The organism is Lactobacillus sp. UCMA15818 (genome assembly GCF_030400225.1).
Lineage (GTDB): Bacteria > Bacillota > Bacilli > Lactobacillales > Lactobacillaceae > Liquorilactobacillus.
Window position 1 is genome coordinate 243,550 of record NZ_VJYB01000002.1, and the last position, 57,671, is coordinate 301,220.

General features: G+C 35.5%; 61 protein-coding genes, 2 tRNA genes, 1 pseudogene and 1 other annotated feature (2 of these 65 only partly in view). Of the genes and pseudogenes, 48 read left to right on the forward strand and 16 right to left on the reverse strand.

Annotation, left to right across the window (positions count from 1 at the left end; all coding sequences use genetic code 11):
* A protein-coding gene (gene dltD / locus FFX44_RS04150) for a D-alanyl-lipoteichoic acid biosynthesis protein DltD (RefSeq protein ID WP_289978195.1) crosses the window boundary here: on the forward strand, positions 1–61 show its 3' end. Its footprint begins 1,187 nt before the window's first position; only the last 61 of its 1,248 coding nucleotides appear in the window; its start codon lies beyond the left edge, outside the window; its stop codon occupies positions 59–61.
* 105 nt (positions 62–166) lie between these two features.
* Here dltD and FFX44_RS04155 read toward each other — a convergent pair whose 3' ends face one another.
* Together FFX44_RS04155 and FFX44_RS04160 are read right to left on the reverse strand one after the other, a co-directional pair.
* Positions 167–598 (reverse strand): hypothetical protein, encoded by a 432-nt coding sequence (locus FFX44_RS04155; RefSeq protein WP_289978197.1) that lies wholly within the window; start codon positions 596–598, stop codon positions 167–169.
* A gap of 80 nt (positions 599–678) precedes the next feature.
* Positions 679–1,167, reverse strand: coding sequence for a YslB family protein (locus FFX44_RS04160; protein ID WP_289978199.1), 489 nt, complete (start codon positions 1,165–1,167; stop codon positions 679–681).
* A gap of 163 nt (positions 1,168–1,330) precedes the next feature.
* On the opposite strand from FFX44_RS04160, the gene FFX44_RS04165 reads away from it, so the two are divergent.
* The 4 genes from FFX44_RS04165 (at position 1,331) to FFX44_RS04180 (ending at position 2,987) form a co-directional block, all read left to right on the forward strand.
* Positions 1,331–1,930 carry an XTP/dITP diphosphatase gene (locus tag FFX44_RS04165; RefSeq protein WP_289978200.1) on the forward strand — a complete coding sequence of 200 codons (600 nt, stop codon included), beginning with the start codon at positions 1,331–1,333 and terminating at the stop codon, positions 1,928–1,930.
* Positions 1,930–2,460, forward strand: coding sequence for a metallophosphoesterase (locus FFX44_RS04170; RefSeq protein WP_289978201.1), 531 nt, complete (start codon positions 1,930–1,932; stop codon positions 2,458–2,460). Before FFX44_RS04165 ends, FFX44_RS04170 begins: the two co-directional genes overlap by 1 nt.
* 230 nt (positions 2,461–2,690) lie before the next feature.
* Positions 2,691–2,763, forward strand: a tRNA-Glu gene (locus FFX44_RS04175).
* A 151-nt stretch (positions 2,764–2,914) separates the two neighbouring features.
* A tRNA-Gln gene (locus FFX44_RS04180) sits at positions 2,915–2,987 on the forward strand.
* A 132-nt stretch (positions 2,988–3,119) separates the two neighbouring features.
* Here FFX44_RS04180 and FFX44_RS04185 read toward each other — a convergent pair.
* Positions 3,120–3,740 carry a site-specific integrase gene (locus FFX44_RS04185; protein ID WP_289978202.1) on the reverse strand — a complete coding sequence of 207 codons (621 nt, stop codon included), beginning with the start codon at positions 3,738–3,740 and terminating at the stop codon, positions 3,120–3,122.
* 277 nt (positions 3,741–4,017) lie between these two features.
* On the opposite strand from FFX44_RS04185, the gene FFX44_RS04190 reads away from it, so the two are divergent.
* From FFX44_RS04190 to FFX44_RS04200, 3 genes and pseudogenes are all read left to right on the forward strand, one after another.
* Positions 4,018–4,305, forward strand: a complete 288-nt coding sequence (locus FFX44_RS04190) for a hypothetical protein (protein ID WP_289978203.1) — start codon at positions 4,018–4,020, stop codon at positions 4,303–4,305.
* 25 nt (positions 4,306–4,330) lie between these two features.
* The gene (locus FFX44_RS04195; RefSeq protein ID WP_289978204.1) at positions 4,331–4,498 is read left to right on the forward strand and encodes a hypothetical protein; all 168 of its coding nucleotides are present in this window, start codon (positions 4,331–4,333) and stop codon (positions 4,496–4,498) included.
* A gap of 456 nt (positions 4,499–4,954) precedes the next feature.
* A pseudogene (locus FFX44_RS04200) lies at positions 4,955–5,092 on the forward strand (IS3 family transposase); the annotation flags it as partial.
* 440 nt (positions 5,093–5,532) lie between these two features.
* Here FFX44_RS04200 and FFX44_RS04205 read toward each other — a convergent pair.
* Complete coding sequence (locus tag FFX44_RS04205; RefSeq protein WP_289978205.1) at positions 5,533–5,817, reverse strand: hypothetical protein; 285 nt, start codon at positions 5,815–5,817, stop codon at positions 5,533–5,535.
* A gap of 361 nt (positions 5,818–6,178) precedes the next feature.
* Between FFX44_RS04205 and FFX44_RS04210 the strand changes: the two genes are divergently transcribed.
* The 5 genes from FFX44_RS04210 (at position 6,179) to FFX44_RS04230 (ending at position 9,825) form a co-directional block, all read left to right on the forward strand.
* Complete coding sequence (locus FFX44_RS04210; RefSeq protein ID WP_289978652.1) at positions 6,179–6,352, forward strand: type II toxin-antitoxin system HicA family toxin; 174 nt, start codon at positions 6,179–6,181, stop codon at positions 6,350–6,352.
* A 149-nt stretch (positions 6,353–6,501) separates the two neighbouring features.
* Positions 6,502–6,759 carry a hypothetical protein gene (locus FFX44_RS04215; protein ID WP_289978207.1) on the forward strand — a complete coding sequence of 86 codons (258 nt, stop codon included), beginning with the start codon at positions 6,502–6,504 and terminating at the stop codon, positions 6,757–6,759.
* Between the two features lie 627 nt (positions 6,760–7,386).
* A complete protein-coding gene (locus FFX44_RS04220) occupies positions 7,387–8,010 on the forward strand; it encodes a sugar O-acetyltransferase (protein WP_289978208.1) in 624 nt (207 codons plus the stop codon).
* A gap of 359 nt (positions 8,011–8,369) precedes the next feature.
* Positions 8,370–8,900 (forward strand): GNAT family N-acetyltransferase, encoded by a 531-nt coding sequence (locus FFX44_RS04225; protein ID WP_289978209.1) that lies wholly within the window; start codon positions 8,370–8,372, stop codon positions 8,898–8,900.
* A gap of 454 nt (positions 8,901–9,354) precedes the next feature.
* Positions 9,355–9,825 (forward strand): nucleoside 2-deoxyribosyltransferase, encoded by a 471-nt coding sequence (locus FFX44_RS04230; RefSeq protein ID WP_289978210.1) that lies wholly within the window; start codon positions 9,355–9,357, stop codon positions 9,823–9,825.
* A gap of 50 nt (positions 9,826–9,875) precedes the next feature.
* Here the strand turns inward: FFX44_RS04230 and FFX44_RS04235 are convergent, their stop codons facing one another.
* The 3 genes from FFX44_RS04235 to pnuC form a co-directional block, all read right to left on the reverse strand.
* Positions 9,876–10,283: a S24/S26 family peptidase gene (locus FFX44_RS04235; RefSeq protein WP_289978212.1), complete on the reverse strand. Its 408-nt coding sequence runs from the start codon at positions 10,281–10,283 to the stop codon at positions 9,876–9,878.
* Positions 10,284–10,369: 86 nt separating this feature from the next.
* Positions 10,370–10,591 carry a helix-turn-helix domain-containing protein gene (locus tag FFX44_RS04240; protein WP_289978214.1) on the reverse strand — a complete coding sequence of 74 codons (222 nt, stop codon included), beginning with the start codon at positions 10,589–10,591 and terminating at the stop codon, positions 10,370–10,372.
* 444 nt (positions 10,592–11,035) lie between these two features.
* Complete coding sequence (gene pnuC / locus FFX44_RS04245) at positions 11,036–11,845, reverse strand: nicotinamide riboside transporter PnuC (RefSeq protein WP_289978217.1); 810 nt, start codon at positions 11,843–11,845, stop codon at positions 11,036–11,038.
* Positions 11,846–12,043: 198 nt separating this feature from the next.
* Here pnuC and FFX44_RS04250 point away from each other — a divergent pair, with 198 nt between their 5' ends.
* Positions 12,044–12,310 carry a SemiSWEET family transporter gene (locus FFX44_RS04250; RefSeq protein ID WP_289978219.1) on the forward strand — a complete coding sequence of 89 codons (267 nt, stop codon included), beginning with the start codon at positions 12,044–12,046 and terminating at the stop codon, positions 12,308–12,310.
* Between the two features lie 278 nt (positions 12,311–12,588).
* Here FFX44_RS04250 and FFX44_RS04255 read toward each other — a convergent pair whose 3' ends face one another.
* From FFX44_RS04255 to FFX44_RS04265, 3 genes are all read right to left on the reverse strand, one after another.
* Positions 12,589–13,017 carry a hypothetical protein gene (locus tag FFX44_RS04255; protein WP_289978221.1) on the reverse strand — a complete coding sequence of 143 codons (429 nt, stop codon included), beginning with the start codon at positions 13,015–13,017 and terminating at the stop codon, positions 12,589–12,591.
* Positions 13,018–13,185: 168 nt separating this feature from the next.
* Positions 13,186–13,767 carry a YiiX/YebB-like N1pC/P60 family cysteine hydrolase gene (locus FFX44_RS04260; RefSeq protein ID WP_289978224.1) on the reverse strand — a complete coding sequence of 194 codons (582 nt, stop codon included), beginning with the start codon at positions 13,765–13,767 and terminating at the stop codon, positions 13,186–13,188.
* 25 nt (positions 13,768–13,792) lie between these two features.
* Positions 13,793–14,470 carry a GIY-YIG nuclease family protein gene (locus FFX44_RS04265; protein WP_289978225.1) on the reverse strand — a complete coding sequence of 226 codons (678 nt, stop codon included), beginning with the start codon at positions 14,468–14,470 and terminating at the stop codon, positions 13,793–13,795.
* Positions 14,471–14,980: 510 nt separating this feature from the next.
* Here FFX44_RS04265 and FFX44_RS04270 point away from each other — a divergent pair.
* Complete coding sequence (locus FFX44_RS04270) at positions 14,981–15,862, forward strand: GNAT family N-acetyltransferase (RefSeq protein ID WP_289978226.1); 882 nt, start codon at positions 14,981–14,983, stop codon at positions 15,860–15,862.
* Positions 15,863–15,976: 114 nt separating this feature from the next.
* On the opposite strand, the gene FFX44_RS04275 is transcribed toward FFX44_RS04270, so the two are convergent.
* The 3 genes from FFX44_RS04275 to FFX44_RS04285 all read right to left on the reverse strand — a co-directional run bounded on the left by FFX44_RS04275 (position 15,977) and on the right by FFX44_RS04285 (position 19,285).
* Positions 15,977–17,119 carry a PLP-dependent aspartate aminotransferase family protein gene (locus tag FFX44_RS04275; RefSeq protein WP_289978227.1) on the reverse strand — a complete coding sequence of 381 codons (1,143 nt, stop codon included), beginning with the start codon at positions 17,117–17,119 and terminating at the stop codon, positions 15,977–15,979.
* Between the two features lie 229 nt (positions 17,120–17,348).
* Positions 17,349–18,470, reverse strand: a complete 1,122-nt coding sequence (locus tag FFX44_RS04280) for a PLP-dependent aspartate aminotransferase family protein (RefSeq protein WP_289978229.1) — start codon at positions 18,468–18,470, stop codon at positions 17,349–17,351.
* Between the two features lie 5 nt (positions 18,471–18,475).
* Complete coding sequence (locus FFX44_RS04285; RefSeq protein WP_289978231.1) at positions 18,476–19,285, reverse strand: homoserine O-succinyltransferase; 810 nt, start codon at positions 19,283–19,285, stop codon at positions 18,476–18,478.
* Positions 19,286–19,410: 125 nt separating this feature from the next.
* Positions 19,411–19,648: a binding site (T-box leader), on the reverse strand.
* A gap of 457 nt (positions 19,649–20,105) precedes the next feature.
* Here FFX44_RS04285 and lspA point away from each other — a divergent pair.
* The 20 genes from lspA (at position 20,106) to FFX44_RS04385 (ending at position 42,850) form a co-directional block, all read left to right on the forward strand.
* Entirely contained in the window at positions 20,106–20,552 is a 447-nt protein-coding gene (gene lspA, locus FFX44_RS04290) for a signal peptidase II (protein WP_289978234.1), read from the forward strand.
* The gene (locus FFX44_RS04295) at positions 20,545–21,450 is read left to right on the forward strand and encodes an RluA family pseudouridine synthase (RefSeq protein WP_289978237.1); all 906 of its coding nucleotides are present in this window, start codon (positions 20,545–20,547) and stop codon (positions 21,448–21,450) included. The genes lspA and FFX44_RS04295 overlap by 8 nt, the downstream gene beginning before the upstream one ends.
* Positions 21,451–21,605: 155 nt before the next feature.
* Entirely contained in the window at positions 21,606–22,142 is a 537-nt protein-coding gene (gene pyrR, locus FFX44_RS04300; RefSeq protein WP_057869368.1) for a bifunctional pyr operon transcriptional regulator/uracil phosphoribosyltransferase PyrR, read from the forward strand.
* 138 nt (positions 22,143–22,280) lie between these two features.
* On the forward strand, positions 22,281–23,567 hold the full coding sequence (locus tag FFX44_RS04305; protein ID WP_289978242.1) for a solute carrier family 23 protein: 1,287 nt from the start codon (positions 22,281–22,283) through the stop codon (positions 23,565–23,567).
* 10 nt (positions 23,568–23,577) lie between these two features.
* On the forward strand, positions 23,578–24,525 hold the full coding sequence (locus tag FFX44_RS04310) for an aspartate carbamoyltransferase catalytic subunit (protein WP_289978243.1): 948 nt from the start codon (positions 23,578–23,580) through the stop codon (positions 24,523–24,525).
* Between the two features lies 1 nt (position 24,526).
* Complete coding sequence (locus FFX44_RS04315; protein ID WP_289978245.1) at positions 24,527–25,810, forward strand: dihydroorotase; 1,284 nt, start codon at positions 24,527–24,529, stop codon at positions 25,808–25,810.
* A 2-nt stretch (positions 25,811–25,812) separates the two neighbouring features.
* The gene (locus tag FFX44_RS04320; protein ID WP_289978248.1) at positions 25,813–26,898 is read left to right on the forward strand and encodes a carbamoyl phosphate synthase small subunit; all 1,086 of its coding nucleotides are present in this window, start codon (positions 25,813–25,815) and stop codon (positions 26,896–26,898) included.
* Entirely contained in the window at positions 26,891–30,079 is a 3,189-nt protein-coding gene (gene carB, locus FFX44_RS04325) for a carbamoyl-phosphate synthase large subunit (protein WP_289978250.1), read from the forward strand. The genes FFX44_RS04320 and carB overlap by 8 nt, the downstream gene beginning before the upstream one ends.
* A gap of 33 nt (positions 30,080–30,112) precedes the next feature.
* Positions 30,113–31,045, forward strand: a complete 933-nt coding sequence (locus FFX44_RS04330; protein ID WP_289978252.1) for a dihydroorotate dehydrogenase — start codon at positions 30,113–30,115, stop codon at positions 31,043–31,045.
* Complete coding sequence (pyrF, locus tag FFX44_RS04335) at positions 31,045–31,761, forward strand: orotidine-5'-phosphate decarboxylase (protein ID WP_289978254.1); 717 nt, start codon at positions 31,045–31,047, stop codon at positions 31,759–31,761. The genes FFX44_RS04330 and pyrF overlap by 1 nt, the downstream gene beginning before the upstream one ends.
* On the forward strand, positions 31,761–32,381 hold the full coding sequence (gene pyrE / locus FFX44_RS04340) for an orotate phosphoribosyltransferase (protein WP_289978257.1): 621 nt from the start codon (positions 31,761–31,763) through the stop codon (positions 32,379–32,381). Before pyrF ends, pyrE begins: the two co-directional genes overlap by 1 nt.
* A 331-nt stretch (positions 32,382–32,712) precedes the next feature.
* Positions 32,713–33,549 carry a glycosyltransferase family 2 protein gene (locus FFX44_RS04345; RefSeq protein ID WP_289978259.1) on the forward strand — a complete coding sequence of 279 codons (837 nt, stop codon included), beginning with the start codon at positions 32,713–32,715 and terminating at the stop codon, positions 33,547–33,549.
* Between the two features lie 151 nt (positions 33,550–33,700).
* Positions 33,701–34,651 carry a glycosyltransferase family 2 protein gene (locus FFX44_RS04350; RefSeq protein WP_289978264.1) on the forward strand — a complete coding sequence of 317 codons (951 nt, stop codon included), beginning with the start codon at positions 33,701–33,703 and terminating at the stop codon, positions 34,649–34,651.
* An 872-nt stretch (positions 34,652–35,523) separates the two neighbouring features.
* The gene (locus FFX44_RS04355) at positions 35,524–36,957 is read left to right on the forward strand and encodes a polysaccharide biosynthesis C-terminal domain-containing protein (RefSeq protein WP_289978266.1); all 1,434 of its coding nucleotides are present in this window, start codon (positions 35,524–35,526) and stop codon (positions 36,955–36,957) included.
* A gap of 11 nt (positions 36,958–36,968) precedes the next feature.
* Positions 36,969–37,967 (forward strand): beta-1,6-galactofuranosyltransferase, encoded by a 999-nt coding sequence (locus FFX44_RS04360; RefSeq protein WP_289978267.1) that lies wholly within the window; start codon positions 36,969–36,971, stop codon positions 37,965–37,967.
* 175 nt (positions 37,968–38,142) lie between these two features.
* Complete coding sequence (gene rfbA, locus FFX44_RS04365; protein ID WP_289978269.1) at positions 38,143–39,012, forward strand: glucose-1-phosphate thymidylyltransferase RfbA; 870 nt, start codon at positions 38,143–38,145, stop codon at positions 39,010–39,012.
* A 2-nt stretch (positions 39,013–39,014) separates the two neighbouring features.
* The gene (gene rfbC / locus FFX44_RS04370; protein ID WP_289978272.1) at positions 39,015–39,596 is read left to right on the forward strand and encodes a dTDP-4-dehydrorhamnose 3,5-epimerase; all 582 of its coding nucleotides are present in this window, start codon (positions 39,015–39,017) and stop codon (positions 39,594–39,596) included.
* Positions 39,597–39,607: 11 nt separating this feature from the next.
* Positions 39,608–40,636: a dTDP-glucose 4,6-dehydratase gene (gene rfbB / locus FFX44_RS04375; RefSeq protein WP_289978275.1), complete on the forward strand. Its 1,029-nt coding sequence runs from the start codon at positions 39,608–39,610 to the stop codon at positions 40,634–40,636.
* Between the two features lie 24 nt (positions 40,637–40,660).
* Positions 40,661–41,503, forward strand: a complete 843-nt coding sequence (gene rfbD / locus FFX44_RS04380; RefSeq protein WP_289978279.1) for a dTDP-4-dehydrorhamnose reductase — start codon at positions 40,661–40,663, stop codon at positions 41,501–41,503.
* Positions 41,504–41,662: 159 nt separating this feature from the next.
* Entirely contained in the window at positions 41,663–42,850 is a 1,188-nt protein-coding gene (locus FFX44_RS04385) for an MFS transporter (protein ID WP_289978282.1), read from the forward strand.
* A gap of 202 nt (positions 42,851–43,052) precedes the next feature.
* On the opposite strand, the gene FFX44_RS04390 is transcribed toward FFX44_RS04385, so the two are convergent.
* Together FFX44_RS04390 and FFX44_RS04395 are read right to left on the reverse strand one after the other, a co-directional pair.
* Positions 43,053–44,291, reverse strand: coding sequence for a zinc-binding dehydrogenase (locus tag FFX44_RS04390; protein ID WP_289978284.1), 1,239 nt, complete (start codon positions 44,289–44,291; stop codon positions 43,053–43,055).
* Between the two features lie 111 nt (positions 44,292–44,402).
* Complete coding sequence (locus tag FFX44_RS04395; protein ID WP_289978285.1) at positions 44,403–45,380, reverse strand: sugar-binding domain-containing protein; 978 nt, start codon at positions 45,378–45,380, stop codon at positions 44,403–44,405.
* 174 nt (positions 45,381–45,554) lie between these two features.
* Here FFX44_RS04395 and FFX44_RS04400 point away from each other — a divergent pair, with 174 nt between their 5' ends.
* The 8 genes from FFX44_RS04400 to pflA all read left to right on the forward strand — a co-directional run bounded on the left by FFX44_RS04400 (position 45,555) and on the right by pflA (position 52,688).
* Positions 45,555–46,352, forward strand: coding sequence for an SDR family oxidoreductase (locus FFX44_RS04400; RefSeq protein WP_289978286.1), 798 nt, complete (start codon positions 45,555–45,557; stop codon positions 46,350–46,352).
* Positions 46,353–46,365: 13 nt separating this feature from the next.
* Positions 46,366–46,782 (forward strand): PTS sugar transporter subunit IIA, encoded by a 417-nt coding sequence (locus FFX44_RS04405; RefSeq protein ID WP_289978287.1) that lies wholly within the window; start codon positions 46,366–46,368, stop codon positions 46,780–46,782.
* Positions 46,782–47,273, forward strand: a complete 492-nt coding sequence (locus FFX44_RS04410) for a mannose/fructose/sorbose PTS transporter subunit IIB (RefSeq protein WP_289978289.1) — start codon at positions 46,782–46,784, stop codon at positions 47,271–47,273. The genes FFX44_RS04405 and FFX44_RS04410 overlap by 1 nt, the downstream gene beginning before the upstream one ends.
* Positions 47,273–48,094, forward strand: coding sequence for a PTS mannose/fructose/sorbose transporter subunit IIC (locus tag FFX44_RS04415; RefSeq protein ID WP_354669248.1), 822 nt, complete (start codon positions 47,273–47,275; stop codon positions 48,092–48,094). Before FFX44_RS04410 ends, FFX44_RS04415 begins: the two co-directional genes overlap by 1 nt.
* 7 nt (positions 48,095–48,101) lie before the next feature.
* The gene (locus FFX44_RS04420; protein ID WP_289978296.1) at positions 48,102–48,938 is read left to right on the forward strand and encodes a mannose/fructose/sorbose PTS transporter subunit IID; all 837 of its coding nucleotides are present in this window, start codon (positions 48,102–48,104) and stop codon (positions 48,936–48,938) included.
* 23 nt (positions 48,939–48,961) lie between these two features.
* The gene (locus tag FFX44_RS04425) at positions 48,962–49,117 is read left to right on the forward strand and encodes a hypothetical protein (protein ID WP_289978299.1); all 156 of its coding nucleotides are present in this window, start codon (positions 48,962–48,964) and stop codon (positions 49,115–49,117) included.
* Positions 49,118–49,508: 391 nt separating this feature from the next.
* Positions 49,509–51,767 (forward strand): formate C-acetyltransferase, encoded by a 2,259-nt coding sequence (pflB, locus tag FFX44_RS04430; RefSeq protein ID WP_289978300.1) that lies wholly within the window; start codon positions 49,509–49,511, stop codon positions 51,765–51,767.
* A 123-nt stretch (positions 51,768–51,890) separates the two neighbouring features.
* Complete coding sequence (pflA, locus tag FFX44_RS04435; protein WP_289978301.1) at positions 51,891–52,688, forward strand: pyruvate formate-lyase-activating protein; 798 nt, start codon at positions 51,891–51,893, stop codon at positions 52,686–52,688.
* 326 nt (positions 52,689–53,014) lie between these two features.
* Here pflA and FFX44_RS04440 read toward each other — a convergent pair whose 3' ends face one another.
* On the reverse strand, positions 53,015–53,608 hold the full coding sequence (locus FFX44_RS04440) for a DJ-1/PfpI family protein (protein ID WP_289978302.1): 594 nt from the start codon (positions 53,606–53,608) through the stop codon (positions 53,015–53,017).
* A 626-nt stretch (positions 53,609–54,234) separates the two neighbouring features.
* On the opposite strand from FFX44_RS04440, the gene agaB reads away from it, so the two are divergent.
* From agaB to FFX44_RS04465, 5 genes are all read left to right on the forward strand, one after another.
* A complete protein-coding gene (gene agaB, locus FFX44_RS04445; RefSeq protein WP_289978304.1) occupies positions 54,235–54,717 on the forward strand; it encodes a PTS galactosamine transporter subunit IIB in 483 nt (160 codons plus the stop codon).
* The gene (agaC, locus tag FFX44_RS04450) at positions 54,718–55,527 is read left to right on the forward strand and encodes a PTS galactosamine transporter subunit IIC (protein ID WP_289978307.1); all 810 of its coding nucleotides are present in this window, start codon (positions 54,718–54,720) and stop codon (positions 55,525–55,527) included.
* Complete coding sequence (agaD, locus tag FFX44_RS04455) at positions 55,517–56,326, forward strand: PTS galactosamine transporter subunit IID (RefSeq protein ID WP_289978310.1); 810 nt, start codon at positions 55,517–55,519, stop codon at positions 56,324–56,326. Before agaC ends, agaD begins: the two co-directional genes overlap by 11 nt.
* A 2-nt stretch (positions 56,327–56,328) precedes the next feature.
* On the forward strand, positions 56,329–56,754 hold the full coding sequence (locus tag FFX44_RS04460) for a multidrug transporter (protein WP_289978314.1): 426 nt from the start codon (positions 56,329–56,331) through the stop codon (positions 56,752–56,754).
* Positions 56,755–57,027: 273 nt separating this feature from the next.
* A protein-coding gene (locus FFX44_RS04465) for a LysR family transcriptional regulator (protein WP_289978317.1) crosses the window boundary here: on the forward strand, positions 57,028–57,671 show its 5' portion. It continues 325 nt past the right edge of the window; 644 of the gene's 969 nt are visible here — the first part of the coding sequence; the start codon lies at positions 57,028–57,030; its stop codon lies beyond the right edge, outside the window.

A 57,671-nucleotide genomic window follows, 5' to 3' on the forward strand; every position in this document is an offset into this window, starting at 1 on the left:
ACCGCAATATAAGATGGATAATTATTTTTATACGAAGAAGTGGCAGAATTTAGATTATTAATTATTAAAATAGCTAAGATTTATATAAAATAAAAATGGTCCTGAGTCAAAAGTTAAATTTTGACTCAGGATCTATTTTTTAGTATTTAGATGCAGGCATTGCTTGTTAGCGTGGCAAATGACTGATAAATTTCACAATTTTAAAGTGCGGATTTCCTCTAAGTGTTGGTTCTTTTATGCGAATGCTCATCACAGTACTGAAGCGTTGAACCAAAAAATCTGTTCCACAAACGTAATTGATGTAATAGACATGTGGCTGCTTTGTTTTCCAGATTTCTATATTATAACCATGCAGATCTTCGAAATTATATCCATCTAGTTGTCGTTTGATTGCGCGATGAGTCAAGCGGATAAATCCATGATACTGCTGTGACGTCAAGCGCTGGACTTGCTGATCATCAGATACAAGTTCAATATCTTGTGTGCTGCTATAGTAGGGTGTTTTCCAAATCAGTTTTTCATACCAGTGATAGACTCCAAATACGATTAAGAGGTCTAAAATCACAATTATTATGCTTATTTTTATCCAAGAACGCATTTTCCCAAACCCCTTTAACCCATGCTATAGTAATATTTAAAGCAACAGGATTTTCACATTTCTAAGAGTCTAATTACAAATTATTCAGAGAAATGAAGTGGTTCTTTTTCGGGAATCAATATGCTGTCAATTGGATCGTCCGGATCTAATTGGACTAAGAAAGATACGGTGCCATTCTTTTTTTTGATTTCCTTAATGATAGCTTCACAAACAAAACCGGTTTGTAATTGAATTGTCTCTGCAAGAAAGCCGGCCTCTAATAGAAAATCAGCTTGTTCAATAATGTCGTTGCGCAACTGGATAACGTCACCTGATAATTCGAAAAGTTGCTGTTTTTGATGTCCTTTAATTCGTTTTAAATCTCCCCAGCCGGCTTTAGAAAAGAAGACTGGCAAATCATCATCTTTAGCAAGGTATACATTGCGTGCCAATCGCTTTCCCGCCCAATAGAGAATATTGGAGTTATCCCCGATTAGTTCTGGGACCAAGATGTCACGTATAATTTCATAGCCAAGAGTATTTTCCAACCCCTTATTTTGTGACAATTCTAGATATTTATTTACGTCCATGACGACTCTCCTTTAATTCGATCTACTAATGATTATACATTGAAATGTCAAAAAAAGTTGTAACTAATTTAAAATTTAAATAATAGTGAAGATTTTTGCTACTATCAAGGTTTATCTGTATAATTAGTGAAGAGAACTACATTATTTAACAGTGAGGTTTATTATGAAAAGAATATTAATAGCAACAAAAAATAAGGGGAAAGCTCGCGAATTCAGGGCTTTTTTTGAACCAAAAGGTTTCAGGGTTGAAACCCTAAATGAATTAGACGAGATTCCAGAAATTATTGAAAATGGGGAAACCTTTACGGAAAATGCATTGATCAAGGCAAGGGCATTAACTAACCTGTTGCAGACAGCTGTTGTAGCTGATGATTCTGGGTTAATGGTGGATGCGCTCGGAGGAGAACCCGGGATTTACTCTGCGCGTTACGCAGGTGATCATGATGATGCTGCTAATAATAAGAAGTTACTTAGTAAGTTGGAAGATATTCCTGATGAGGAAAGAACTGCAGTATTTCATACTTCGTTAGTTGTTACTCGTATTGGGAGAGAACCACTGATAGTTAGTGGGAATGTTAAGGGGCGGATATTGAAGCAATTACGGGGTGCTGCTGGTTTTGGATATGATCCATTATTTTATTTGTCTAAGCTTGACAAAACTTTTGCAGAATTAACACCCATTGAGAAAAATAAGGTTAGTCATCGCGGACAGGCAATTAAGGAATTGAGTGAAAAATTTGACGATTGGTGGGTTAAAGAATAATGGGTGAAAAAATATTGGTAGTGAGTGATAGCCATGGAGACCGTGACATCTTGGTAAGACTTCTGAAAAAGTATAAGGGAAAGGTTAATGCGATGTTCCACTGTGGGGACTCAGAACTTGAAGCGGATGATGAATTATTCAATGATTTTCATGTGGTAAAGGGAAATTGTGATTATGATTCTAGATTTGCAAAAAAAATAGTTACTACTGTGGGCTCTGAAACTGTTTTATTGACACATGGGCACTTATATGGTGTAAATAGCGGGTTGAATAGTCTGGACCTCTTAGCGCAGGAAAATGAAGCAACAATTGCGTTGTACGGTCACACACATCTTTTAGGTGCAGAAATGAATAGTGGGTGTTTATTTCTTAATCCAGGTAGTATTAGCTTTCCAAGAGGGAAATACAGCAGTATAGGCGGGACCTACGCGTTGATTGAGATTGGTGCGCAGAATAATCTGCATGTGCAATTTTATAATCGCAATTTTGAAGCTGTTCCTGACTTGGTAATTGATTATAAAAGAGGATAGAATGAATACAGATTTGAGAGAATTATATATTAGATTATTGAAGTGGAGTGTAACTACAATTTTTTTCATGTTTTCACGTCAATTCATTAATAGTCAGGTATTCGATATTGTTATAATTTTCTGTGTTTGTTATTGTATAATTATCTTCATATGCTGCTTTTACGTGCAATTTTTTGTTAAAAAATAAGGTTGACATTGTTCAGAATGAATGTATAATAATAAGAGTATTTTGCCCGTTGGTCAAATTGGTTAAGACGTCGCCCTCTCAAGGCGGAGTTACGGGTTCGATCCCCGTACGGGCGATATGTTGAGACAAAATATGTGTCCATCATTTAATTAGGATGGACTTTTATTTTGTGGAAGCAGAACTATTCCCTTGTTTCCTGATGTTATTGTGCGTATATTGACAAGTAAATGCACAAGTACTACCATTAAATAGTGGTTTTTAATTCATTGGGCATTCGCCAAATTGGTAAGGCAGCGGACTCTGAATCCGCAATGTACTGGTTCGAGTCCAGTATGCCCAATTTTTAGATTTAATCCGTTAGATAAAATGTTTTAAAACATTAATCTAGCGGTATTTTTTTACTCTTTTTAGAATTATTCTAAATTTATTTTTTTAACACAAAATGAATGTTTTAGTGAATACTTTCTTCGTACTAAAAATTTAAGAATGAAGAGTATCTATCAGCTATATCAGACTTTTGACTGTTAGTAATTGCTGTATAGATATCCAAGGTAGTTTGAATATTTCTATGCCCAAGCTGATGTTGCAACTGCTTTACGTCCAAGCCAGCTTCATAGGCTATTGTGGCATATGTGTGCCTGAAACCATGAATGGTTATCCTTTTAAGATTATATTCATCAGTTACTCGTAACATCCACAGACGTGGCTTAACTGGTTGATACATATTATTAAAAGTACTTTGGAATACTAGTTGAGTAGGTGGTTGAGTATAACCTCTTTGAAGTAGCCAACTCTTTTGTTCTTTTTTCCAGTCTTCTAATATGCTAATAGTTTTTCTATCAAGCCACACAGTTCTCATAGACTCGCTAGTTTTAGCTGTTTGTACATTTATACCATCTTTACCTCTAGATTGTGTCTTAGTTATAGAAACAGTCATCTCTTTGAAATGTATATCACTCCATGTTAGAGCTAAGAGCTCACCTTTTCTCATTCCACTGAAAGCTACTAACCTGAAGAATGTATATACCTTAAAATCAGAACTCTCATATACACACTGGAGAAATTTTTGTAATTTCTCTTTGGTATAGTTCAAGTGCAAATGTGACTCCATACGTGAAAGAATGACATTCTCACACGGATTATCAGTAATGCAGTGCCCGCGACCCCCGCATAGCATATTGAAAGATTAAGCTAGTGGCATTAAGAAACCTCTTATAGTTCTTTTTGAATATAATCATACTAACATCATTTAAGCGCACAATATGGTACATTTAATTATATACTTGCACGATAATTAAATTTATAAATGTGTAATATTTAAAAACTGAAGAGTATAATTAAGTATACAAAATCAATGTGAGGTGAACTTTATGGACAACGATGAATTATCATTAACAGTTAAAAGTATCGACGAAAATAAATTATCTACTGAACACCAAAATGCTTTAGCTGAACAATTAACAGAGATGTTTGATCCAAACGAACTAGAGACCAAGAGTATAGAACTACTAGAAAAAAATAAAAACAAGAAATTTGCTCCTGATGAACTAGCGTTAAAAATGATGGAACAGGATTTAAAAAAAACAGATAATAAATTAAAAAAACAGATTCTAAAACAATCTATAAAGATTCTAAAAAAAGAAATACACACAAAATAACTTTACTTATCTGGGGGAGATAACTTTGAATCCAAAAACCTTACTAAAACTTGGAATAACACTATACACGTTCATAAAAGCTGCTATAGAGTTTTTCGATAAAAACAAAGATGAACTACAAAAAGTAGCTCAAGTTGTAGCTAAAATGTATCAATTTGCAGCTAAAAAAGTCATAAAGAAGCGATTAATATAACCTAATTGCAAACAAATAGACCCTCAGAGAGTTAAGTCTGAGAGTCCATGAGTGATGTGGATTGATTAAGTCCACTTTTTAGGTGAAAAACCTTGACAAGTTTTAAACCTTAAGTCTAGCTATATATTATCATTCTCTATTAACATTGTCTAGTGTCTGCTATACTAACTATTGGCTACAACACAAGGTTGATTACCTTTAGTAAAGTTGTATGCTGAGAGGTGAAAGCCTTGATAGTTTTCTTAAGTCTAACTACTGAATTAGTAATCAAACTAGTTATTATTTATCTGGTTTTGAGTGCTAATAAGAGGTAGTTCATTAAGCGCTAGGGTATTTTATCCTAGTGCTTTTTTAATCTATTTTCAATTCATAATACTTCTTTACATTTTCTTCTCATTTTTACTCCTATTTAGCATTCTTTTTTGCTGCCTTTTTAAAAATTCAGGATTTTGTCCTCCCGTATCAATTCATAACTGGATTAAAGATGCAAAATCTGTTGAATTTGATGATAGAACTGAAGTTACGTCTAAAGAATTTAAACAATTACAAAAAGAAAACCAATGTTTCAAGGAAGAGTTGGAGATTTTAAAAGCACGAAAAAACGAGCGTGTAGTTAGAGAGAGCTTGGAAAAGTTCGATACGATAACGAAGGATATAATGTATGAATTGTATACGCGATAAAGTTGTGTGTGTGTATGCTTGGATGACTACATCTATCATTGGAAAAAAGCGGAGGTTAAGGTTTTTCGAGAAAGTCGCTGAAAAATTAGGCTTATGAAAGGGAGTTTTTAAGCAAAAAAATTATGAATTATGATATTGCATAAATAATTATTAAGATTGGATTATGTGATAAACTACTAGATTCGGTGTTGAAAAAAACGTAAATTAGAAAAAAGCAGAAATTTTACGAAAACGAACTTTTCCGCAAATTTCCGCTTGAAAAAGTTTTATTATGTATTTGTAGCCTAAGTAGCTACAAAAAGAACTAATAAGATTGGTAGAAAATGAAAAATAAGATAGATAGTCCATATAGACTAGCTATTTTTTTTGGAATCTTTATCTTGAGGTTGTAGACTTTTTAAAATTTTGTCATTTTGAGCTAGCAATACCCAATTTTGTTCAACTATAGCCCTTAAATATGCTGCAGTTGCTTTTTCGTTACCGTAGTCACTAGACATTATTCTTTTGCTATTTCTTAGGAGTTGTTCATCATCAAGTTCATTTAAAATATTTTTTACTTGCCATAGTGCATCATCATTCAATTCAGATAATCCTCTGTCTTCTAAAATACCTGTGATGTGCTTGTTGTTAAATAGCATATTTTTCACCTCCTGTATTATAGACTTACAAGTATATATTATCATGTAAGTGTAAATATTTTAAGTAATATGGTTAGATTGTTTATAAGCCGAAAATTTGACATAGAGATAGAGAATAATACTTTTTCGAGACATACTGTTGCACACTCAAAGTATGTCTCGAAAAAGTTTTCTATAGAGGATACGCTAAAATTAATCTCTTTGATCGCAGGAACATGTTTTCAGGATTAGGTAAACTAGATATATTATCGCTCTTTTAAGCATCCATTGTACTGCTTTTTATAACTATTTTTATCTAAAATCCATTGGTTTCCATACGTATGGTATTATAGTGGCTGTAAGGAGAAACAATGCTGTGACGATGAAAACGAGGGATTTTGTGAAACTGATTAAGACAAATGATTTTAAAAAGGTTTCGCAAACTGGTTTTCAGGCTAAGTTCGTTAAAGACGATAAAACGGCAATTTTCCCAATGTACGCAAGAGAGTTACCAAAAGGCATTGAATATTCCGTGAGAAAACAAGCAGGGCTTTGATGAGTCTTGTTTTGTATCCTTGATTTTAGAAAGGAGCTCATAATAAGGAAGATAATGCATGGGAAGTTTCATTCGCTAATTTTCCTGAAGCAATAACATTCGGTGAGACACCAGCTGATGCTTATAAGTATGGGAAAGTAGCTTTAATTTTGGCTTTAGATGGTAAAACTAACTTTCCTGGACCAGCGAAACTAAGGAATAATGTCGAGATTGATTCACAGAAATATGATGACTCTTTTCAACTTCCTTTTGAAGTTTCTAAATCTGAAATAAAGGGTTCTGTTAAATACGAAACGGTTAAGAAAAACACAACCATTCCAAAGTATTTGGCTGATGAAGCAGCTAAACGAAACATTAACTTTAGTCAAATATTAACAGAAGCTTTGAAAGAAAAGCTAGAAGTTTAGAAGGCAAGCTACTATAAATGTAAGGCAATCATGATAATTATGATTGTCTATTTTATACAAAAATTTAAAGGAATGACATTAGTGGATGAACTATAGCACACACAAGTTCAAGCACAAGCATAATAGATGGGAGAGTGATGAACGATGAGATAAAGATGAGTGATGTTTGCTATCGGATTAGTAATGATAATGCTGTACTTGAGATATACATCAAGAGAGAACAAGCAGTATGTTACTAAGAGTGCTCCTATCCTAGTATTTGGTACATAAATACTCAGACATTTGTGACATAATTAAATAGCTAGGATGGAAGCATTCTTCTGTTGAAAATATTTCTAGTAATTCCATTGCAAATCTATCAGCTTCTGACTCCATTTTATGCTTAGTTGTTCTATTAAGATAATAATTCTGTATTCCATCGTGTAAAACTAACTGTTCAAATTCATAAGCACAAATCGCTAGTTATGTATAAAAAGTAGAACAATGGTATATTGAACATAAGACATTAAGTGTTATTCAGATAATACTTTTTTTGTAAAGCTGCCTAATGTAGCGATAAAGTATAAATAAAAAATGTGAGGAGAAAAAATTATCAGAGATAAAAATACAGATTTACAATATCAACATATGATTGAGGGAAAACTTTATCATCAAGATAAAGTTCTGTTTGAACTCAACATGCAGGCACGCGATAAACTTTTTGATTATAATCATTTAAGATATCGTGATTTAGACAAACGTAAAGCAATACTGAATGATTTATTAGGTGAGGCTGGGGAAAATATTTTCATAGAATTACCATTACAGGTTGATTATGGATTTAATATTCACATAGGCAAAAATTTTTTTGGAAATAATAATCTTACAATGGCGGATGCTGCAAAAATAGTCATTGGTGACAATGTATTAATTGGCCCTTATACAGGTATTTATACTGGAGGTCATAGCATTGATCCAGAATTGAGAACTAAAGAAGGAGCAGAGTATGCTTTTCCAGTGACTATTGGTAATAATGTCTGGCTGGGGGCAAATGTTACTATTACGCCTGGCGTCACAATCGGTGATAATACAGTAATTGGTGCAGGGAGTGTTGTTACAAAAGATATTCCAGATAACGTTGTGGCATATGGAAATCCTGCCAAAGTGGCAAGAAAGGTCAACAATCAAGATAGTGAATATTATTTTAAAGGTCATAAAACTCCACAATATTTCATAGATAGATTAAAACGGGGCGAAACTTTCCATCGATAGGCACATATAAATTATGTCATTTATTTTTATAGTACTGTAAGTAAGTGTAAAAAATTTGGTTTTTAGAATACTTCTATTTTAGTCGTTTAGAAGGACAATCGAAGGTGTGATATAAGTCGGAGAAATCTGAGTATTAGCTTGAAACTACGAACATAGTGAGCACTTTGTTATGAGTAATTCTAAGTTAGATGGATGGAAGATTTTGATTTATCAAACATATTTATCCGTAATAATATAGAAGGGCTGAGGCAAAAGTTAAATTTTGACCCAGCCCGTGCTGCAGAAATTGGAAGTGTGTCTATTTTTATTTGGTACTATTGTATAATTGCTGGAACTATAATAAAAAAGGAATAACGAAGATGAATTTGAGAATAATCGATAAAGATGATGAACAAAGCTTACTTCTTCAAAATGAAGCTTTTGCTATTTTGGGGGAAATAAATATAAAGAGAAATAGTGGAAAATGGGATTACGAAATAGAAAAATATGATCAAAAGGATGTACGAAAACAAATTTTTCCAGATGAAAACTATAAATTAGAAGATATTAATAAAAACGGATTTGCTATTGGAGCTTTTGACAAGGGGAAAATTATTGGATTAGCAATTTTTAACGATCAGTGGAATAAATATTTGTACTTAGAAGACTTGAAAGTTAGTGAAAAATATAGACGAAAGAGAGTTGCCCACTTACTTCTAAAATTAGCAGAAAAAATAGCAAAAGAGAAAAAGTACAAGGGATTTTGGACCATAGGACAAAATAATAATGTTGCAGCCTGTATGTTTTATTTGAAATATGGTTTTGAAATTGGTGGATTGGATACTAAAGTCTATGATCATACTTCTCAAAATGGGAAACAAAACATACATTTTTATTATGATTTTCTCTAACAGGATTTGATAAGTATAATTAGCAATAACTATTAGGATAGCAACTAATTGTATAAAACAGTAATAAATGCTAGTTTAAAGGTAAAATAATTATTAACTCACGGAACGGGGCTGGGTCAAAAGTTAAATTTTGGTTCAGCTCTTCTATTTATTCCGAATAAACGTGTTTTATAAGTCAAAACCCTCCGTCTCACCTCGAATTACTCATAGCAAAGTACTCGCTATGTTCGCAATTTCGAGTTAATACTCAAATTTTCCCGATTTATGGCACACTCCTGAATCAAAATTCGATTTTTGAAATAATCCACTTCTCATTCTCTGGGATTCTAATTCTTAGGCGACCTAATATTTACTTTGAAAGTATTTAATTTATGGGCTTTGCAATTACAATTTAATTTGTTAATATTGGAAATAGTCTTGAAAAGAGTACAACTTTCATAGAGGAGAATAAGTAATGGCAAAAACAGTATATTTTGGAGCGGGTTGGTTTACTTCTACACAAAAAAGGTCTTATGAAATTGCAATGGAATCATTGAGAATTAATCCAAGTGTTGATTTGGAGCATTCATATGTTCCGCTGGATCACCAATATAAAAATATCCGTGTGGATGAACATCCCGAGTATCTTCATGACAAAGAATGGGCTATAGCGACGTTTAATGGTGACATTGTGGGAATAAAAAGTTCCGACATAGTATTGTTTACATATCTTCCGCTTCAAGAAGATATTGGTTGTGGAGTTGAATTAGGATATGCAAAAGCTATTAATAAATTCATAGTAGTTGCAATTCCAGATGAAGAATGGGGTAAACCTATTAACCTTATGTCATTTGGTACGGCCGACATATTTATTAAGTTGAGCGAATTAAAAAACTATGATTTTACAAAACCTGCATTTAATTATTATGAAGGTGCAGTTTATTAAAGAATGCTAAGTAAGGATAAAAAAGTATCTACTATTTTTACTTATAAAATTCAAGTGCAACTTTGATTTCGCAATAGATTGATAAAAGAAGTATTATTCAATCTATTAATCGAATAGAGAACCTTACCAGCCAAAGCAGAATTTTCAATTTCTGTTTTTTTTAATACGAATGACTTTTTATTTAAAAAGTCAGATAGGGGATGAAATTGAAGTTCTAATTTATTGAGATTTTCAACACGATAGAGATGGAAAAAGAACCCTTTGTCATTAGAAATGAATGCAACAATATCTTTTTCGTCAATGTAACTCAACTTATTATTTACAAATTTAGCTAGGCAAATAATATCATTACTTTTTAAGTATGGATTAGTACTTGTAGTTGTTACTGTGCTGTATTCTAGTTCAATATTAGTATATTTTTCATCAATAATACTGATAATTATATCTGAATTAGCCATTGTAAAACTCCTTTTTATGAAATAGCTGTATTTTTGGATGCAACACAATAAAATACGCAAAAAAATTGATGTTGACGGTAAAATCATCATAGCAAATGTTGTTTTCTCCAGTTTAGTACATCTATTTTGAACTGGCTAGAATATTCTAGATCCATAGACTTTGGCTTTAATCCATCTATGCCAAATTTTTTGAAACGATTGATCCAAATAAGAACAGTGTCTTCGTTAGCAATGGCATACTTTCGCGCTAATGTGGTAGAACTGATACCACTTAAATATTCGGTTACAACTTTTATTTTGAAGTTCAAATTAAATTTTATTATAGTAAACCCCCAAGATTGGATTTATGTCCAATCTTGGGGGTTCACTTTACTTCTATATAATACATAACCTTTTTTTATAGTATAACTTATAAAAACTTAAACTCTTGTTGTTATCATAAAAAAAAGCGAGGGTGATAATATGGAATTTTTTAAAGCTATCAGAAACGCACTTTTACCATCTGTATTATTTTGGGCCGGGATATATCTGATAATAAAATTGTCAGTAGTAGTGATAAAGTAATTAGATTAGTTGAGAAATTAAAAGCTGTCAAAAAGATAATTGGCCTCCAAAGTCAGATTTTTCAACTTGGCTTTGGAGGTCAATTTTAAATAATAGCTTTATTCATGTCCATTATTGAGTAATTATATGATAGTCCTTTTTTGATTCACGGTTGTTTTTATACTGAATAATTAGGAATAGGCAGCCAATTAGCTGATTCTTTTCTGTTGTCCATAATACCAGAGATAGATGCCATATAACGAATTTATCAACATAATAATTTGAAGGACAAACATTGATGTTGATGCAGGACTGACAGTTTGTAGTTGATTATACCAGATAACAATATTGACCATATCTAGTGCAATCCATGCAATCCATTGTGAACGATAGCCGTATGTCATCAGAACTTGTCCCACAATACCGAGAGGTAAAAGAGTGGCATCTAAGTAAATTTGAGTCCCATTTAGTTTCTTGCTGAAAAAGAGAACTAAGAAATAGATGAGAAAAGTTACAACTAACCAGAATAATCCTTTCAACCATGAAAAACTGCGGGATGTCAGTTCATCTTTACTTGTTTGCTTATTGATTTGACTATGCCAAACATATAAGCCGACAAATTGCATTATTAAATAAAATGACTGTGAGGCAATGTCACCAATCAAGCGATTGTTAATTGCAATTATCAGCCAAACTATACAGCCAAGTACGCCCCAACTATAGTTAGTCAAGCGTCCTTGATCAACAAGAATCAGGTTTAGTACCACTGCAATGCCTGTTATTAAGCCAATCCAGCCGGAAAAAGTATAATCGCTGCCAAAAATAAAAGAGATGATTGTTGCGATTAGCATGATACTCATCATGATTTTGGTGGTTCTACGTAAAGTTTTAAGCTCTAAAATATTTCTTTGAAGATTAAAGACTTGTACGAGTGCTTCAGAAAAATTATTGCTAAATTGTGAAAAAGGTGATAATGGTTTCTTAACGTTTTCCTTGTAAGCTTTTGAAATATTTTTCATATGAAGTCTCCTTATTTGTTTTTAGACAGCCGTGGTCGGACGCAACGCTGTTAGTCATATAAACTCTTAATAGATCTTACCCCTGTCTTGACATCTAGTCAATAACTTTTGAATTTGTACGATTTAATCTAATAGTTTACAATGGACTTTGAACTTATTTTACAATTGGCAATGGAGTTTAACTTGAGGAGGGTTTTTTTGAAAGAAGAAACAAGATTTATTCAAATTTTAGGGCGTATTGCGACTGTTCTTTCGGTTTTAATGTATGTTTCTTATGTCCCACAGATTCTGAGTAATTTGAATGGTCAATATGGTAATCCAATTCAGCCACTGGTTGCAGCAGTTAACTGCTTGTTTTGGTGTGTTTATGCTTATTTTAAGATGAACCGTGACTGGCCGGTATTTTTTGCAAATTTGCCAGGGATTTTTTTAGGAATTATTACTTTTGCTACAGCGTTGCATTAAAAACACTGCGTATAAGGATAAAAAGCTTGTGATTTTTTTCATTTTACACAACTTTTTTTATTTAATAGATTAAGATAAAATGAGGATATAAAGCAAATTGGTAAATTGTCGTTACAGATTAATTTGTTCACAGCTGATTTGCTTTAAGGTAGGCCTATGACATTCCCTATAGGTCTATTTTTAGCATAAAAAAAGAACCCCCCCAAAGCGTGAGTTCTAGTGTGTAGCTGATCTTCAAATATGGTACGTACTCACGCATTAAAAAGTTTCCCCATTTATTATTTTGAACTCTTGAGTTTATGACTTACAATTAGAGAATCTTTCTGCTTTTCAGAATGATTGACTTTGGTAATCTTGCGCTGTACTTTGTGAAAATCTAATGGTAATACTGAACTGCGACCATTCGTATTACTCAGCAAGTTAATTTTATTATAATCATTAGTAAATTTTTGTGGGTTATTTTTCTTTTTCTTGATTTTTATTGTTTTCAAAGTTTCTAGCTGGCGAATTTCTTTTTTAGTAGTATGGGGAGCATTAATGGAAGACCTATTTGAAGTCAATGGGACACTTAAAATGACAAATGGGAGTGCAATGACACAAATAACCAGTGGTCCCCAAGAAGTCTTTTTTAGATAAGCAGTGACTAAGAAAATGATAATACAAATAGAAATTGTAATGGCAAGTGTAAGTAATAATAAAGATAACATATTATCCTCCTGTTAAGATAGTTCTTTAATTCAATGATGAATGCTATTATGTGAGTTGTGTCAGCTAGCTAATAAAATTGTTTTGATAAAAAATAATGAGAGACATAACTTTTTCAACACACTATAATTCTACGACAAAATGTAATTAAATTATAGTATAAATTGCAATTATTCTCTATACAAAGTCGTAATAAAAACAGTTATGTCTTGCTTAAGTAATGAGTTTGGGCTTGAACCTGGTAACCCATTAGGAATTGGCAAGTTTAATTTTTTATAATAAGAAATCCATTCTGGTAATATTGATCCGCCAGAACCAAACGACATGGGTATTTGTGCGAAGAGGTTCGGATATAAGGCACAAACAAACTCAGAACAGTAGTAACCAGGTTGTTCTGCTATAAAGCTGTCATTATAGGGCTCCCCTAGTAATTTTTTCCCACGTCTTATCGCAGACTCGTGATTAGCTGTACTTCTTTTTAGTCGGTATACGTCAAGACTTTGCTGCTCAATTAGAAAGTCTGTCAAAGTTTCTCTAATGCATCCCTTTGCTGGTGTTGCGTGCAAGACAAAGAATCCAGCCAAACTGCGTTCTAAGATACCAACATGAGTGTAATTTTTATGAGCATTAAATTGAACTTCAATCTCACTAACTGTACTTTTAGCAATCATTTGTGATAAGTCATCGTTTGTGTCGGGAACAAAAAGTAAATCACCATTTTTTAGCGTATTTAATAATTGTTGTACGTTCATCTCATATAATTCCTTCATTAAAATATTATTCCAATTCTTGATTAACCATCGGTTTGATATCAGAGACAAGGATTCCATTATACTTGAACCAATCAAATCCATTACGATCCTTACCTTTTTCTTCATTAGGCAGAGTATGGTAGAAATCATAACAGCATATTGCTGCTCTAGAAAGTGTGTGTGCCTTTCCACAATGACATAAAACGTGATTTTTTTCATCTATTACTGTAACAACTATTTTGGAATCTTCCTTAAAAGTTAATTTTGCACCACTAGGAATGCTAAGATACTTAAAATTACGATTTGGACGTGTACCTATTTTTCTTTTTACGATTTTAAATGTTTTACCAGTCAGTTTTGCATTATATTCTTCTGGTCTGATAAATAAAGCATTTGTGTCATTAAAGGTCAACAATTCAAAAACACTCTTTACTTGATTGTAAGTCGCCTTGAAGAATTCTTTGGCTGAGCTTTCACGTTTGTCAGAGAGCGCCCTGTGTAAGATACGCTCAGCCTTTTTATAATTTTCAAGATATACTGCAAAAAGTAACAATGTAGGTTTGCCGTCTGGAATTCCGGTATCATTGAATTGTGCTAATCTGTGTTCAAGATTTTTTGTTTGGCCAACTTTGATGTATCCCGGAAATGATTTGTTTTCTAATGCATAGACAAAGCCGTAGTTTTCATATTTATTAGTTTCCATTTTATCAAGTCCCTTGGTTCTAAAATATTCAATATATGAAATAATTAGCAGCTTGTAAGTTTATAGGGTCGGTAACTAAGAAAATTTATGACTTTAAGCGTAAGATGAATTAGTACCTTGATCGACCAGAATTGTATTCCGTTAATTGGTTTTCAATATATTGGAAAATGTTAGATTGATTGATAATCATTATTTGAAGCTACCTAAATTGGGTATTATGAAGTACAGAGAGAAGTTTGCTGATGACAAAATCAAGTCAACTACTATCCAGTTAAGTCCACATGGAAAGGTTATACCCGACTAGTTTTTATTTTTACGGTTTTCAACTAGTACCTTGTCTTTACTGGTAAGCATACATAAGTTTGTTAAAGTTGTTTTTTCTACTCGCAAAATATCTCACCTCATTTTTTGCAATTATAACGCAGTAATTAGAATGGAATTCGACATATCCAGCGTTCATGCTAGAATATTGCTATAAATTGATAATTTATGAGAGGCAGATAAATAATAATGGAATATAAAAAAGCTAAAGAACTCACTGCTGTAGAAAAACGAGAAGTGACACACTTGATTGAAAAAGTACATGAATATGATGGTTCGAAAAAAGATCCATATTTAAGCAGTCAATTTAATTATTATCCACAAATGCCAACCTTTTTTTCAGCTAGAAGTGCTGGAAAATTAGTTGGCCTTATTATGCTTTATGCAGATGGAGATCACAATGAATCTGTTGATGTATTCATGACAGTTGCACCACAAAATAGACACCAAAAAATTGGGACAAGGCTGTGGCAAAATGCGTATCAAGTTTTACGCGAATTTGGCTATCAGAATTGGGAGTTTATTACAGAGAAGAGTTTTTTGGACAACAATCCAGATTTTTTGAATAATTGGGGCCTAATTGCTGATCCTGAACCAGAATATCAGATGAGGCTAAATAAGACTAAGCAAAAATTCACAGTTACACGAACAAATTTGAAAATTCGATTACTTGAGTTAGAAGATGTTCCAATGGTCATACCAATTTATACAGAGTCGTTTTCTGACTCCTCAGCAAAAGAGGCAGAAAAATATTTAAGAAAGGGTTTAGCGGATGAGGCTAATAAAAACTTTGTCTTAATATATGATAAAAAAATTGTTGGCTGTTGCGCTGTTGATATTAGTGCAAAGAATGAATATTACTTATATGGAATTTTTGTTGCAAAGAAATATCGCAAACAGGGATTCGCACGTACTCTTATTATTAAGATAATAGAAAGGTTCTCAACTAAAAATTTGGATAGCAGAGATTACGTTCTTGCAGTTGATGGTTCAAATTCGATAGCACTTCATTTATACAGAAGCATTGGATTTGAAGTGGAAACCGAAGTTTATTATTTATACGAAAAATAATAAACTTAAGAGTTATACTAGACAGTTTGAACTAAACATAATCCAGAACAAAAAAACTATTTAATGCAGGTAAAAAAGTTTCTGTCAATAATAATTCAAAGAAATAAAATTAAGTTATTTTGCTGCATTCAATGCCTGCTCTAAATCTACGATTAAATCATCTGCATCTTCAATTCCGATTGCCAAGCGGACAAGGTTGGGTGAAATACCACAAGCAAGAAGTTCTTTGGCTGATAATTCTGCATGCGACATTTTTGCTGGTAATTCGGCAAGGCTTTCAACTGCACCTAGGCTTACTGCTAATTGAAACAATTTCAAATTATTAACAAATTTGATAACATTAATATTTTGAACTTCAAATGATAGAACTGCACCGAAATCCTTGCATTCATTTTTTGCGACATCATGTTCAGGAGTTCCCACAATCCCTGGATAATTAATCTTCTTAATGTCATTTCTTTTTTGAAGAAAAACCACGATTTTTTGCGTATTTAATAATTGTCGATCTAAGCGCACACTAAGAGTTTGAATCCCTCTGCGAATTAAGTTCGAGTCTTCAGGGGAGAGAATCCCACCGATAGCATTTTGGGAAAAATATAACTTATCTGATAATTTTTTGCTTTTAGTAACCACAATTCCAGCAATTACATCTGAATGCCCTCCAAGATACTTTGTAGCAGAATGAATAACTATGTCTGCTCCGAGATTTAGTGGTTGTTGAAGATAGGGTGTTAAAAAAGTATTATCTACGATAACTAACAGGTTATTTTGCTGTGCAATCTCTGCAATAGCACGCACACTTGTGACGTGCAGAAGTGGATTTGTGATGGGTTCGAAATATATTGCTTTAGTATTAGGCTTAATAGCTGTTTTTACTGCGGCAGAATCTCGTGTGTCAACTGCGGTAAATTCAATATTCCAGCGCTTGAAGAATTGATTAAATAGTCGGAATGTTCCACCGTAGATCTGGTCTCCGATAACTACATGGTCTCCAGGTGAGAAGATTGAAAGTACCGCATGAATAGCTGCCATTCCAGATGAAAATGCGAAACCCCTATCTCCGTTTTCGAGCCGTGCGACTTGGTTTTCCAAAAATTCACGTGTTGGATTACCAGAACGAGCATAGTCCCAACGGACTGCAGATTCTGCATTGGGATAGGCATATGTGGTTGAAGTATAGATGGGTGGATTTACTGCTCCTGTTTTATTTTCCTTACAGGGTATTCCATGAACGAGATTGGTATTGAATTTACTCATTTAAAAGACTCCTTTATAGGGTCGGTAACTAAGAAAAATTATGATTTTAATCGTAAGATGAATTAGTGTTTTGACCGACCAGAATTGTATTCTGTTAATTGGTTTCCAGTATATTGGAACTGGATTTGGGCTAAACCTTAGTAATAGAGTGAACCGCTGTCGAATACTGAAATGTATGAGATAAGTTATGCTTGTTCTTAGAAGCTCGGTACTTTAGTGCTGACGTAAGTCACTTTAATGCGTTTTTTAATTCGACAATCAAATCATTGCTATTTTCGAGACCAGTTGAGAGACGCAGTAAGTTTTCAGTAATACCCAATTTTTCTCTTTGTTCAACCGACATATCATGGTGTGTTTGCTTTGCGGGTATTGTAACTAAAGATTCGATTCCACCTAGACTTTCTGCAAACGAAATGATTTTCAATCTGTCGAAGAAAGCTGCCATTTTTGACTGATCCTTTAGGTAAAAACTAATCATTCCACCTTCACCAGGATAAAGGACTTTTGATACAGCAGGTGACTTCGATAAAAACTTAACAATTTTCTGTGCATTTTCTGTATGCTGTTTCATTCTAAGTGGAAGTGTTTTGAGACTCCGCAAAAGCAGCCATGAATCAAAAGGATCAAGGACAGCACCCGTGGTATTGAAATTAAATGTCAAAGTTTCGGCAGTTTTTGTATCTTTGCAAATAACTGCACCACCAAGAAGATCATTATGACCAGAGAGATATTTAGTAGCACTGTGAACTACAATATCAGCTCCAAGATTAAGTGGCTTCTGGTAGATTGGAGTATAGAAAGTATTATCCACAATGATTTTTATCTTAGAATTGACTTTGTGAACGAGTGCAGCAATTTCTGCAATATCTGTTTTTTTCATCGTAGGATTTGAAGGTGTCTCAATCCAAAGTGCGACAGTTTTAGTAGTAATTTTTTTGATAAGTTCATCATTATCTATTCCGTTCCACTGTGTGAAGTTAAAGCCATAATGTTCACTGAGATGGTCAAAATAGCGGAATGTTCCACCATATAAGTCATCCGTTGAGATGATCTCGTCACCACTTTTAAAGAGAGAGAATACTAATTCAATTGCAGCCATTCCAGAACTTAAAGCAAACCCCTTGGCACCTTCTTCCAGCAATGCGAGTGTTTGTTCTAGTATTTTTCGTGTTGGATTAGCCATTCTTGAATAAGCGTATTGCTTTTCATAGTCAAAGTTGTCTACATCGGATAGTTTGCCATGACGAAAAGTCGATGAGAGATAGATCGGAGTTGCGACCGTTCCATAAGGATCCTCTTGGCTATGATTTCCGGCTTGGGCCAAAAGTGTTTCAATTTCATATTTTTTCAAATTAGTTATTCCTTTCTCAGGGCAGTTGATACTTTTGTTGCAATAATATTATCTAGCCATTGGCGATAGAAGCTATTAGCTGTTGAATTCCAAGTATTGATGGGAATATCATCCTTATCAAAATAATTATTTGGTTTGTGGGGTGCAAGTCCTGCAAGTGAATCACGCTTATATTCCTGCGCTAAGGTGTCAGTTTGATATTCTAAGTGACCTGTCAAGTAGGTTGAGTGTAATCGCTCATTTTGAATTAATACAGCTCCAATTTCAGTATTTCCAGCCAGAATTTTCCCGTCAATCGAATTACGTAATGGAATTGTGAAGTAGCGTGAATGCGGGATAATTAAATTGTTGGTTGTATAGACACCTGCAATTTTTTTAGTAAGTTGTTGTCCTTTGAAAATTCCATCGATCTCTCCTGCAGCGTATGCACTCCAACAAATGAAAAGACTTTGGTTCGCGTGGGTTTTACGCCAATTTATTATCTTTGAAAATTCATTCCAATAATCGACTGCAGTAAAATTCAAACGATCTAGTGGAGCCCCAGTAATGATCAATGCATCATAGTAGTTTGAGCTGACTTCATCAAAAGTTGCATATTTTTCTAATGATTCACGAGCATTGTTCTTTAAAGTATGTGTTTTGGGCAAGCAAAAGGTTAATGTGATATCTCTTCTTGAATTTTTCAGCAAAGAGACAAATTGGCGCTCGGTTTCTGCACGATCAGGCATTAAATTTATTAGTAATACTGCCAATGTTTCTGGGTGGCTAGTATTTGTATTTTTGGTAAATCCATTGGTAATATAAATTACAGCCATTTTAATGTGCCTCCTTTTTTGCTAGTTTTTCTCTAATTGTCGGCGTTTCACAGTTACAATTAGATTAAGATTCATGATAATGCACCGTATTTTTGAATAAAAAAAGCCCGCAGTCTAAAAATAAACTGCGGGACGACTTGTCGTGGTACCACCCGGTTTTAGCTAAAGAAGCTCTCAAACGCACAAAATAAAATCTATGCGTGAACACTATAACGGGTGTACCCGTGTAAGGTTTACTTCATACAACAGCTCACCTTACTCAAACTCCAAGACCATCTTCATATTTTTGCAATAACCGAATCTCAGCAAAATCGGCTTTCTGTAATATTGCTTAAATATTACTTATCTTTTCAACGTTAATTATTATTAACTAGGTTAAAACTAAATTAAAAAAAGGTCAAGCATTTTCTCAGATTGGAATTAAAATAATTAAGTCCATTTGGCATTTTTTTATAATCAACGGCTATTTAAAAATATAGTTTGTTGCTGCAAAGGATAACCTTTGTTCCATGAGCTGGGTCAAAAGTTAAATTTTGGTCTAGTTTCTCTATATTATTACGGATAAACATGGTTCTTAAGTCAAAATTTTCCGTCTAACTTCGAATTACTCATAGCAAAATTCTCACTATGTTCGCAATTTCTAATTGATACTAAAATTTTCCCGACTTATGGCACACTCCCTCCAAATTCCAAGATGATATTTATTTTTGATGAAACAAGGGTTTAAGGTTTTCTTTAAGTGCGGTATAATATAGGCTTGAATTACATATGCTGTTTCTGTAAAAGAACAGAGGTATACTGAAAGCGAGGATACGTCATAATGGCGCTATATATCTTTTTGATTTTTGCAATTATCTTACTGGATCAAATAGTAAAATTATTGGTAGTAAGTAACATTCCGCTGAATAGCAGTGTTCAACTTATTCCATCTACTTTATCAATAGCCCATATTCGTAATTATGGGGCGGCGTGGAATATTTTCACTGGGCAAAAATGGTTCTTATTTTTAATAACCGTGATTGCTCTAGGTGTGTTAGGTTATCTTTTTTTTAAGCTATGGAAGAATTGGGTGTATGCCCTTGGAATTAGTTTGATGATAGGTGGAACGCTAGGCAATTTCATTGATCGAATCAGAATAGGATATGTAGTTGATATGTTGCAACTTGATTTTATTAATTTTCCTATTTTTAATGTTGCCGATTCAGCGCTCTCTGTGGGTGTGCTGGTTATCATAATTGCCATGTTACGGGATGATAAGAATGACTGAAAAAAAAATAATTGGTACACAAAGAGGAAGACTTGACAAGACTTTGACCGAACTTTTTCCTGAATATTCTCGATCACAGCTAAAACAATGGTTGATTGAAAGGGCAATTTTAGTAAATTCACAGCCAGCGAAGCCCAGCTATAAAGTAAGAGAAAATGATCAAGTTGAACTAACTGTTCCTCCTGTCAAAGAAATTAGTGTCCAGCCAGAAAAGATTCCATTGGAAGTGGTGTACGAAGACGAAGACGTCCTAGTGATTAATAAGCCTCAAGGTATGGTAGTCCATCCGGCACCAGGTCATCCAGACAAGACACTGGTCAATGCTTTGTTGGCGCATAGTCCACTGTCGACAATCAATGGTGAATTCCGTCCCGGGATTGTTCATCGTATTGATAAAGACACTTCAGGGTTGTTAATGGTTGCTAAAAATGATCAGGCACATCGTAGTCTCGCGGCACAACTGAAAGCCAAGACAAATATTAGAGAGTATACTGCTTTGGTTCATGGTGTTATTAAAGAAGATAGTGGGAAGATTGATGCCCCGCTAGGACGATCACCAAAGGAACGCAAGAAGCAGGCAGTTGTTTCAGGTGGACGAAACGCAGTAACACATTTTTCTGTTATCAAACGCTACCATAATTACACGTTACTCAAGTGTATTTTGGAGACAGGACGGACTCATCAAATCAGAGTGCATTTAAAATATATTGGACATCCACTAGTTGGTGACCCGCTTTATGGTCCAACTAAAACGATTAAGGGTAATGGCCAGTTTTTACATGCTGGTAAGCTCGGGTTCAAGCATCCAAGAACTGGTAAAGAGTTGATTTTCGATGTGCCCTTACCAGAAATTTTTAGAAAAACATTGGACTATCTTGACAAACAAGATAATCTCTAGTAAATTAGTATCTAATCAAGGTCCTTTAAACATAGTCCCGTGAGGCTAAGAAGGCAGTGTCTTAATTGAACTCGGAATAAAGACAGAAGTCTACCACTTAGCCATTTGGCTAGGTGGCTTTTTTAATGGACAAATGACAAAAAGGAGAGGAAAAAATGGCTAAAGAAGTTGTTGATTCAATGGCAATGAAACGTGCTTTAACGCGAATGACTTATGAAATTATCGAAAAGAATAAGGGCATCGAGGACTTGGTAATTGTTGGTATTAAAACTCGAGGCATTTATCTCGCAAAGAGAATTGCACAACGTTTACAACAGCTTGAAGGGGCAAATGTTCCTGTCGGAGAACTCGATATTTCATTATATCGTGATGATCGTCACGATGCTGCGAGCAAGAATGAACCAATTGTTAATTCAGCAAAACTTGATTTTGATATTACTGAGAAACAAGTTATTTTAATTGATGATGTATTATTTACTGGACGTACGATTCGTGCAGCACTTGATGCATTGATGGATCAAGGTCGTCCCAAGAAAATTAATCTGGCAGTATTGGTTGATCGTGGACATCGTGAATTACCAATTCGTGCAGATTTTGTCGGTAAGAATATTCCTACATCACTTGACGAACAGATTTCTGTTGAGGTTGAGGAAATTGATGAAAAGGATTCAATCAAGATAGAAAAAATCTAATAGTTACGACCATTTAATTGACTCCAGAGAGAGCAAAAAGGTTGAAGAGCCAGCCCCTTAAATGAGGGACTTACCCTGACCTTATGCCGACCTGGATCAAGCAAGATTCAGGTTTTTTTGTATAGAAGGAGAATGAAGATGAATTTAAAGGAACAAAAGGAATTTAGGAACGATGAGGCTTTACTAGATATCAAAGATCGACCAAGTTTTGGTTATTGGCTGGTATTGTCGATTCAGCATTTATTTACAATGTTCGGGGCAACTGTCCTTGTACCGCTCTTAGTAGGAATTAATCCTAGTATTGCGTTGTTTAGTTCAGGAGTTGGAACCTTAGTTTATATAGTATGTACTAAGGCAAAAATTCCAGCGTATCTTGGTTCGAGTTTTGCCTTTATTGGAACAATGCAGGTACTAATGAAGACTGACGGATATCCTGCAGTTGCACAAGGTGCGATTTCAGCTGGACTAGTCTATCTAATTGTTTCCTTGATTGTCAGCCGTTTTGGTAGTAACTGGGTTAATAAAATTTTACCTCCAGTTGTTGTCGGACCAATCGTTATTGTTATTGGACTTTCAATTGCGACAACAGCAGCAACCAATGCAATGATGAATGGAACACATTATGACTTGAAATATTTTATAGTTGCAATCTGTACTTTATTAATAACAATTATTTTTAACATGTTTCTCAAAGGCTTTCCTAGTATGATTCCAGTATTACTTGGGATTGTCTGCGGTTATGTCTTAGCATTAGTTCTTGGGATTGTCGATTTCAAGTCGGTTGCGGAAGCAAAATGGTTTTCTCTGCCAGCCTTTGATGCAATGTTCGTCAACTATGATTTTAAGTGGTATCCGGCAGCAATTATCGGAATGGCTCCAATTGCTTTTGTAACAATGACTGAACATATGGGACATGTAATGGTTTTGAATAAATTAACCAAGCGGAATTTCTTCGAAGATCCAGGGCTACACCGCACGCTTTTTGGAGATGGACTATCATCAATTATTGCAGGGCTTGTTGGGGGACCTCCTACAACCTCATACGGTGAAAATATTGGAGTACTCGCAATGACAAAAGTTCACAGTATCTGGGTACTTGGTGGAGCAGCAAGCTTTGCAGTTTTGTTCAGCTTTATAGGCAAGATCAGTGCATTAATACATTCAATTCCAAGTCCAGTAATTGGCGGAATTAGCTTCTTGTTATTTGGAATGATTGCATCGAATGGCTTGAGAATCTTGGTAGACAATAAAGTAAACTATGAATTAAAGCGAAATTTGATTATTACATCAGTTATCCTAGTTATTGGAATTGGTGGAACTTACTTGCAATTAGGAAGCTTCCAATTGACAAGTATCGCGTTAGCAACAGTCTTTGGCATAATTTTGAATTTGGTTCTTCCTGAGAAAGCAGTAAGCGAAAGGTAGGAGATAAGGAATGTTAGAGCTAGAAAGTCACGTGAAGTTGCAGCATTTTGTAACAGTCAAGGAGCTACATGATGATCAGGTTCGGGCGTTGATTGAACGTGCAATTTATTTTAAGAATGGCGGAGCAATACCACAATTTGAACAACCTGTCTATGTCGTTAACATGTTTTTTGAGAACAGTACACGAACACATTGTAGTTTTGAGATGGCTGAACGTAAGCTAGGATTACAGATAATTCCGTTTGATCCTGCTGCCAGTTCGGTAAAAAAAGGCGAGACGCTCTATGACACATTGCTTTCCTTGAATGCGATTGGAGTTAATCTAGCAATTATGCGTCATCAGGAAAATGAATATTATAAAAAATTAATTGAACTTGAACCAATGCAAAAACTTGCGATTGGTGTGGTAAATGCGGGAGATGGTAGTGGGCAGCATCCTTCGCAGTCGTTACTGGATATGATGACAATCTATGAGCAATTTGGAACTTTTAAGAATATAAAGGTCGCAATTATCGGAGATTTGAGTAACTCTAGAGTGGCACGTAGCAATATGCAGTTATTAAAAAAACTCGGAGCACAAGTTTTTTTTGCAGGGCCAAGCTACTGGTATTCAAAAGAATTTGAAGAATATGGAGAGTATTTGGAAGTCGATAAATTGATTACGCAAGTGGATGTAGTGATGTTATTAAGAGTCCAGCATGAACGACATACTAAAGAAACAGGCTTTTCTGCTGTGCAGTACCATGAACAATATGGTTTAACACTTGAGCGCTATGGAAAAATGAAGAAAGATGCCATCATAATGCATCCCGGCCCAATAAACCGCGGGGTTGAGATTGCTTCAGAATTGGTTGAAGCACCTAAGTCAAGATTTGTTAAGCAAATGCAAAATGGTGTGTACATGCGGATGGCAATGCTTGAAGCAGTTATTGCAGGCAGACATTTGGGAGGACTCTAAAATGAATTTTTTACTTGAAAATGGGCTCGTATATCAAGCTGGTAAGCTGCAAAAAATGGATTTGCTTGTACAAAATGGGTTAATTACAGCTTTTGGACAAAATCTTGGACGACTGCTTGGAGATATCAATAAGATTGATGTTTCAAACAAATTGGTTTCTCCTGGACTCGTGGATGTGCATGTTCATTATAGAGAACCTGGTTTTACTTATAAGGAAACTATCAAAACAGGCAGTCTCGCAGCGGCACATGGCGGTTTTACAACTGTTTGCGCAATGCCAAACCTAAATCCGGTTCCTGATACGGCTGAACGCTTAGTGAATGTAATTGCCAAAAATAAAGCTGACGGTGTTGTTCATATTAAGCAGTATGCAGCAATTACTGCGGGATTAAAAAGTGAGCAAATTAATGATCTTGCCGCTTTAAAACAAGCCGGAGCATTTGCCTACAGTAATGATGGAAGTGGAATCCAGACTGCGGGAACGATGTATCAAGCAATGAAACAGGCTGCTGACTTAGGAATGCCACTTGTTGAACATATTGAGGATAATTCATTACTGAATGATGGAGTGATGAATGAAGGTAGTCGTTCACATGAATTGGGACTTCCGGGAATGCTCGGTCTGAGTGAATCATCTCAACTAGCACGCGACTTAATCCTTGCACAAAAAACTGGGGTACACTATCATGCATGTCATTTATCAACAAAAGAAAGTGTTGAATTGATGCGTTTGGCGAAGTCAAAAGGAATCAATGTAACGTGTGAAGTTGCGCCACATCACCTTTTACTGAGTGATGAGGATATTCCGAGTGATGATGCATATTTCAAGATGAATCCTCCGCTACGCGATGAAAGTGATAAAGCAGCTCTACTGGCAGGATTGTTAGATGGCACAATCGATATGATTGCTACAGATCATGCACCACATAGTCATGAAGAAAAAGTTGGTGGGATGTGTCAGGCATCTTTTGGAATAACCGGGAGTGAGACGGCCTTCACATTGCTGTATACACATTTTGTGAAGAGCGGTAAGTTAACGCTAGAAATGCTGTTGGATAAGATGAGCAGCGCACCAGCAAAAGCTTTTGGAATGAAGAATGCAGGAGAATTGCTAATTGGCAAGCCTGCAGACATAGCTGTGTTCGATTTAGATAAGGAATCCGAAATAAAAGAAGAAGAATATCTCTCAAAGGGGACAAATACACCTTTTACAGGTGATAAAGTATATGGCAAGACAATTATGACATTTGTTGATGGAAAGCTCGTTTATCAAAAGGAGGACTGAACTTGAAACGTTATTTGATTTTAGAAGATGGCAGCATCTTCAAAGGAGAAGGTTTTGGTGCAAATAGCACGACTACTGGGGAGGTCGTCTTTACGACGGGAATGACAGGTTATCAGGAAGCTGTTACAGATCAGTCTTTTGCAAACCAAATATTAGTGTTTACCAACCCTTTAATTGGCAATTACGGGGTAAATCTTGATGATTATGAATCAATCGAACCAGGATGCAAAGGCGTTATCTGTCATGAACTAGCACGAGTCTCAAGTAATTGGCGACAACAAAGTAGTTTTGCAGATTTCTTGGTACAGATGCAGATTCCTGGAATTACAGGGATTGATACGCGTGCACTAACAAAGAAGCTGCGCTCGGTTGGAACTATGAAAGGCAGAATTATTGATGCTACTGATAATTTTGAGCATGCTTTCTCACAGTTAAATGCGACGGTTGTTAATGAAAATCTTGTTGCACAGGTGTCAACAAGCAAACCTTATCCGAACCCAGGAAGTAAGCGCAATGTTGTAGTAATTGATTTTGGATTGAAGCACAGTATCTTACGGGAGCTAGCTAAACGCGATTGCAATACTATCGTATTACCTTATAATGCTACAGCAGAAGACATCTTCAAGTTAAAGCCGGATGGAGTCTTATTATCAAATGGACCTGGTGATCCTAAGTCGCTTCCTGGAGCCATCAAAATGATTCAAAAAATTGAAAAGAAATTACCGCTTTTTGGAATTTGCCTAGGGCATCAATTATTTGCACTAGCTAATGGTGCCGACACGTTCAAGATGAAATTCGGCCATCGTGGTTTTAATCATCCTGTTAGAGAAATTGCGAGTGGGAGAATCTGCTTTACCTCACAGAATCATGGGTATGCAGTGGCACCAGATTCTGTCGACAATAATGTAATGAATATTACGTACCGTGAGATCAATGATGGAACTGTTGAAGGACTCCGACACAAAAATTATCCAGCTTTTAGCGTGCAGTTTCATCCAGATGCTGCACCTGGTCCCCATGATGCAGTCGACATTTTTGATGATTTTATGCATGTAATTGATACGAGAAAGGATGAACGTAATGCCTAAGAGAACTGATATTCACAAAATTATGGTAATTGGCTCTGGTCCAATTATTATTGGACAGGCAGCCGAATTTGATTATTCTGGGACACAGGCTTGTATGGCACTGCGCGAAGAAGGATATGAAGTTGTTTTGGTCAACTCGAATCCCGCAACAATTATGACTGATACGGAAATTGCTGATCGTGTATACATTGAGCCACTGACAACTGATTCTGTTTCTCGAATTATCCGACAAGAATATCCGGATGCAATTTTACCAACGCTTGGTGGTCAAGTTGGGCTAAACATGGCAATGTCATTGTCCGAGACAGGAATATTGGATGAACTTGATATTGAATTGCTTGGGACCAAGCTGACGGCCATTAATCAGGCTGAGGATCGTGAATTGTTCAAAGAACTAATGAATGACTTAAACGAACCTGTTCCACCATCAAAGACTGTTAATACAACACAAGAGGCACTTGATTTCGCTGATGAAATCGGATATCCGGTAATTGTGCGCCCAGCTTTTACAATGGGCGGAACCGGTGGCGGACTTTGCGACAATAAGGAGCAGTTGGACCAAATTTCAGCCAACGGTCTGGATTTGTCACCAGTCACACAATGTCTGATTGAAAAAAGTATTACAGGATATAAAGAAATCGAATTTGAAGTTATGCGTGATCATGCGGGTAACACAATGGTTGTCTGCAGTATGGAAAATTTTGATCCAGTGGGAATCCATACGGGTGATTCGATTGTTTTTGCTCCAACACAGACACTTGCCGATCGTGAATATCAGATGTTGCGTGATGTCTCACTGCGCTTGATTAGTGCATTGAAGATTGAGGGGGGCTGCAATGTTCAGCTTGCTCTTGATCCGAATAGCTTTAATTATAATGTGATTGAAGTTAATCCACGTGTGAGCCGCTCTTCGGCACTTGCTTCCAAGGCGACGGGTTATCCCATTGCGAAGATGGCAGCTAAGATTGCAGTTGGACTGACTCTAGATGAAATCAAGAATCCAGTTACTGGAACAACATATGCTGAATTTGAACCAGCTCTTGATTATGTTGTGGCTAAGATTCCACGGTGGCCTTTTGATAAATTTGCGCGCGCAAACCGTAAGTTGGGAACACAGATGAAAGCAACTGGTGAGGTCATGGCGATTGGTCGAACTGCGGAAGAGGCATTGCAAAAGGCAGTTCGTTCACTTGAGATTGACGAAAAAGATTTGTTGTCTGATGAGGCACAAGCAGCTACTGATCAGAAGCTTGAAGAGAAGATTATGCATCCACAAGATGACCGCATCTTCTATTTGGCTGAGGCATTCAGACGAGGTTACACGATTGAAGAAGTTCATGAATTAACAAAGATTAATATCTATTTTCTTGATTTATTGAAGCATATTACAGAATTAGAAGTTGAAATCTGCAAGCATCCAAACGACTTAGAATCACTTGAAACCGCAAAAAGATATGGCTTTAGTGATCTGACAATTGCTAAACTTTGGAATTTAAAGGAAAGCAAGGTACGTGCCTTACGCAAAGAAAATAAAATAATTCCGGTGTACAAAATGGTTGATACTTGTGCAGCTGAATTTGAATCACAGACACCTTACTTCTATAGTACTTATGATCTGGAAAATGAAAGTGTTCCCTCTGATAGAAAGTCAATTCTTGTAATTGGATCTGGCCCAATCCGCATTGGACAAGGAGTCGAATTTGATTATGCAACGGTGCACAGTGTTAAGGCGATTCAAAAACTGGGATACGAAGCAATTGTAATGAATAGTAATCCAGAGACAGTGTCGACTGATTTCTCTGTTTCCGATAAGCTATATTTTGAACCGCTGACTCTGGAAGATGTTTTAAATGTTATTGAATTGGAAAATCCGCTTGGAGTAATCGTCCAATTTGGTGGGCAGACCGCAATTAATTTAGCAGCTGGTCTGGTTGAAAATGGGGTTAAAATTTTGGGAACAACAGTTGAAGATCTGGACCGTGCAGAAGACCGCGAATTATTCGATCAAGTTATCAATAATCTAGGACTTAAACAGCCAATCGGTAAGACTGCAACAACGCAAGCAGGGGTTCTAGAGATTGCCGCTGAGATTGGCTATCCAGTCTTGGTAAGACCTAGTTATGTACTTGGTGGACGTGCAATGGAAATTGTTAACGATGTAACTGAATTAAATGATTATCTTGAACATAATACAAGGGCTGCGATTGATCATCCAATTCTGGTTGATGCATATCTTGAGGGAATGGAATGTGAAGTTGATGCAATCTGTGATGGAAAAGATGTCTTATTACCAGGAATTATGGAACACATCGAGCACGCGGGTGTCCACTCAGGTGATTCGATGGCTGTATATCCGCCACAATCATTCAGTGAAGATATTAAACAGCAAATTGTCGAAGCAACTAAGAAGCTGGCTGTTGCTTTGAAGTGTGTTGGGATTATGAACATTCAGTTTATTATTCATGATCATGAGGCATATGTGTTGGAAGTCAATCCGCGAGCAAGTCGAACGGTGCCATTTCTAAGTAAAATTACAGGAATTGAAATGGCGCAAGTGGCTACTAAGGTAATCTTGGGACAATCGCTTAAAGAACTAGGTTTCAAATCTGGTTTGTATCCAGAGAGTAAGACAATTCATGTTAAGGCACCAGTATTCTCATTCAGTAAGTTGGAAGATGTTGATAGTTACCTAGGGCCTGAAATGAAGTCGACCGGTGAGGTAATGGGAAGCGACCATACTTTCGAGAAAGCATTGCTCAAGGCCTTTGCTGGAGCTAAGATGGAATTGCCTCTGAGTGGAAATGTCTTATTAACAATTGATAGTAGCGATAAAGAAACTATTTTACCGGTTGCGCAGAGATTCAGCCAAATAGGATATCGTTTATTTGCAACAAATGGGACAGCGGCCTTTTTGAAGGAACGTGGTTTGCATGTAATGACAGTGAATAAAATTGGCGAAGCTGGCAAATCTGACTTAGATATCTTGAAAATCATCAAGGAAGGCAAGATCCAGTTGGTTATTAATACAATGAGCCACGATCAAGAAGTGACCTCAGATGGATTCACAATTCGGCAAACGGCGATTGAACATAATATTCCCTTGTTGACCTCGTTGAATACAGCTGATGCTTTGGTGCGAGCAATGGAGAATCGTACTTTTGCGACTGACGTTATAAGATAGTTTTGACAATCGTTATATAAAGGTGGGTTATTTATGGAAGATTCTCGTTTAGCAGTTTCATTGCCTGGCTTGGAACTTAAAAATCCGGTGATGCCAGCCAGTGGATGCTTTGGTTTTGGCGACAATAAATTTGCACAAATGTATGATTTAAATCAATTGGGTTCGATTATCTTGAAATCGGTAACTTTGATTGAAAGAGAAGGTAATCCAGAACCAAGAGTGGCAGTTGTAGAAGATGGTGCTTTAAATGCAGTTGGTTTAAAAAATCCAGGATTATCGGTAATTTTATCACAGAAAATCCCTGAATTAAGAGCGAAAGTACCAGACCTGCCACTGATTGCAAGCGTTGCTGGATCAACCAAATCAGAGTATGTAGCAGTGGCTAAGGCATTGAGCGAATCAGGCTTAGTTAATGCAATAGAGCTGAATATTTCATGTCCAAATGTTCACGAAGGCGGAATGTTGTTTGGAACTGACCCTAAGGTTGCGGCTGAACTAACGAGAGCAGTCAAAGAAGTTACAAGTATTCCGGTTTTCGTTAAATTAACGCCTAATGTTACAGATATCGTTGAAGTAGCAAAGGTGGTTGCTGCTGCAGGTGCCGATGGGCTTAGCATGATTAATACAGCTTTGGGAATGAAAATCGATATTAAAACTAGAAAACCAGTTTTAGGTAATGGAACAGGCGGATTATCTGGAAGAGCAATTAAACCATTGGCTGTCAGAATGATTTATCAAGTAAGTCATGCTGTTGACTTGCCAATTATTGCTTCAGGTGGAATTGAAAATGCTGAAGATGTAATTGAGATGTACCTTGCAGGTGCACATGCTGTTGCGATAGGAACGGCACATTTTAAAAATCCAACTGCCTGCCTCGATTTAATTGAAGAATTACCTGCTAAGCTGGATGAACTTGGAATAACAAGTTTACAAGCTCTAATTGAAGAAGTTAGGAGTAATCGCTGATGCGAATTGAACGTCCGATTATTGCACTGGATTTTCCCGATCGCAATGAAACCGTGCAATTTTTATCCGAATTTCCCAAAGATGAATCTTTATTTGTTAAGATTGGGATGGAACTTTACTACAGTGAAGGTACAGATATGGTTAGAGAAATCAAAGCAATGGGACATGATGTTTTCCTTGATTTAAAATGTCACGATATCCCACATACAGTGGAAAGTGCAATGAAGGTTTTGGGAAAGATTGGAGTTGATTTAACAACACTGCATGCAAGTGGCGGTAGCGAAATGATGGCGGCTGCAAAATCTGGAATGCTGGATGGAAGCAATGGGAAACAAACTGCAAGATTACTGGCAATTACGCAGTTGACTTCGACAAATCAGCAAATGGTTGAAGAAGAACAATTAGTATCAGTCCCATTAAAAGAAAGTGTCTTGAATTATGCAAGACTGGCAAAAAAGTCAGGAATGGACGGGGTTGTCTGCTCTGCCCAAGAAGCGAGGATCATTGCTGCAGAAACTGGCAAAAACTTTTTGCGAGTAACTCCAGGAATTCGCTTAGCAGGGGGAGCTAGTGGCGATCAAAAGCGTGTGATGACACCAGATGAGGCTGCTAGAAATCAAAGCAGTGCAATTGTTGTAGGAAGAGCAATCACGCAGGCAAAGGATCGCGTCAAGACATATCAAACGGTTAAGAAGTTATGGGAGGATGCAAAATAATGAAGCAAGTAGCAAAAGACTTACTAGAGATTAATGCAGTGACCTTGTCACCTAATAAGCCCTTCACCTGGGCGAGTGGGATTAAAAGCCCTATCTACTGCGACAATCGGTTAACAATCAGCTACCCAAAGATTCGCAAGGAGATTGCTCGGGGAATTGCTAATTTAATCCGTGACCTCTTTCCAGAGGCGCAGGTAATTGCAGGAACTGCAACTGCAGGAATCCCGCATGCTGCCTGGATTGCCGCTGAATTGACTCTGCCAATGATTTATGTTCGGTCGAAGCCTAAAGATCACGGGCAAGGGCACCAAATCGAAGGGGTCGTTGAAAAAGGACAAAAAACAGTTTTGATTGATGACTTAATCTCAACAGGTGGGAGTGTCTTAAAGGCTGTTGAAGCTGCTCAAAAGGAAGGTGCAGATGTGATTGGTGTTTGCGGGATTTTTAGCTACCAGTTGGAGGCGGCAAAAGAGAATTTTGCAGCTGTAAACATACCTTTTGCAACGTTAACTAACTATAGCGAATTGATTGAAGTCGCTGCAGAGGAAAATCAAATTACGGCAGCAGACCGCAAGTTGTTGCATAAGTGGCGTGAAGATCCAAAGAGATGGCTGAGATAAGGGAAGTAACCATAGGCTGGACAAGTTCTTTTGTCGCAGTCTTTTTTTATCATCTTTAGACTAAGTCTAGTTTGCTTGCATGTATAACAAAAGTTATCTGTTAAAAATTATGAAGACGCAAAAATAACATTATTTTAGTACATTGAAGAATTTTACAACAATCACTGGATTCACAGCAACTTGAATTATTCTTAAAACTGACTTGTGCTTGCAATCTAGTGGTAAATTGAATAAACTGGTAACTAGACTAGAAGTACATTACTATTTTTTGAACCATGAAGCTAATTAGTATAAGAAATTAAAATATACAAAAACATGAGGAGTATTCATAATGATCTCAGTAGCAATGACTACATATAATGGTGAGAAGTATTTGAGGGATCAAATACAGTCAATTTTAAGTCAAACGTATCCTGTTGATGAGATAATAATTTGTGATGATGGATCCAAGGATAATACTATAAATATTATTAATGAATTTAAAGATAATCAAATAAAATTAGTCGTTAACAATCAAAATTTGGGCTATGTTAAAAATTTTGAACAAGCAATTGCTTCAACTCGTGGAGACTATGTATTTTTAGCTGATCAAGATGACATATGGGTTCCCGAAAAAGTTGAAAAAATGTTGACAGTCATGAAGGATAAAAAATGTAGTCTCCTGTGTTCAAATTTTGAATTGATTGACAGTAAGAATAGATCAATAGAAAATAAGGAAGAATATAATATTCCTTCCTTTGTGGAGAAGAAACATAGATATAGTTTATCAGTAGTTAGTTTTAATCGCTTACTGCTGGGAAATGTAGTGCAAGGATGTACTTACTGTTTTGATCAAAAAGTTAGAGAAAAGTACTTAGCAGTAAATAATCAAGAAGTTTTTCATGATTGGCAACTAATGTTGATAGCAGCTTATATTGGAGAAGTATTATTTTATGATCAATCTTTAATTCAATATCGATTACATGAAAAAAACACAATTGGTTTTAGTGAAAAGCAGGAAAAAATTAAGCTAGATATTAAGAAACCAAAAAAAATTCCTACAATGGTTAGCTTTTTTAAAGATGTTAATCGGGTTATGAAATTGGACATGTTTACTAAACTAAAAGTAGCTTTTGTATTTTATCTTAGACTCACATATCTTATTGCTAAATTACACTTGCCAATATAGTGAGAAACATTGGAGTAATATTTTTTAATTTTTTTGAGATTACTATATTATAAATAAAAGGTCTGCTAGATAATTCAAAATATAATTGATATTGAGTAAAAATAAGCAAATAATCGTTGTATATTTTGATTAAGAAGGAGAGTTATTGAAAATGAGCGTAAAAAAAATAATTCATGGGAGTGTTAGACGGTTAGACGCGTTTATTAATTCACCATATGATAACATGCTTAGGAGTCGAATTAAAAAAGATTTAAAATTATTGTTACCAGGAATTTTAAAATTTTGTAAAATATGGTTCCAAAGGAAGGACTATACACAAGTAAAATATAACTTTACTGTAGTTGTCATTATAAAAAATGAAGCACCATACCTTAGAGAATGGCTTAATTATTATCTATCTCTTGGTGCGGAACATTTTTATATATATGATAATGAGAGTAGTGATGACCCGTTGAGGGTTCTTGAATCGTATAAGACAAAGATTACTTACATAAAATTTAAGGGAATTGCACGTCAGATGGATGCATATAATGATGCATTGAATAGATTCGGACAATTTTCTCGTTATATGGCTTTTTTTGATGCAGATGAATTTCTTTTTATTGAAAATGAATCTCAAAATTTACTTCAATTATTAACTAAATATTTTTCTAAAGCAAATATTGGAGGATTAGCTGTTAATTGGCAAATATATGGATCTTCATTTTTACAAAAAAAACCCACAGGGTTATTGACAAATAATTTTGTGTATCGTTCAAAAAAAGATTTTGAGAAAAATCGTCATGTAAAATCAATCGTAGATCCAAGAAAAACTATTGGTTTTTTGAGTGATCCTCATGCGCCAATTTATTTACCGGGATATCATGCTATAAATGAAAAAGAAGAAGAAGTTGTTGGACCTATTCTCCCAGTGATTAGTACAGATATAATTAGAATTAATCACTACTTTACGAAATCTAAAGAAGAATTTTTACAAAAAAGGTCACGTGGTCGAGCAACAAAAAGTGGGCAAAGAAATATGCAAGATTTTATTGATCATGATCGAAATGATGTTTTTGATGATTCAATGCGAAAATATAATAACAACAACAACTTATATTAATAAATCGAATCGTCAAATCAAGCACAACACTTTGAACATGTTCATATATGTTAGTTTAATCAAAATATGGTAAGAGTTATATTGCTGAATGATAACCGAGAAGTTTTCGTGATTGTGGGTTAAGTGCATCCTTAATATTTTGGAATTTCGTTATAGTTAGCTGATGCAGCAATTGTCCTTTTGGGAATGAATTCACTAATTGTTTTTGACTTTTATTTGACCTGTACCCTCAGGACGAATATAGGTGTGCAGAATAAATATTTACAACTTTGTAGTTGAGGTTTTTCAATGGATTGGTACAGAACTTGTTTATTCGTTTATGTTTTTTGTGTCCAGACCTTATGTGACGTTGGGGGGCATAGGTAATTCAATTGGTACCCCATCAATATGCATTTTAAATCAATGAACAAAATGTCAATGCTGCGAACACGTGATTTACATCAACCAATTATGTAAGAAATTTCGATATTTTAATTAGCTAATTGTACTTCGAACTCAACGAGTTCTTCAGCAATCTGGCAGCCTATTTTGCCACCAGATTGCCGAGCCATAATTTGTTTACATTCATAAGAGTGTAGTTGTTGCCAATGGTGAAATGGAGGTCGGGGTCATGAAGACATTTCTTTCTTAATCCGTGGTGATTTGAGAATAAGTCTTTATGGTCTTTTGGTCTAGTCATTTAGGTGCTGCACTTAAATTTAGGAAATAGTTTCTTAGTGTTTGTTTGAGGTTTATTAGTTAATCGGCTATAATTACTCCCAGCCTAACTTTTAGTGAGTACTATAAATAGCTAGTTATTTTAAAAATCATTGAATTATAAGCAATTTATTTATATAGTCAAAAATACATAAAAAAACATAGAGGAGCAAGTTATGAAAGTTATTCGCAACTACTTGTATAATGCTGGATACCAGCTATTACTAGTAATTTTACCCTTAGTTACAGCAACATATATTAGTCGAGTTTTAACTAAGACAGGTGTTGGGATTAATGCATATACCAATTCAATTATTACGTATTTCATTTTGTTTGGAAGTTTAGGAATTAATTTGTATGGTAATCGGCAAATTGCTTATCAGCGAGAGAATAAATTAGAAATGTCAAGAACTTTTTGGGAAATTACAATTTTACGTGTTGTGACGGTGGTTTTAGCATATCTTGCTTTTTTTATTTATCTTCCTTTTAGTAACTATCCAACACTAATGATTTTTCAATCAATTAATTTGTTAGCAGTTGTTTTGGATATATCATGGCTTTATATGGGACTAGAAGATTTTAAAAAGACGGTTACGAGAAATACTTTAGTAAAAATTATTTCTCTAATAGCAATTTTTGTTTTTGTAAAAAATAAGAATGATTTAGGAATTTATATTATTATTCTTGGTTTAGGGGCCTTGCTGGGGAACTTGACACTTTGGCCTTTTCTCAAAGAAATTATTGTTAAAGTACCACTGAAAAAGTTGCATCCGCTGAAACATATTAGACCTTCTGTTATGCTTTTTGTTCCTCAGATTGCTGTTAGCGTTTACGTAGTCTTGAATAAGACGATGCTGGGTAAAATGACAAGTACAGTCAACTCAGGTTATTATAACAACGCAGATACAATTATTAAAACAGTTTTAGCTTTGGCAACAGCCACTGGAACTGTGATGTTGCCGCATGTTGCAAATGCTTTTGCAAATGGTCAGAAAGAAAAAATAAATCGAATGTTATACGATTCATTTGATTTCATTTCTTTTTTAACGTTTGCGATGATGTTTGGTCTTGCTGGTCTCTCATTACACTTAGGTCCTTATTTTTATGGAACTGGGTTTGGACCCGTAGGGGGGGCAATGTTATTAGAAACACCAGTAATTGTCCTAATTGGGTGGAGCAATGCAATTGGGACGCAATATTTGCTGCCAACGAATCATACGCGAGAATATACAACTTCAGTTATTGTGGGAGCTATTGTAAATATTATTTTGAATTTTCCTTTAATTTATTTTTGGGGATTGTCAGGAGCTATGATTGCAACTGTCTTTTCCGAAGTATGTGTAACGGGGTATCAATTATGGACAATCAGAAAGCTTGTTAGTTATCGCAAGTTATTTCAAAATGTAGGGAAGTATCTGGTTGCTGGGATTGTAATGTTTATTCCCGTTTTTAAAATCAATAACACTGTACACACAAGTGTATTTTCAATTTTTGCAGAAGTTGTTTTGGGAGCAGTTATTTACATTACAGTGATTTTGTTTTTAAAGCCTACAATCTTAGACAAATCTAAAAAAATTTTTAAAGAAAATAAAAATAAAAACGAAAAATGAGGAGATTTTAAATGGTAAATTACGTTGTTACATCACGTGACCCAGGAAAAATGGGTGGAAGCAAAGCTAAAGAAGATATTATTAAATATTTGAAACAGGAAAATTATGAATCTTTTAAAGTTAATCCATATCAACCAAATAAATTTTCCAAGCTTTTATATACACATTTTAAAATGATGAAGTTTTTTAAAAATAAGAAAATACAGAACTTAATTATGCAGTATCCAATACCTTCACAATATATGATTGAAAAATTTGTTTCAAAATTAAAAAAAAATCAAACAGGAAAATTTATTATTTGGATCCATGATATTCAAGGTCTACAAAATAATGTTAAGCTCAAAAAAGTTAAATGGGAGATTAAATTATTTAATCAAGCAGATATCCTTATTGTACACAATGAAAAGATGCGTATTTGGCTAGTCAATCAAAAAGTCACTGTGCCAATGATTGTATTGGGAATTTTTGACTATGATAATCCACAAGCTATTCAGAAGTTGCATTCTTATGAGAAAACTATTTGTTTTGCTGGGGCACTTTTTAAGTCAACTTTTCTGACCAAAGTAAAGACAAAAAATAAACTTTACACTTTTGGACCTGATATGCCAAAGCAACATTCGAAAAATATCATTTACGGGGGTCAATACTCCCCAGAAGAATTATCAAGGCACTTGACACAAAATTTTGGTTTAATTTGGGATGGACCTGAAGTTACAACTTGTGCAGGTACCTATGGGCACTATCTATTATTTAATAACCCTCATAAAACCTCGTTGTATATTAGCTCAGGAATACCAATAATTATTTGGAAGCAGGCAGCTTTAGCTGATTTTGTTATTAAAAATAAAATTGGAATTACTATTAATAATTTATCTGAGTTGGATAATGCTCTTGATAAAGTTACTCCTTATGATTACCAGTTAATGAAGGCTAATGTTGATGAGATAGCTAAAAAAATACGTGCGGGATATTATACAAAACAAGTTGTTGAGAAAATTAATAAAATTTAATTTTTAGATATAATTATGACTTTTTTATATTGATATTTGATTGAGTATGTATCTAACTTTGATTTGCCAGAAAGCTGCATAGGCGAAACTACTAAGATGTACTTTAAAATTTTAGTTTATGTTACAATCTATACTGGAAATTAAAAAATAATATTTATTTTTTTGGAGGACAGACATGAAGGGAATAATATTAGCCGGTGGGTCAGGTACACGCTTATATCCATTGACACGTGCGACATCAAAACAATTGATGCCAATTTATGATAAGCCGATGATCTACTATCCAATGTCAACATTGATGTTAGCGGGAATTAAGGATATCTTGATTATCTCAACGCCACAAGATGAGTCGAGATTCGAAGAATTATTTGGAGACGGACATGAAATTGGGCTACATATTGAGTATAAAGTTCAGCCAAAGCCGGAAGGATTAGCGCAGGCTTTCATTTTAGGAGCGGATTTTATCGGTGACGATAGTGTTTGCCTTGTTTTGGGAGATAATATCTATTATGGTGGCGGTCTTTCTAAGATGCTGCAGCGTGCTGCTGAAAAGGAACACGGCGCAACGGTCTTTGGTTATCATGTAAATGATCCAGAGCGTTTTGGTGTGGTTGACTTCGATAAGGACATGAATGCTTTATCAATTGAGGAAAAGCCGACACATCCGAAGTCACATTATGCGGTCACGGGTTTGTATTTCTATGACAATGATGTCGTCGAAATTGCGAAGAATATTAAACCGTCACCACGCGGAGAGCTGGAAATCACTGATGTCAATAAAGAATATCTTTCACGTGGAGCGCTGTCAGTTGAATTGATGGGTCGCGGTTTTGCCTGGTTAGATACAGGAACACATGAATCATTACTTGAGGCATCATCATTTATTGCAACGATTGAGAAGCGGCAAAATCAAAAGGTCGCATGCTTAGAAGAAATTGCATATCGCATGGGCTACATCAATAAAGAACAGCTAGCGGTATTGGCCCAACCATTGAAGAAGAATCAATATGGTCAATATTTACTAAGATTAGTGAGCGAGGGTTAAAAATGGGAAGACTTAAGATTACAGAAACAAAGTTACAAGATGTCAAAATAATTGAACCAGCGGTGTTTGGTGATAACCGAGGATTCTTTACTGAAAGTTATTCAGATGAAGACTTCAAAGCTGCAGGGATAGACTTCAACTTTATTCAAGATAATCACTCATTGTCAAGTCAAGCTGGTGTCTTGCGTGGTTTGCATTTTCAACGTGGTAAAGCTGCTCAAACGAAGTTAATACGGGTTGTCACAGGTGCGGTACTTGATGTGATTGTTGATGTTCGCAAGGGCAGTCCAACTTATGGCGAATCGGAAGGTTATATTCTTTCGGAGAGTAATCATCGTCAGTTACTTGTGCCTCGTGGCTTTGCACATGGATTTGTAACATTGACGGATAACGTTAATTTCTTATACAAGTGTGATAACTATTATAATGCACAAGCAGATGGTGGAATTGCTTTTGACGATCCAACCTTGGCAATTAACTGGCCAATTGATCTTGAAAATGCCATTCTCTCAGAAAAAGATAAGAAACACCCAACATTCAAGGAATTTGAAGCAAATAATCCGTTTGTCTACGGCGAGATATAGGGGGATTGGTCATGAAAAATATTATTGTGACAGGTGGAGCAGGTTTTATTGGTTCTAACTTTGTACATTACGTTGTTGATAACCATCCAGATATACATGTGACAGTTTTAGATAAGCTGACGTATGCAGGCAATCGGGAAAATCTGGCTGGATTACCAGCTGAGCGTGTTGAATTAGTTGTGGGAGATATCGTAGATGCACCATTGGTTAACTCATTGGTTCAAAAAGCAGACGCAGTGGTGCATTATGCAGCTGAATCGCATAACGATAATTCGTTGAAGGATCCCACACCATTTATTCAGACCAATTTGATTGGAACATATACATTGATTGAAGCTTGTCGTAAGTATCATGTCCGTTACCATCATGTTTCAACGGATGAAGTCTATGGTGATCTTCCGTTACGTGCAGACTTACCAGGTCATGGAGAAGGTATTGGTGAGAAGTTCACACCAGAGATGCCATATCGGCCATCAAGTCCTTATTCCTCAACTAAAGCAGGCTCAGATTTATTGGTCAGAGCTTGGGTCAGATCATTTGGATTACAAGCAACGATCTCAAATTGCTCGAATAACTACGGCCCATATCAGTACATTGAGAAATTCATCCCGCGCCAGATTACTAATGTTTTGAGTGGAATCAAGCCCAAATTATATGGAACTGGCAAGAATGTCCGTGACTGGATTCATACGAATGACCATTCATCGGCAGTCTGGACAATCCTGACAAAAGGGAAAATCGGTGAGACTTATCTGATTGGTGCAGATGGTGAACAAGATAATAAGGCTGTCATGGAAATGATTCTTGAATTGATGGGGCACGCAAAAGATGACTATGAACACGTAGCAGATCGTCCTGGGCATGATTTGCGTTACGCGATTGATTCAACAAAATTACGGACAGAATTAGGATGGAAGCCACAGTTCACAGATTTTCGTGAAGGATTAGCCGAGACAATCAAGTGGTACACGGAAAATGAAGATTGGTGGAAGTCAGTGAAGGCAAAAGTTGAGGCAAACTACGCAAAGAATGGTCAATAACATGCTGATTGAGAAGGTGACAAAGTGATACTAGTTACAGGTGGAAGTGGACAACTTGGTTCGGAATTACGGCACTTGTTTGATGAAAAGAAAGTCGAGTATCTTGCACCGAGTTCGAAAGAATTGAATATTACTGATGAGCAGAGTGTCTTGCAATATGTTCAGAAACTTAGGCCTACAGTAATTTATCATTGTGCGGCTTATACAGCGGTAGATGCCGCTGAAGATGAGGGCAAAGAATTAAATTACTTGGTTAATAAAATTGGTACTGAAAATATTGCTAAGGCGGCTGCAAAGGTTGCGGCGACTATTATATACATTAGTACCGATTATGTTTTTGATGGTAATTTAACTGCTGGTGAATATAAGGTTGACGCACAAACTAACCCGTTGAATGAGTATGGCAAGGCAAAACTTGCTGGTGAGAAAGCAATTCAAAATTTTGCAAGTAAATACTATATTATCAGAACATCATGGGTATTTGGCAAATATGGCAAGAATTTTGTTTTTACGATGCAGCGACTTGCAAAGCAGCATCCAAAGATAACAGTTGTAGCTGATCAATTTGGAAGACCTACTTGGACGAGAACACTTGCGGAGTTTATGACGTATGCAGTTGAAAATCACGCTGATTACGGGGTTTATCACCTCTCAAACGATAATGCCTGCACGTGGTATGATTTTGCAAGTGAAATCTTAAAGAATGACAAAGTTGAAGTGGAGCCACTAACAAGTGTACAATTTCCACAAAAGGCAACGAGACCTGCTCATTCGATTATGGATTTGAGCAAGGCAAAAGCTACAGGATTTGAAATTCCAACATGGCAAGAAGCACTTGCTAGAATGCTACAAAGTGTTGATAAATAAAAAGATTCAAAAGAGTGACTTAGCGCTCCTTTTTGGTAGGTGAATAAAAAATGCATGACTGGTTAGCAAAGAAAAAGTATATCACATATGTTGTAACACTCTAATGAATATAAAAAAGAGAAGGTTTTAATAATCTTCTAAATCATTGGAGTGTAAAAATTGAAAATTAAATATCATAAAAATATCAAATATAGTTACTATTACAGCTTTTTTTCTTTCTTTGGAGTAACCGGACTTTGGGTAATTTATCTGCAACATGCAGGGCTGACATTGTTTGAAGTCGGATTATGTGAAAGTATTTTTCACATTGGAAGTTTTTTGTTCGAAGTGCCAAGTGGACTACTAGCTGATCGCTTTTCTTACAAAACAGTCCTAATTGCAGGTAGGCTCATGTCAATTCTATCAGCTGTGATAATGCTACTTGCACAATCATTTTGGCTTTTTGCATTTAGTTTTATATTAAGTGCATTTTCGTATAACCTGCAATCAGGAACGATTGATGCGATGATGTATGATTCACTAATTGAGAGCAAGCAAACTTCGGATTTTCCAAAGATTATTAGTAAAACAGAGATTATTTTTGAAGTTGCAGATACAATAGGTGTTGTTATCGCAGGGTTCCTTGTACATTGGCATTTTGAACTAACCTATGTAATTGCGATTTTGGTTGGATTCTTGGCACTTATTTCAGTGTTGTTTTTGAAAGAGCCACTGAAAACTGCACAGATTCAAATCGATACTGAGAAAGAAGCAGAACTGACAATTAGTGAATTGATTAGGTCTTCGTGGCGCATTTTGAAGAAAGAGAAGTTCTTGCGTAACTTGATGATCTATCAGGCTATGATTGATTTGATTTGTACAAGTTACTATTATTACTACCAATCTGTTATGAAGAGTAATAATTTTTCTGGAGTCATGATTTCTGGAATTATGGTCATTTCTTCAGTTATAGCTGTACTCGCTATTAGTGTAACGCCAAGGATTACAAATCGTTTTAGCCAGCTTAATATTCTACGTTTTCTAATAGTACCAATCCTTGGGTTGATTCCATTAATCTTTTTTAGAAATGGGATAATTATGCTTTTATTATTCATGCTCCTCAAGGCATTAAGTGCGATCGTTGGTCCATTGTTTAGTAATTACTATAACAAATTAATTGAGTCAAAACAGAGAGCAACGTTGTTGAGTGTTGCAAGTGTAATTTTTTCAGCGTTTATGATCGTTCTATTTCCAGTTGTTGGATGGATGATTGATCAGGTTGGTTTTGCAATTGCATTTGGAATTATAGGAATTGTAATGGGTGTACTAGTGTGTAGTAAGAATATTATCCAGGCAATAAATAAATAACAAATATAAAAATGAAACGAGAAGTTATAGATGCGTATATCAGCGCATTATAGCTCCTCGTTTTTTTATTTTAAATTTACAATCGGACGGAGAAGTTTAATTTAATGGAAAATATTTTTCTAAAATAAATACTGGGATTGGACAAAGTTTGACTTTTGATCCAGTTCCCAGTAAAAAAAGATATTGTTTGTTTTATAGCATTTTAGATGGAAATGTCAGGCATATTTGAAAGAATCCATTGTTCTGCTTCTGGAGACCAAATTCCACCATGTTTAACTAAAATTTTACCAAGTTCAGAATTTGAATCAACTTTGGCCAGTTCAATTCTGTCGAATTTTTTTCCGGGATAGGTAAGCTTTTTCCCGCCGCCAATATCTGGCTGTGCCAAAGTTGTCTCAGCAGCAGAGTCGAGTCCTAAAACATGTGTGATTACTTTTGCAACATCTAATTTTCCACTGGCTATTATTTGAGCAGCCTTTGCTTCATTTTCTGCATTTCCTCCAGATGTTCCTGTAACATGTGTGAAGTTGTAGTGAACATCATAAAAATTCAGTGTTGCATTAAAGTCCTTGTTCATCGGGCCAGCAAATTGATTCAAGCAACCGTCTGGAGCCAATAATTTGCCTGCTAGAGTAACAATTGGAGAGACGCTGATCATTGAGAAGACATCATCGTAGCCAGCCCCATTAACTGCTGAAGATAATAACTCTTGTTGTTCACTGATAGATAAATTGTTTACGTTCAAAAAAATCATTTCGACTTCATCTGAAGGGTACAAGTGTTTAGCACGATCTAATTTTTCTTGATTAATATCAGTTATTACTAAAGTTTTTGGTTTGATATCTGAATGAATTGCGTAATCGATAGCAAGTAGCCCCATTGGACCGGTGCCACCAAGCATCAACATATTTCCACGTTCTTTAATTCCCATTTTGTGGTTGTAAGTATGTGGAATCAAATGGAATTGTGCATCAAACGCAGCGATTACACAACTTAAAGGTTCACACAAGGAACCTTCATAGTATGCCTGTCCATGGAAAGTAATCAGGCAATTCAAATCCATTACTTCTTTAGGAATTACGACAACGGTTGCATCCCCGCCAATATATGGATATGAATATCCTGGAACAAAGGGAGTATCATCGCGTGCTAGGTTTGGCTGGACAACATAGTCTTCACCTGCACTGAATTTCTGCTGTAAATTTTTACCGACCTTCAATATTTTGCCAGAAAATTCATGGCCAATCAAAACTGGGTTCTTAGCAAGGTTATTCGGAGTCTTTTTGTGATTTTCCCCCTCCTTGACTAATTTCCATGAAGACATACACATAGTATCACTTACGACCGTTGCCAAGATTTCATCTTCAGTGATAGCCGGTAATTCGAATTCTTCAATCCTTAAATCTTCTTTTCCGTATAATCTAAGTCCAATGCTTTTCATATTTGTATTCCACCCTTCATTTTTGTGAAATAAAGAAGTTATTATAATATAGCTTCCAACAAAATCATGATATCACTAAATTTCAGGGCTATTATTAAATAATATTAAAACTCACATTTGTGATAAAACTATTTTTTTAATTATTTTTGCGACCTCGTCAGTTGTTACAAGATAGTCAAGCAGCTGTGCATTCAAACAACCAATTAGAGCCTCAACTTTTTTCTCTCCAGCAGCTATGCCCACAACATTTTTTATCTTTCGTAATTTTGACAAACTCGCCCCAACAAGGTTTGGATAAATTTCCTGGCACTCATCACCATTGATTGAAAAGGATTGTGAGAGAACATCTCCCACCATTGATTTTTGATATATTTTTCCAGAACCATTTCTTTTGTAGAATTCGCGCCAATTATAGTTATCTGTCATTTTTGCACTACCTATCCCAACCAATGCAATGTCAACTTTATCCCACATCTGAACTGAATTACGATTTGTTGCTGTTGCTAAAATCTCTCTCATTGCTGATTCTGAATTAATAAAAACAGGAGAATCTAAGTAAAACATGGTGGATTGTGGAATTTTTTCGCACATCTGATGTACTAAATGGTTTGCCTGACATGAAATATCAAGTTGTCCCATGGGACTTCCAATCAGAGGGACAACTGAAACATTTGAAACTTGTTTTTCAAGTGAAAAATTCGAAACAGTGTTTTTTAATGTTTCACCCCAGGAAAGTCCGATAACACTACCGTTTTTGATTAGTTCATTTATAAGATTATTTGCAGATATTGATACGCTTTCTAGGTCGTCATTATACGAACTGTTTTTTTCTGTGGATGAGACAATGGCTTTTTTTAAATGAAAGTTTTGGCATAAAAAGTCTTCCAATTCGACTGTTTCCCTTTCTAACGGATTATTAATTGTAACTTTTACGATACCCATATCTTTAGCTCTCTTTAGTAGTCGGCTTATTTCTGTCCTATGAATATGCAAAAGATCGGAAATATTTTTTTGTGAAAGTCCTTGGTTGTAGTACAGATTAGAGATTCTGAGCAACCGTTCGATTTGTTTTTTATCTGAATATGTCATTATAAATCACTCCTTTTGAACATTTTATCACAAATGTGAGTAATTTAAAAAAGCGTTTACATATTTTAGAGGCGGTCTTAAGATATTGGTTGTAAAGGAATTAGAAAATTATTATGACTTCCAACAAGTCAAAAAACAGTTTTTTCACAAATGATAGAAGGAGGATTTAATATTATGGATTGGTTGAATTTGAAAGATAAAGTTTATATTGTAACTGGAGGATCATCTGGGATTGGGAAAGCAATAGTGAAAGAATTACTCAATGATGGAGCAAAAGTGGTGAATGCAGATTTAAAAAATATGGATTATGTGCATGATAATCTTCATTTTATAAAAACTGATGTGACATCTTTGGCACAGATAGAAAATACAGTTAAAGAAACACTGGATACTTTTAAAGATATCGATGGTGTCATTAATAACGCAGGAATAAATTTACCAAAACTCTTGGTGGATTTAGACGATCCTAAGGGAGAATATGAGTTAAATGAAGAGACATTCAATAAGATTTTTTCAATTAATGTAAAAAGTGTTTTACTCATGTCGCAAGCAGTCGCACGAGTACTAGCCAAGAAAAAAAGTGGAGTGATAATTAACATGTCCTCTGAAGCAAGCTTGGAAGGCTCCCAAGGGCAAGGTATTTATGCAGGAACAAAAGCGGCGATAAATGGGTTAAGCCGTTCATGGGCAAAGGAACTTGGAAAATACAATGTTCGAGTTGTTGGGGTCGCCCCAGGAATTATGGAGGCAACAGGTCTGCGCACTGAAGGTTATGAAAAAGCATTGGCATATACACGCGGAATTACTGTTGAAAAATTGAGAGAAGGCTATCAAAGTACAAGTACAACACCACTGGGTCGAAGTGGAAAATTGGGTGAAGTTGCAACCTTTGTAGCGTTCTTACTGTCTGACAAGGCAAGTTATATCACTGGTGTAACAGTCAACGTAGCCGGTGGAAAATCAAGAGGGTAGAAGGAGGAAGACCATGAAAGTTATTTTAATTGGTCATTATAATACAGCAATTAGTATGCAAAAAGCTGTTGAGATGATAGTTGGAGAAACTGAAGATTTTTATCCAATAACTTTTTTACCAAATGAAGGTTTAGATAGTTTGAAAGCTAAAATTGATGATTTATTGGAAAAGTTTGATAAGAATGAAGAAATTTTAGCAATTGCTGATCTCTATTCGGGTACACCATATAACGCAGTCGCAACAAGGTCTCTGGAAAACAAAATTACTGATGTTATTTCAGGGATGTCACTTCCAATATGTCTAGAAGTTGCAATGAATAAAAAGACAATGAGCGTAAAGGAGCTGGTAAATCTGATCTTACAAAATAGTAAAGACTACACAAAGGTATTGAGTAGGTCTTTAACGGAACAAGATGAGGAGGAATTCTAATGATAATAACATTGGCGAGGATAGATGATCGACTTATTCATGGACAAGTGACAACGGTATGGTCAAAAAAGTCAAAAGCTGACAGGATTATTATCGTTGATGCAGATGTGTATCAAGATGACATTCGTAAGACTTTATTAAAGCAAGCGTGTCCACCAGGGATGAAAGTCAATATTGTAAACGTCGCAAAAGCAATAGCAGTTTACAACAATCCTAAATATGCAGATGAAAAAGTATTCTATCTATTCACAAAACCGAGCGAAGTTTTGAACTTGGTCAAAGGAGGAGTTTCTTTAAATAATTTGAATATTGGTGGAATGCAGTTTAGAGAAGGGAAAACGCAAGTCACTAAATCTATTTCTGTTGATAGTGCAGATGTTGCGGCATTCAAAGAACTGGATAGTCTGGGTGTGCATTTAGATTTGCAGGTCGTTGAATCAGATCCGCATACAAATTTCATGGACAAAATTGCAGAAAAATTTAAGGAGTGATATTTATGTCTGTTATACAAATCATATTGGTCTTTATATGGTCATCTATTACGGGAGCAGGCAGTGTTTTGGATGAATTTCAAACACACAGACCCTTAATAGCTTGTAGTGTCATGGGAATTATTTTAGGTGATCCAGCAAAGGGCTTAATCCTAGGTGGGACACTTGAACTGATTGCATTAGGCTGGATGAATATCGGGGCAGCACAGTCCCCAGATTCAGCACTTGCCAGTACAATTGCTACTATTTTAGTAATTATCGGCGGGCAAGATATTCAAAAGGGGATTGCAATTGCATTGCCCGTAGCTGCCGCAGGTCAAGTATTAACTGTTTTTGCCAGAACAATTACCGTTATTTTTCAACATGCAGCCGTTAAGATGGCTGAAGAGGCAAAGTTTAATAAGATCATTGCACTGCATTTCTCTGCATTATTTGTTCAGGCTTTAAGGGTATCAATTCCAACCACTATAGTTGCAATATTTGTGAGCCCAGACATGGTAAAAACGATGTTGAATGCTTTACCGGCAGTTGTTACCGGCGGTTTGACCGTTGCGGGTGGCTTCATTGTGGTTGTAGGTTATGCAATGATTCTTAACATGATGAGTGTAAAATATCTGATGCCATTCTTCTATTTAGGTTTTGTTTTAGGAGGATACTTGAAGCTGAGTCTATTAGCATTTGGTGTTGTTGGGCTGGTATTTGCAATAATTTATGTCCAATTGAATCCAAAGTTTTCACTGCCAAATTTAAAAAACAATGCGAATGGAAGTAAGAATCTTAACCAAGAATCTGAATTAGCAGATGATGAGTTGGAGGACTAGGAAGGGGATGACTACGGTGAAAGATGAAAAAACAGACTTAACAAAAAAAGATATCATGCAAACGTTTATTTTTGAGAATTTTCAACAAGCATCTTTTAATTATGAGACAATTCATGGTCTGGCATTTTGTGTTGACATGATTCCAACAATCAGGAGAGTTTATAAGACAAAGGATGAACAGGTCAAGGCACTCAAGCGGCATTTAGTATTCTTCAATACAACACCAGCGGTATGCGGACCTATCGTTGGTGTGACAATGGCTTTAGAAAAAGGAAAAGCAAGTGGAGAAGATATTGACGAAAGTACGATTCAAAGTTTGAAAGTCGGGTTAATGGGACCATTAGCAGGTGTAGGAGATCCATTAATGTGGGGAACTTTACGACCTATTTTAGCAGCGTTGGGTGCGTCTTTAGCGCTATCGGGTTCGTGGTTTGGTCCATTAATCTTCTTCTTGGCATTTAATGGTGTCAGGCTTTCATTGAAGTGGTATGGCCTTCAAATTGGATTGAATCGTGGATTAGGGCTAGTAAAAGATATTTCAGGAAACTTGTTACCAAAATTAACTGAGGGTGCATCTGTTCTTGGCCTATTCATTATGGGAGTCTTGGTAAATAAATGGACGACTATCAATATTCCATTAGTAATTTCAAAAACGACAGTAGCTGGAAAAACAACGATCACAACATTGCAAAATATATTAGATGAACTCTGTCCTGGTTTGCCAGCGCTAGGATTAACAGTTTTAATGATGTATTTATTAAGAAAAAAGGTAAATCCAATTATTTTGATTTTTGCATTATTTGCAGTTGGAATTATTGGATACGGTTTTGGAATCTTAAAATGAATTTAGTTTAGGATGTGATTAACATGAATAGTAATTTTTTAGTTTTTATAGTTGGAATTCTTTTGACTTTAGCTGGTGTTTTAGCATATTTTAAGGAAAACAAAAATAAAAGAAATAATAATCATATGAAATATGTATATATCGTTGCAGGAATTCTAATTTTGATGACCTTATTGTGATTGGTGTTTATGTTCTAGTTATCATCCCAACTTATATAGATTTTATAAAATACATTTATTCATAACAAATAGAGGGCTGGCAAAACATAGTGACCCCCCAAAAAAACTTTTATAGTGTACCCTATAATCTGGACTATTATCTAAGTTATGGGGTATTTTATTACAATTAATTTTTAGAACAGTGGGTGTCTGATATATAATCATATGTGTAATAGAACACAATTTAAAAAAATGTTTTACACCACCTAATAGCTGTTCTAAAACCTTAATAATAAAATGTTTTTTGTAATTTGTGAAAACTATTGCTTAGAAAGTGAAAAGGTGCTATTATTCAAATGTAGAAAGCGTTTGCATTATAACTGTATTTGACTTCATAAGGAGGCATTTGATAATGAAACAACTTGAGAAGAGAGTAGAACCAAAGGCATGGGAAGGATTTAATGGTGGAAATTGGCAGTCAGAGACTGATATTCGTGATTTTATCCAGCAAAACTTTAAACAATACAATGGTGATGAGTCATTTCTTGAAGATGCAACACCTGCAACAAAGGCACTTAATGATCGTTTAGTTGCTTTAAAGCTTGAAGAACGTGCTGCTGGCGGGGTGCTTGATGCAGATACAAAGGTCGTTTCGACAATTACTTCGCATGGCCCAGGTTACCTTGATAAAAACCTTGAGAAAATTGTGGGACTCCAGACAGATAAACCGATGAAGAAAGCGTTGATGCCTTATGGTGGGATTCGTATGGCAAAAGATGCACTTGAGTCTTATGGCTTAAAGCTTGATCCAGAGATGGAACATTTCTTTACTGAATTATCAAAGACACATAATCAAGGTGTTTTTGATGCCTATACTCCAGATGTTAAGAGAGCACGTCACTACAAGATTGTAACTGGTCTTCCTGACGCATATGGTCGTGGCAGAATAGTTGGTGATTTTCCTAGAATTGCACTTTATGGAATTGATTACTTAGTTGCATCTAAACTAGATGACTTGGACAACTATGGTGATGGTGAAATGACAGATAGTGTCATCCAAATGAGAGAAGAAATCTCAGAACAGATTCGAGCACTCAACCAGATTAAGGATATGGCAGCATCATATGGCTACGATATTTCTGAACCTGCAACGACAGCTCAAGAGGCAATCCAGTGGCTTTATTTTGGTTATTTAGCGGCTATTAAACAACAAAATGGTGCAGCAATGTCAATCGGTAGAGTTGATACTTTCATTGATATTTTTGTTGAACGTGATATTGAACGCGGTATTTTGAATGAAAAAGAAGCACAGGAGTTAATTGACCAATTCACAATGAAGCTACGAATGGTTTCCTTTATTCGTACACCTGAATATAATTCATTATTCTCTGGTAACCCAATCTGGGCAACGTTATCATTAGCAGGGATGGGAATTGACGGGGAACATCATGTTACAAAGACGGCCTTTAGATTCCTCAATACTTTGAAGAACATGGGCGCTGCTCCTGAACCTAATATTACGTTGTTATGGTCACAAAAATTACCAGATACATTCAAACATTATTCAGCTGAAGTTTCAGTTGAGAGTTCAACCATTCAATATGAGAATGATGATTTAATGCGTAAACAATGGGGCACTGACTACTACGCAATTGCTTGTTGTGTATCAGCACAACCTGTGGCAAATGGAATTCAATATTTTGGAGCACGTGCAAACCTTGCTAAAACAGTTCTTTACACAATTAATGGTGGTAAAGATGAGATTGGTAAGGCACAGGTTGGGCCTGCCTACGAGCCAATTTCATCTGAATATATTGAATATGATGAATTTATGAAAAAATTTGATTCAATGCTTGATTGGTTAGCTGATGTTTATGTCAATGCATTAAATACAATTCATTACATGCATGATAAGTACTACTATGAATCAGCTCAACTTGCACTCAAAGATACAAATCTAGATCGGACTTTTGCAACTGGTATCTCTGGCTTATCTGTTGCAGCAGATTCAATCTCGGCAATCAAGTATGGTCATGTGAAAGTTATTCGTGATGAAGATGGAATTGCAGTTGATTTTAAAGCAGACAATGATTTTCCACGTTATGGCAATAATGACGATCGTGCTGATGAAATTGCAGTTTGGCTGGTTAAATCACTTTACACGAAGATGAATAAGCATCACCTATATCGTGGTTCAAAGTTGTCAACTTCTGTTTTGACAATCACATCAAATGTTGTTTATGGTAAGAATACAGGGACAACACCTGATGGACGTCAAAAGGGTGATCCGTTTGCTCCTGGTGCTAATCCAGCATATGGGGCAGAAGAAAGTGGAGCATTAGCTTCATTATTGTCAGTAGCTAAGCTTCCTTATCAATATGCAACAGATGGCATTTCAAATACCTTTGCTGTAACACCAACAACGTTAGGTCATGATGAAGAGCTGCAAAAAGATGCTTTAGTTAATATGATTAATGGATATATGAAGAACAACGGACATCATTTGAATATCAATGTCTTCAAACGTGAGACATTGCTTGATGCTCAAGCTCATCCTGAGGAGTATCCAACATTGACAATTCGTGTTTCTGGTTACTGTGTATACTTTGCAGATTTAACTAAAGAACAACAAGATGATGTTATTTCAAGAACTTTCCATCAAAGTATGTAATGCAAGTAGTGAAAGCTTTTAAATAGATAAATTCAGCACTTGAATGTGATGAGATCAAAGGATTGGGCGGGTGCGGTGCCACAATCCTTTTGTCTTTCTAGGCAGTAAGAGGAGGTAAGATAGATGGTACAAAGGCAAATGCATGAACGCAAAGTTCCAATGCGTGATGGTAAAATAATTGGGTATGTACACTCAACTGAAAGTTTTGGTGCAGTTGATGGACCAGGTATTCGCTTTGTTGTCTTTATGCAGGGATGTAATATGCGTTGTCAATTCTGCCATAATCCTGATACATGGCGTAAGAATGTTGGGGGTGAGATGACAACAGATGAAATCCTTAAGATGGCACTTCCATATCGACAATTTTGGGGTGAAAAGGGTGGAATTACACTTAGTGGCGGCGAAATAATGCTTCAGACAGAATTCGCTTTGGAACTATTTACTAAATGCAAGAAATTGGGTATTAACACTTGTCTAGATACGTGTGGACAACCATTTACTAGGCGCCAGCCATGGTTTGACAACTTCAATGAGTTAATGAAAGTTACGGATATCTTATTGATGGATATCAAGCATATCAATTCTGACGAACATCGTAAACTTACAGGATTTAGGAATGAGAATATCTTAGATATGTGTCAATACTTATCAGAGATTGATAAACCGGTTTGGATACGTCATGTTCTGATTCCTGAGAGAACCGATTATGATAATTATTTAGCACAGTTGGGCGATTATATTAAAACGCTACACAATGTTAAAAAAGTGGAGGTACTCCCATATCATACGATGGGGGTCCATAAGTACAAGGAGATGGGTATTAAGTATGACCTTGATGGTATTGAACCCCCAACACCAGAACGTGTAAAAAATGCTGAGAAGCTGTTGCATGTTGCAGATTATCAAGGATATTTGGAGTAAAAGTATAAGTTTGAGCCGATTTTAATGTAATTGTTTATGGTCAATCGAAAAAGATGTGAGTATGACATAAGCGAAGTACCTCCAAAACTTGGATATACAAATCAAGTTTTGGAGGTACTTTTTTGATATACAGTTATACCTACAATTTTAAGCTAAAAGTAGTTAAAGAATATTTAAATAGTGAAAATTCATTATGAAATATAAAATATCGAGGACTTTGTTATGAATAATTCAAGGTTAGACGGAGAATTTTTATTTTGTATGATTAGCAAAGAAAATATAATTTAGATAAAATAGTATTCGGTAAATTAATAGTAAGCATGAACTCATGCAAACGAATCATTATCATTATTCTTAACGCGAATATATTCAATCTGTTTAGCAATGTTATCTGCAAAATCTTCATTGACGATATTTGACAAGAATGCCAGTGACATGTCAATGCCAGCGGATACACCTGAAGAAGAATAAAGATGGTCATCAATGATCCAACGAGCATTTTTAATCCAATTAACTTGAGTATTAATGCTTTTTACCCAGTTAAAAGCTAATTTGTTTGAAGTTGCTTTTTTATGATTCATGAAATGCGTAGCCGCTAGTAAAGCAGAGCCTGTACAAACAGTTAGACAATATGTGGCTTCTACTGCCAATGATTCAAGATTTTTAAGAAAATCAGTATCAGTTACTAAGGTTCTTGTAGCTGGTCCACCTGGAATTAGTAATACACCTTTTTTATTGATGTCAGATACTGACTTAACATCTAAGCGGATTTGATTGTAACTCTTGATTTTTTGAGATTCATCAAGTGTAAATAAAGTTACCTGAAATCCATGTGCATGCAAGAATACTTCCATCGGTCCAAAAACATCAAGAGGTTCGAAGTTGTTGAAAAGTAAAATATTGATATCTATTGTGAGCACCTCCAAGTTAATATTGTTAGTGAAAAATAATTTGAGTGAAGAAGTATTAGGAAAAATTAAATTGAATATATGTATTTTAAAGCTAGCTTTATTAGAGTTTCGATGTAAAGCGCTCTTCAATAGTGGTTCATTCAAATTTTAACATAGAGTATTAATAAATCAATAAATATTAGTATTTCTCGACTTACATCTAAGTAAGATGAAGCAAAGGACATATTATATTGAGCTTTGAGGGCATGCCTGAAAAGCTAAATCATAAATTCTATTTTGATATAGTTTCATAACTGATTGATTTTTTACAAGAAATATTCTATAAATTAAAGTTGTTCATCTAGTTTTGAATTATTAAAAAACTATATTTGAAATTCTTTGAAAATGTTTGTAAAGAAAATATTTATGGGTAATTAGAGAAATAAAATAAGTTTTAGTGCAATAAATGTTATTTATATAACTTATTGGTCTACACCACTTTACATATAGCTAAGCAATGTTACAATTTCTTACATCTAATATAAGCAACTCACCTATGTATTTAGCTGAATATTTACTATTTCAGTAAAACGAGATACTATTAAAGTTGGTTTGCATAGATGATAGGCTAATCAGATAAAAAGGGGGAATTTTAAATGGGGACACCAAATATTATTTTAACTAGAATTGATAATCGTTTAGTACATGGGCAAGTCGGTGTTGTTTGGACTTCTTCAATTGGTGCCAACCTTTTGTTGGTAGCAAATGATGCTGCGGCAAAAAGTGAATTGCAGCAAGAATTAATGTCAGCAACAGCAGAAACTTCAGGTGTAGGTATTCGTTTTTGGTCATTGGAGAAAACAGCCACTACAATTGAAAAAGCTAGTCCAAGACAAAAAATCTTCTTGATTGTTAAAACTCCGCAAGATGCACTGAACTTAGTGCAAGGTGGGGTTCCAATTACCGATTTAAACGTTGGTAATATGCATTACAGTGAAGGTAAGGTACAGCTTACAAAGAAGGTTTATGTTGATCAGAATGACAAGGATTCATTTAGCAAGTTGGTTGATTTAGGGGTAAATGTTTATATTCAGGATGTTCCAGAGGAGAGAAAAATTGCAATTAAGGATGTGATTTAAATGGCAATTACTTTAACACAGGGGATATTGATAGCAATTTTTGCTATTATCGCCGGAATTGATTTTTGGTTAGAGGGTTTTTACATATTTAGACCTATGATCGTATGTACAGTTACAGGATTTCTGATAGGAGACCTGAAACTAGGTATAATTGCTGGAGGATTAACTGAACTTGCATTTGCGGGGTTAACTCCAGTTGGGGGGACTCAGCCGCCAAATCCTATCATGGCAGGAATAATGACAGTTGTTATCGCACATACTACAGGACACAGCCCAGCAACGGCAATTGGCTTGTCGTTGCCATTCAGTATTTTAATGCAATATATAATTTTACTTTGTTATTCAATTTTTTCTGTTTTTACGAAGAAGGCTGATGAGTATGTTGCAAAAGGAGAGTTTCGTAAATTTGGAATGATTGTGCTCTTGCCAACTGTATTAGTAGCATTAGCATATAGTGTCTTCTCATTCTTAAGTGTGTATGGAGCACAGGGATTAATGAAGACATTGGTTAACTCAATGCCCACTTGGTTAAGTCACGGATTTACAATTGCTGGGGGTATCTTGCCGGCCGTAGGTTTTGGTTTGTTGCTCAAGAGCATGTTGAAAGCAAAATATGTTCCATATCTATTATTAGGCTTTACTGCTGCATGCTTCATTAAATTCGGAAACTTAATGCCTGTTGCAATCATTGGTGCTTCTCTTGCTTGGATAGAATATGGCAGAGAGAAAAAAGAGCAAGATGTAAACAAGAAATTCAAGAACATGGAAAAGTCGCTTGAAGATGTTGGAGGTGAAGAAGATGGAATCTGAGAAGAAGGAAAGAAATAAACTCAGTAAAAGAGATATCACTAAACTGGGACTGTTATCATTATTTAACCAGTCAGGAATGAATTATCAGCGAATGCAAGCTGATGGTTGGACTTTTGCGATGATTCCATCATTAAAGAAAGTATACGGTGCGGATAAAAAAGGACTCATTGAAGCGGTAAAAGCTAATTTACAGTTCATAAATACTAATAATTATGCTGCTCCTTTGTTGATGGGACTTGAAGCTTCACTGGAAGAAAATGGTGAAGAACGCTCAACAATTGATGGTTTACGTGTGGCCTTGTTTGGTCCAATTGCTGGAATTGGTGATGCGATTACTTGGTATACGATTTTACCAATTGTTGCTGGTGTAACGGCTTCTTTTGCAAAACAAGGCAGTATTCTTGGCCCATTAGTCTTTTTCATAGTATATGTTGCGATGTTTTTGGCAAGAATTCCAATCGCTCATTTAGGTTATTCAGCGGGTACTAAGGCTATCTCCAAGATACATGAGAATTCCGCGATTGTTGCACATGCTGCCAGTGTTCTCGGATGTACGGTTATTGGAGGCTTGATTGCAACTTATGTTCAAATTGATGTAGTTACCAAGATACAGGTAACATCCTCCCACTCAATTTCGATACAAAAGGAATTCTTCGATAATATTTTTCCAAATATTCTTCCATTAGCCTATACATTTTTACTATATTGGCTGTTGAAAAAGAAGAATGTTAATCCTGTTACATTGATAATTTTAACATTTTTCTTAGCAATTCTATTTTCATGGATGGGAGTTCTTTAAAGATGCAAATTATTGTAACAGGACATGGTAATTTTGGAACTGGAATTGAATCAACAGTTAAGTTGCTTGCAGGTTCAATTCCTAATGTTAGGTATGTTGATTTTTCTGCTGATATGAATGAAGAAAAACTTGCTGCTCAATTTGAAGAATTTCTGAAAAAAGATTCTAAAGCAGTTTTCTTCTGTGATTTAATTGGTGGTACCCCGTATAAACAAGCAGTATATAAGAAAGAAAAATATGAAGTTGCGGTCGTTGCAGGATGTAATGTGGGGTCATTGTTGGAAGTCGGGTTGCAAACCGATTTAACCCAAGCCAGTGATGTACATGAGATTGCACAGAATTTAATTGTGGCTGCAAGAACTGGAATTCAGGAATTTGGTGTCAGAGAGACTCAAACGTTGGATGAAGCTGATGAGGATGGCATTTAGAAGTAGCAAAGTGCATTGTTTTGCATAATACAAGATTTAAATATAAGGACTGAGTCAAAAGTTATCTTCGGCTCAGTCCTTTGGTCTAATTATTTGTAGACAAACATAAGACGAAAATAATTCTCCATAAAAATATTTAATTTAAAATTGACTTTTTATTGTAAGTACCCCGAATTTTGTTTATTATTAATATAGAAATTAAATATGAAGCGTATGGATTATCAGACTACAGCGAATAATATTTAACGATTAATAATGGAGGGGAACTAATGTATGAAGACAAAACAAGAGAACATTTTTTCTTCAAAGACGCTCAGCTATTTTCTGCAGTTAGCTGAAACAATGAGCTATACACAAGCTGCGCAGATTTTAGGAATTACTCAACCTGCATTAACGCAACAAATAAAAAAGCTAGAAAGAACAGTTGGAGCACCATTATTTTATTCCGTTGGTAAAAAACTGCACTTGTCAGATGCAGGGTATACAATGTTAGATGCGACCCATCAAATTTATGAAACATTGAACCGTGCAGCTGATGAGATTCAGCAATCAACCAGTGCTGTTCAGGGGGATATCAGTGTCGGAATTCTAGCTTCAGTGGAAGATCATGTTTTTACTCAATTCGCAATTGAATATTATAAGCAGCATAGTGATGTAAAAATTATTTATCATATGTTGACTCGCAAAGAGATTTGGGAACTTCTTGAGAGTAATAGTATTGATCTAGCAGTAATGTATCTGCCGGATGATAGTATTAAGAATTGGAAACCTTATGAATCGAAGAAGATTATCGAAGAAAATTTAATTTTTTTGCATAGTGAAAACGAGTTTTCAAAGAAACGGCATATCAAATTACACGATACATTGAATCGTGATTGGGTTACATACCCTCCAAAGTATTATCTGAATGGGACGCT

Excerpts from the sequence above, each read along its gene's own strand:
- pyrE (WP_289978257.1), top strand. The coding sequence starts at position 31,761 with ATGAAGCAAGTAGCAAAAGACTTACTAGAGATTAATGCAGTGACCTTG.
- pflB (WP_289978300.1), top strand. The coding sequence starts at position 49,509 with ATGAAACAACTTGAGAAGAGAGTAGAACCAAAGGCATGGGAAGGATTT.
- rfbB (WP_289978275.1), top strand. The coding sequence starts at position 39,608 with ATGAAAAATATTATTGTGACAGGTGGAGCAGGTTTTATTGGTTCTAAC.
- pyrR (WP_057869368.1), top strand. The coding sequence starts at position 21,606 with ATGGCTAAAGAAGTTGTTGATTCAATGGCAATGAAACGTGCTTTAACG.
- agaB (WP_289978304.1), top strand. The coding sequence starts at position 54,235 with ATGGGGACACCAAATATTATTTTAACTAGAATTGATAATCGTTTAGTA.
- FFX44_RS04260 (WP_289978224.1), bottom strand. The coding sequence starts at position 13,767 with ATGAACGTACAACAATTATTAAATACGCTAAAAAATGGTGATTTACTT.
- FFX44_RS04160 (WP_289978199.1), bottom strand. The coding sequence starts at position 1,167 with ATGGACGTAAATAAATATCTAGAATTGTCACAAAATAAGGGGTTGGAA.
- pnuC (WP_289978217.1), bottom strand. The coding sequence starts at position 11,845 with ATGAAAAATATTTCAAAAGCTTACAAGGAAAACGTTAAGAAACCATTA.
- FFX44_RS04330 (WP_289978252.1), top strand. The coding sequence starts at position 30,113 with ATGGAAGATTCTCGTTTAGCAGTTTCATTGCCTGGCTTGGAACTTAAA.
- rfbA (WP_289978269.1), top strand. The coding sequence starts at position 38,143 with ATGAAGGGAATAATATTAGCCGGTGGGTCAGGTACACGCTTATATCCA.
- agaD (WP_289978310.1), top strand. The coding sequence starts at position 55,517 with ATGGAATCTGAGAAGAAGGAAAGAAATAAACTCAGTAAAAGAGATATC.
- FFX44_RS04255 (WP_289978221.1), bottom strand. The coding sequence starts at position 13,017 with ATGTTATCTTTATTATTACTTACACTTGCCATTACAATTTCTATTTGT.
- FFX44_RS04270 (WP_289978226.1), top strand. The coding sequence starts at position 14,981 with ATGGAATATAAAAAAGCTAAAGAACTCACTGCTGTAGAAAAACGAGAA.
- FFX44_RS04345 (WP_289978259.1), top strand. The coding sequence starts at position 32,713 with ATGATCTCAGTAGCAATGACTACATATAATGGTGAGAAGTATTTGAGG.
- rfbC (WP_289978272.1), top strand. The coding sequence starts at position 39,015 with ATGGGAAGACTTAAGATTACAGAAACAAAGTTACAAGATGTCAAAATA.
- FFX44_RS04230 (WP_289978210.1), top strand. The coding sequence starts at position 9,355 with ATGGCAAAAACAGTATATTTTGGAGCGGGTTGGTTTACTTCTACACAA.
- FFX44_RS04235 (WP_289978212.1), bottom strand. The coding sequence starts at position 10,283 with ATGGCTAATTCAGATATAATTATCAGTATTATTGATGAAAAATATACT.
- FFX44_RS04350 (WP_289978264.1), top strand. The coding sequence starts at position 33,701 with ATGAGCGTAAAAAAAATAATTCATGGGAGTGTTAGACGGTTAGACGCG.
- FFX44_RS04265 (WP_289978225.1), bottom strand. The coding sequence starts at position 14,470 with ATGGAAACTAATAAATATGAAAACTACGGCTTTGTCTATGCATTAGAA.
- FFX44_RS04285 (WP_289978231.1), bottom strand. The coding sequence starts at position 19,285 with ATGGCTGTAATTTATATTACCAATGGATTTACCAAAAATACAAATACT.
- agaC (WP_289978307.1), top strand. The coding sequence starts at position 54,718 with ATGGCAATTACTTTAACACAGGGGATATTGATAGCAATTTTTGCTATT.
- FFX44_RS04205 (WP_289978205.1), bottom strand. The coding sequence starts at position 5,817 with ATGCTATTTAACAACAAGCACATCACAGGTATTTTAGAAGACAGAGGA.
- FFX44_RS04425 (WP_289978299.1), top strand. The coding sequence starts at position 48,962 with ATGAATAGTAATTTTTTAGTTTTTATAGTTGGAATTCTTTTGACTTTA.
- FFX44_RS04155 (WP_289978197.1), bottom strand. The coding sequence starts at position 598 with ATGCGTTCTTGGATAAAAATAAGCATAATAATTGTGATTTTAGACCTC.
- lspA (WP_289978234.1), top strand. The coding sequence starts at position 20,106 with ATGGCGCTATATATCTTTTTGATTTTTGCAATTATCTTACTGGATCAA.
- FFX44_RS04405 (WP_289978287.1), top strand. The coding sequence starts at position 46,366 with ATGAAAGTTATTTTAATTGGTCATTATAATACAGCAATTAGTATGCAA.
- FFX44_RS04275 (WP_289978227.1), bottom strand. The coding sequence starts at position 17,119 with ATGAGTAAATTCAATACCAATCTCGTTCATGGAATACCCTGTAAGGAA.
- FFX44_RS04225 (WP_289978209.1), top strand. The coding sequence starts at position 8,370 with ATGAATTTGAGAATAATCGATAAAGATGATGAACAAAGCTTACTTCTT.
- FFX44_RS04460 (WP_289978314.1), top strand. The coding sequence starts at position 56,329 with ATGCAAATTATTGTAACAGGACATGGTAATTTTGGAACTGGAATTGAA.
- carB (WP_289978250.1), top strand. The coding sequence starts at position 26,891 with ATGCCTAAGAGAACTGATATTCACAAAATTATGGTAATTGGCTCTGGT.
- FFX44_RS04190 (WP_289978203.1), top strand. The coding sequence starts at position 4,018 with ATGGACAACGATGAATTATCATTAACAGTTAAAAGTATCGACGAAAAT.
- FFX44_RS04360 (WP_289978267.1), top strand. The coding sequence starts at position 36,969 with ATGGTAAATTACGTTGTTACATCACGTGACCCAGGAAAAATGGGTGGA.
- FFX44_RS04170 (WP_289978201.1), top strand. The coding sequence starts at position 1,930 with ATGGGTGAAAAAATATTGGTAGTGAGTGATAGCCATGGAGACCGTGAC.
- pflA (WP_289978301.1), top strand. The coding sequence starts at position 51,891 with ATGGTACAAAGGCAAATGCATGAACGCAAAGTTCCAATGCGTGATGGT.
- FFX44_RS04210 (WP_289978652.1), top strand. The coding sequence starts at position 6,179 with ATGAAAACGAGGGATTTTGTGAAACTGATTAAGACAAATGATTTTAAA.
- FFX44_RS04310 (WP_289978243.1), top strand. The coding sequence starts at position 23,578 with ATGTTAGAGCTAGAAAGTCACGTGAAGTTGCAGCATTTTGTAACAGTC.
- pyrF (WP_289978254.1), top strand. The coding sequence starts at position 31,045 with ATGCGAATTGAACGTCCGATTATTGCACTGGATTTTCCCGATCGCAAT.
- FFX44_RS04420 (WP_289978296.1), top strand. The coding sequence starts at position 48,102 with ATGACTACGGTGAAAGATGAAAAAACAGACTTAACAAAAAAAGATATC.
- FFX44_RS04390 (WP_289978284.1), bottom strand. The coding sequence starts at position 44,291 with ATGAAAAGCATTGGACTTAGATTATACGGAAAAGAAGATTTAAGGATT.
- FFX44_RS04355 (WP_289978266.1), top strand. The coding sequence starts at position 35,524 with ATGAAAGTTATTCGCAACTACTTGTATAATGCTGGATACCAGCTATTA.
- FFX44_RS04400 (WP_289978286.1), top strand. The coding sequence starts at position 45,555 with ATGGATTGGTTGAATTTGAAAGATAAAGTTTATATTGTAACTGGAGGA.
- FFX44_RS04305 (WP_289978242.1), top strand. The coding sequence starts at position 22,281 with ATGAATTTAAAGGAACAAAAGGAATTTAGGAACGATGAGGCTTTACTA.
- FFX44_RS04220 (WP_289978208.1), top strand. The coding sequence starts at position 7,387 with ATGATTGAGGGAAAACTTTATCATCAAGATAAAGTTCTGTTTGAACTC.
- FFX44_RS04410 (WP_289978289.1), top strand. The coding sequence starts at position 46,782 with ATGATAATAACATTGGCGAGGATAGATGATCGACTTATTCATGGACAA.
- FFX44_RS04295 (WP_289978237.1), top strand. The coding sequence starts at position 20,545 with ATGACTGAAAAAAAAATAATTGGTACACAAAGAGGAAGACTTGACAAG.
- FFX44_RS04315 (WP_289978245.1), top strand. The coding sequence starts at position 24,527 with ATGAATTTTTTACTTGAAAATGGGCTCGTATATCAAGCTGGTAAGCTG.
- FFX44_RS04395 (WP_289978285.1), bottom strand. The coding sequence starts at position 45,380 with ATGACATATTCAGATAAAAAACAAATCGAACGGTTGCTCAGAATCTCT.
- FFX44_RS04165 (WP_289978200.1), top strand. The coding sequence starts at position 1,331 with ATGAAAAGAATATTAATAGCAACAAAAAATAAGGGGAAAGCTCGCGAA.